This window comes from Bacteroides timonensis (assembly GCF_000513195.1).
In the GTDB taxonomy this organism is placed as follows: domain Bacteria; phylum Bacteroidota; class Bacteroidia; order Bacteroidales; family Bacteroidaceae; genus Bacteroides; species Bacteroides timonensis.
Genome location: NZ_CBVI010000141.1, coordinates 1 through 57671, shown reverse-complemented (window position 1 = coordinate 57671; position 57671 = coordinate 1). Strand labels below are relative to the sequence as shown.

At 43.1% G+C, this 57671-nt stretch carries 38 protein-coding genes and 2 pseudogenes (1 of these 40 running past the window's edge); 24 read left to right on the top strand and 16 right to left on the bottom strand.

Going from position 1 to position 57671, the window contains the following annotated elements; translation table 11 throughout:
* On the top strand, positions 1 to 2290 hold the 3' portion of the coding sequence (locus tag BN161_RS24620; protein WP_044271303.1) for a sensor histidine kinase. The gene continues 131 nt to the left of window position 1, outside the view; the window shows 2290 of its 2421 coding nt (coding positions 132-2421); its start codon lies off the left edge, out of view; its stop codon occupies positions 2288 to 2290.
* A 51-nt stretch (positions 2291 to 2341) separates the two neighbouring features.
* On the top strand, positions 2342 to 3544 hold the full coding sequence (locus BN161_RS24615; RefSeq protein WP_044271302.1) for an MFS transporter: 1203 nt from the start codon (positions 2342 to 2344) through the stop codon (positions 3542 to 3544).
* Here the strand turns inward: BN161_RS24615 and BN161_RS24610 are convergent, their stop codons facing one another.
* Complete coding sequence (locus BN161_RS24610) at positions 3545 to 3883, bottom strand: type II toxin-antitoxin system RelE/ParE family toxin (RefSeq protein ID WP_244436618.1); 339 nt, start codon at positions 3881 to 3883, stop codon at positions 3545 to 3547.
* A 5-nt stretch (positions 3884 to 3888) separates the two neighbouring features.
* Positions 3889 to 4134 carry a hypothetical protein gene (locus BN161_RS24605; RefSeq protein ID WP_022210577.1) on the bottom strand — a complete coding sequence of 82 codons (246 nt, stop codon included), beginning with the start codon at positions 4132 to 4134 and terminating at the stop codon, positions 3889 to 3891.
* A gap of 190 nt (positions 4135 to 4324) precedes the next feature.
* On the opposite strand from BN161_RS24605, the gene fldA reads away from it, so the two are divergent.
* Together fldA and BN161_RS29600 are read left to right on the top strand one after the other, a co-directional pair.
* Positions 4325 to 4831 carry a flavodoxin FldA gene (gene fldA, locus BN161_RS24600; protein WP_044271300.1) on the top strand — a complete coding sequence of 169 codons (507 nt, stop codon included), beginning with the start codon at positions 4325 to 4327 and terminating at the stop codon, positions 4829 to 4831.
* Between the two features lie 57 nt (positions 4832 to 4888).
* Positions 4889 to 4978, top strand: a pseudogene (locus BN161_RS29600) (DUF2023 family protein); the annotation flags it as partial.
* Positions 4979 to 5073: 95 nt separating this feature from the next.
* Here the strand turns inward: BN161_RS29600 and ccsA (BN161_RS24595) are convergent.
* The 8 genes from ccsA (BN161_RS24595) to BN161_RS24560 all read right to left on the bottom strand — a co-directional run bounded on the left by ccsA (BN161_RS24595) (position 5074) and on the right by BN161_RS24560 (position 14873).
* Positions 5074 to 7134: a cytochrome c biogenesis protein CcsA gene (gene ccsA, locus BN161_RS24595; RefSeq protein WP_044271298.1), complete on the bottom strand. Its 2061-nt coding sequence runs from the start codon at positions 7132 to 7134 to the stop codon at positions 5074 to 5076.
* Positions 7121 to 8275, bottom strand: coding sequence for a Rid family hydrolase (locus tag BN161_RS24590; protein WP_044271297.1), 1155 nt, complete (start codon positions 8273 to 8275; stop codon positions 7121 to 7123). Before BN161_RS24590 ends, ccsA (BN161_RS24595) begins: the two co-directional genes overlap by 14 nt.
* Positions 8276 to 8287: 12 nt before the next feature.
* Complete coding sequence (locus BN161_RS24585) at positions 8288 to 9022, bottom strand: hypothetical protein (RefSeq protein WP_044271296.1); 735 nt, start codon at positions 9020 to 9022, stop codon at positions 8288 to 8290.
* Positions 9023 to 9038: 16 nt separating this feature from the next.
* Positions 9039 to 10250 (bottom strand): porin, encoded by a 1212-nt coding sequence (locus BN161_RS24580; RefSeq protein ID WP_044271294.1) that lies wholly within the window; start codon positions 10248 to 10250, stop codon positions 9039 to 9041.
* 45 nt (positions 10251 to 10295) lie between these two features.
* Complete coding sequence (locus BN161_RS24575; RefSeq protein ID WP_044271291.1) at positions 10296 to 11729, bottom strand: di-heme oxidoredictase family protein; 1434 nt, start codon at positions 11727 to 11729, stop codon at positions 10296 to 10298.
* A gap of 128 nt (positions 11730 to 11857) precedes the next feature.
* Complete coding sequence (locus tag BN161_RS24570) at positions 11858 to 12976, bottom strand: imelysin family protein (RefSeq protein ID WP_044271289.1); 1119 nt, start codon at positions 12974 to 12976, stop codon at positions 11858 to 11860.
* Positions 12977 to 13016: 40 nt separating this feature from the next.
* Positions 13017 to 14387 carry a hypothetical protein gene (locus tag BN161_RS24565; protein WP_044271287.1) on the bottom strand — a complete coding sequence of 457 codons (1371 nt, stop codon included), beginning with the start codon at positions 14385 to 14387 and terminating at the stop codon, positions 13017 to 13019.
* Between the two features lie 114 nt (positions 14388 to 14501).
* Positions 14502 to 14873 (bottom strand): hypothetical protein, encoded by a 372-nt coding sequence (locus tag BN161_RS24560; RefSeq protein WP_394332315.1) that lies wholly within the window; start codon positions 14871 to 14873, stop codon positions 14502 to 14504.
* A 99-nt stretch (positions 14874 to 14972) separates the two neighbouring features.
* On the opposite strand from BN161_RS24560, the gene BN161_RS24555 reads away from it, so the two are divergent.
* The 3 genes from BN161_RS24555 to BN161_RS24545 all read left to right on the top strand — a co-directional run bounded on the left by BN161_RS24555 (position 14973) and on the right by BN161_RS24545 (position 19405).
* Positions 14973 to 15584 (top strand): TetR/AcrR family transcriptional regulator, encoded by a 612-nt coding sequence (locus BN161_RS24555; protein WP_044155328.1) that lies wholly within the window; start codon positions 14973 to 14975, stop codon positions 15582 to 15584.
* Positions 15585 to 15857: 273 nt separating this feature from the next.
* Positions 15858 to 17678 (top strand): ABC transporter ATP-binding protein, encoded by a 1821-nt coding sequence (locus BN161_RS24550; protein WP_044271285.1) that lies wholly within the window; start codon positions 15858 to 15860, stop codon positions 17676 to 17678.
* Positions 17675 to 19405: an ABC transporter ATP-binding protein gene (locus BN161_RS24545; protein WP_044271283.1), complete on the top strand. Its 1731-nt coding sequence runs from the start codon at positions 17675 to 17677 to the stop codon at positions 19403 to 19405. Before BN161_RS24550 ends, BN161_RS24545 begins: the two co-directional genes overlap by 4 nt.
* Positions 19406 to 19531: 126 nt before the next feature.
* Here the strand turns inward: BN161_RS24545 and hcp are convergent, their stop codons facing one another.
* Positions 19532 to 21184 (bottom strand): hydroxylamine reductase, encoded by a 1653-nt coding sequence (gene hcp / locus BN161_RS24540; RefSeq protein ID WP_209441928.1) that lies wholly within the window; start codon positions 21182 to 21184, stop codon positions 19532 to 19534.
* Between the two features lie 273 nt (positions 21185 to 21457).
* Here hcp and BN161_RS24535 point away from each other — a divergent pair, with 273 nt between their 5' ends.
* Together BN161_RS24535 and BN161_RS24530 are read left to right on the top strand one after the other, a co-directional pair.
* Positions 21458 to 22096 carry a Crp/Fnr family transcriptional regulator gene (locus BN161_RS24535; RefSeq protein WP_044271277.1) on the top strand — a complete coding sequence of 213 codons (639 nt, stop codon included), beginning with the start codon at positions 21458 to 21460 and terminating at the stop codon, positions 22094 to 22096.
* A gap of 45 nt (positions 22097 to 22141) precedes the next feature.
* On the top strand, positions 22142 to 22831 hold the full coding sequence (locus tag BN161_RS24530) for a Crp/Fnr family transcriptional regulator (RefSeq protein ID WP_044271327.1): 690 nt from the start codon (positions 22142 to 22144) through the stop codon (positions 22829 to 22831).
* Between the two features lie 50 nt (positions 22832 to 22881).
* Here BN161_RS24530 and BN161_RS24525 read toward each other — a convergent pair whose 3' ends face one another.
* The 5 genes and pseudogenes from BN161_RS24525 to nrfH all read right to left on the bottom strand — a co-directional run bounded on the left by BN161_RS24525 (position 22882) and on the right by nrfH (position 28302).
* A complete protein-coding gene (locus BN161_RS24525; RefSeq protein ID WP_044271274.1) occupies positions 22882 to 24171 on the bottom strand; it encodes an alginate export family protein in 1290 nt (429 codons plus the stop codon).
* 8 nt (positions 24172 to 24179) lie between these two features.
* Positions 24180 to 24971 carry a cytochrome c biogenesis protein CcsA gene (ccsA, locus tag BN161_RS24520; protein ID WP_044271272.1) on the bottom strand — a complete coding sequence of 264 codons (792 nt, stop codon included), beginning with the start codon at positions 24969 to 24971 and terminating at the stop codon, positions 24180 to 24182.
* A gap of 13 nt (positions 24972 to 24984) precedes the next feature.
* Positions 24985 to 26199: pseudogene (locus BN161_RS24515) on the bottom strand (cytochrome c biogenesis protein ResB); the annotation flags it as partial.
* Positions 26200 to 26208: 9 nt separating this feature from the next.
* The gene (nrfA, locus tag BN161_RS24510; RefSeq protein ID WP_007216191.1) at positions 26209 to 27690 is read right to left on the bottom strand and encodes an ammonia-forming cytochrome c nitrite reductase; all 1482 of its coding nucleotides are present in this window, start codon (positions 27688 to 27690) and stop codon (positions 26209 to 26211) included.
* A gap of 21 nt (positions 27691 to 27711) precedes the next feature.
* Positions 27712 to 28302 (bottom strand): cytochrome c nitrite reductase small subunit, encoded by a 591-nt coding sequence (gene nrfH / locus BN161_RS24505; protein WP_044271271.1) that lies wholly within the window; start codon positions 28300 to 28302, stop codon positions 27712 to 27714.
* 162 nt (positions 28303 to 28464) lie between these two features.
* Between nrfH and BN161_RS24500 the strand changes: the two genes are divergently transcribed.
* The 15 genes from BN161_RS24500 to BN161_RS24430 all read left to right on the top strand — a co-directional run bounded on the left by BN161_RS24500 (position 28465) and on the right by BN161_RS24430 (position 57574).
* A complete protein-coding gene (locus BN161_RS24500) occupies positions 28465 to 31215 on the top strand; it encodes a heparinase II/III domain-containing protein (protein WP_044271270.1) in 2751 nt (916 codons plus the stop codon).
* A 264-nt stretch (positions 31216 to 31479) separates the two neighbouring features.
* Complete coding sequence (locus BN161_RS24495) at positions 31480 to 34296, top strand: ligand-binding sensor domain-containing protein (protein ID WP_044271268.1); 2817 nt, start codon at positions 31480 to 31482, stop codon at positions 34294 to 34296.
* 295 nt (positions 34297 to 34591) lie between these two features.
* The gene (locus BN161_RS24490) at positions 34592 to 35107 is read left to right on the top strand and encodes a sigma-70 family RNA polymerase sigma factor (RefSeq protein ID WP_044271265.1); all 516 of its coding nucleotides are present in this window, start codon (positions 34592 to 34594) and stop codon (positions 35105 to 35107) included.
* A 46-nt stretch (positions 35108 to 35153) separates the two neighbouring features.
* On the top strand, positions 35154 to 38357 hold the full coding sequence (locus tag BN161_RS24485) for a SusC/RagA family TonB-linked outer membrane protein (protein WP_044271263.1): 3204 nt from the start codon (positions 35154 to 35156) through the stop codon (positions 38355 to 38357).
* Between the two features lie 12 nt (positions 38358 to 38369).
* The gene (locus BN161_RS24480) at positions 38370 to 40085 is read left to right on the top strand and encodes a RagB/SusD family nutrient uptake outer membrane protein (protein ID WP_044271262.1); all 1716 of its coding nucleotides are present in this window, start codon (positions 38370 to 38372) and stop codon (positions 40083 to 40085) included.
* 36 nt (positions 40086 to 40121) lie between these two features.
* On the top strand, positions 40122 to 41549 hold the full coding sequence (locus BN161_RS24475; protein WP_044271258.1) for an Ig-like domain-containing protein: 1428 nt from the start codon (positions 40122 to 40124) through the stop codon (positions 41547 to 41549).
* Positions 41550 to 41574: 25 nt separating this feature from the next.
* Entirely contained in the window at positions 41575 to 42960 is a 1386-nt protein-coding gene (locus BN161_RS24470; protein ID WP_044271255.1) for an alginate lyase family protein, read from the top strand.
* 161 nt (positions 42961 to 43121) lie between these two features.
* Positions 43122 to 45884, top strand: a complete 2763-nt coding sequence (locus tag BN161_RS24465) for a two-component regulator propeller domain-containing protein (protein ID WP_244436617.1) — start codon at positions 43122 to 43124, stop codon at positions 45882 to 45884.
* A 219-nt stretch (positions 45885 to 46103) separates the two neighbouring features.
* Positions 46104 to 46619 (top strand): sigma-70 family RNA polymerase sigma factor, encoded by a 516-nt coding sequence (locus BN161_RS24460; RefSeq protein WP_044271250.1) that lies wholly within the window; start codon positions 46104 to 46106, stop codon positions 46617 to 46619.
* Positions 46620 to 46660: 41 nt separating this feature from the next.
* Positions 46661 to 47905, top strand: a complete 1245-nt coding sequence (locus BN161_RS24455; protein WP_044271249.1) for a DUF4959 domain-containing protein — start codon at positions 46661 to 46663, stop codon at positions 47903 to 47905.
* Between the two features lie 31 nt (positions 47906 to 47936).
* The gene (locus tag BN161_RS24450; protein WP_044271247.1) at positions 47937 to 51260 is read left to right on the top strand and encodes a SusC/RagA family TonB-linked outer membrane protein; all 3324 of its coding nucleotides are present in this window, start codon (positions 47937 to 47939) and stop codon (positions 51258 to 51260) included.
* Between the two features lie 25 nt (positions 51261 to 51285).
* Positions 51286 to 53313 (top strand): RagB/SusD family nutrient uptake outer membrane protein, encoded by a 2028-nt coding sequence (locus BN161_RS24445; protein ID WP_044271245.1) that lies wholly within the window; start codon positions 51286 to 51288, stop codon positions 53311 to 53313.
* Between the two features lie 30 nt (positions 53314 to 53343).
* Positions 53344 to 53721 (top strand): hypothetical protein, encoded by a 378-nt coding sequence (locus BN161_RS24440; protein ID WP_044271243.1) that lies wholly within the window; start codon positions 53344 to 53346, stop codon positions 53719 to 53721.
* A 257-nt stretch (positions 53722 to 53978) separates the two neighbouring features.
* Positions 53979 to 55901, top strand: coding sequence for an alpha-L-arabinofuranosidase C-terminal domain-containing protein (locus BN161_RS24435; RefSeq protein WP_044271242.1), 1923 nt, complete (start codon positions 53979 to 53981; stop codon positions 55899 to 55901).
* Positions 55902 to 56143: 242 nt separating this feature from the next.
* Positions 56144 to 57574, top strand: coding sequence for a glycosyl hydrolase family 28 protein (locus BN161_RS24430; RefSeq protein WP_044271241.1), 1431 nt, complete (start codon positions 56144 to 56146; stop codon positions 57572 to 57574).
* Positions 57575 to 57671 lie beyond the last annotated feature (97 nt).

Sequence of the window (57671 nt, the reverse complement as noted above, 5' to 3'; positions counted from 1 at the left end):
ACTCGAAAGCGACCGGATCAGTTTCGAAGATTTTCACGAAAGAATACGGGAGGATCATCGGAGGCGACTCAGGAATGAATACTTTTCGCTCACAAACATAGAAACCTATGAGCAGATGTTCCCCATCCGGGCAAAAGATGGGGATATATGGGTATATTCTAAAATCAGCTTCAAACAACCGGATGAAGAGGGTTACAAAAATATGATAGGATATCTGCAATGCATAGACAAGCAGGCCGGAGAAACGAGTGAAAGTGCAGACTCTCTCCAGGTAAACAGCCTGCTTTATCAACAAAACAGCCTTTCTTATTCATTGCTCGCTTTTCTGCAATCGGATGATATTACACAGATCATCAATAAAATATTGGCAGATCTCCTCAAACAAACCAAAGGAGACCGTATCTATATATTCGAAATAGACCGGGAACATGAAGTACAAAGTTGCATTTACGAAGCAACAGCCGAAGGAATATCCCAGGAACTGGATTTCTTACAAAATGTACCTTGGGATGATTCTCTCTGGTGGGATCGCCAAATCTCAGAAAAGAGGTCAATCATTCTGAATACATTGGATGATATGCCTCCCGAAGCAAAAGTTTACCGTGATACTCTGGAGGTGCAAGACATTAAATCGGTAATGGCGGTTCCTCTCCTATCGAAAGATAAGGTATGGGGATATATGGGCATCGATATGGTCAGAACACACCGCAGCTGGAGTAACATCGACCATCAATGGTTTTCTTCTTTAGGAAACATCATCAGCATTTGCCTCCAATTACGTAAAGCGGAACTTCAGGCTAAAGAGGATCGCCGCGCATTGGATCATAGTGAAAAGATTCTTCGCAATATTTATAAAAATCTGCCGGTAGGTATCGAGCTTTACGACAAAGACGGGTATCTGGCAGATATGAATGATAAAGAACTTGAAATATTCGGCTTGGCGGATATGAAGGAAGCATTGGGAGTATCACTGTTTGAAAATCCCAATATCCCCGAAGACGTGAAAGAGAAATTGCGTGCCAGAGAAAATGTGGACTTCTCGATCAATTATGATTTCTCGAAGATCGACCGATATGTTACAAGTCGAAGAAAAGATGTTATCAATCTTCAAACCAAAGTGGCTCTGCTTTACGATTCGCAGAATCAATTCAGCAATTACCTGTTTATCAATATAGATACAACAGAAACCACCAGTGCATACACCAAAATACAAGAGTTTGAGCATCTGTTCCTCTTAATAGGCGACTATGCCAAAGTGGGTTTTGCTCATTTTAATGTAATGACAAGAGACGGGTATGCCCAGGATACATGGTATAGGAATTTAGGTGAAAAGGAAAACACTCCCATGCCTCAGGTTATCGGAGTGTATTCTCATGTTCACCCGGAAGATTGCGCTGTCCTGAAACACTTTGTTGGTCAGGTTAAAGAAGGGAAAGCCACAAGTTTAAGTAAAGAGGTACGCATCGATAGAGGTAACGGAAAATATTCGTGGACCAGTATAAACGTAATGGTTAAGAATTATCGTCCTCAGGACGGAGTTATTGAAATGCTGTGTATCAACTATGATATCACTCCCTTGAAAGAGACAGAACAGAAGCTGATCATTGCCCGTGACAAAGCCGAAGAACTGGACCGCTTGAAATCTGCTTTCCTTGCCAATATGAGCCATGAAATACGTACTCCGCTCAATTCTATCGTTGGTTTTTCCAGTCTGCTGGCAGAAACAGACGACAGGGAAGAACGCCAGGAATATATCAAAATAGTAGAAACAAATAATGAATTGCTTCTGCAACTGGTTTCTGATATTCTCGATCTTTCGAAGATAGAATCCGGAACATTCGACTTCGTACGTTCCGACCTGGATGTAAACGAAAGCTGCATGAAAATCATCAAATCGATGGAGATGAAAGTGCCGGAAACTGTGGATCTGGTCTTCGAGAAGTATATGCCCGATTGTCATATTTATACAGACAAGAACCGATTCATGCAGGTCATAACCAATTTCATAAACAATGCATTGAAGTTTACGAAACAAGGCACTATCGCTTTAGGATATGAACAGACGGCACCCCACGAAATAAAATTCTATGTACGTGATACAGGTGTCGGGATTCCCAAAGAGAAAATTGATAGCATATTCGAACGGTTTGTGAAACTTAATACTTTTGTACAGGGCACCGGTCTCGGACTTTCCATCTGCAAAAGTTTAGTATCTCAGATGGGAGGAAAAATCGGAGTGGAATCAACTGAAGGAGAAGGTTCATGCTTTTGGTTTACTCATCCGTATTAATCATTTTATTTTGTACCTTTGCGCCCTATTTACATTAGAGACGCAACCATCATGCAACAGAATACACAACGCCCGGTAAGCTCGATAGCTTATCCGATATTGATCGCATTAAGTATTTCCCATTGTCTGAACGACTTATTGCAATCCGTCATAACCGCCACATATCCGCTTTTCAAAGAGGACTTGACATTGAGTTTTGCACAAATCGGATTGATTACGCTGGTTTATCAGATGTCCGCATCGGTATTCCAACCCGTATTCGGATTATTTTTTGATAAGCGCCCGTTTGCCTGGACACTACCGATGGGGATGTTGTTCACTATGGCCGGATTGTTGAATCTGGCCTTTTCCACGAATCTTTATTGGGTATTGTTCTCAGTGTTCATCATAGGTATAGGTTCTTCCGTACTTCATCCGGAAGCATCCCGCATCACTTCGCTCGCCTCCGGAGGCAGAAGAGGATTGGCACAATCCCTGTTTCAGGTGGGTGGAAACCTAGGAGGATCATTGGGTCCGTTACTGGTAGCTTTAATTGTAGCACCTTATGGTAGGCACAACATCGCATTATTCGCAATTTTATCAGTGATAGCAATCATGGTAATGATACCTGTCGGCAAATGGTACAAAGGATACATTACCCGGATGAAACGTGATCATATTGCCCTGCAACCTCATATGCAGATGCCTTTGCCTATGGGGAAAACGGTTCTTTCCATTTCTATCCTGCTGATACTTATCTTCTCCAAATATATTTATATGGCAAGCTTAAGCAGCTATTATACTTTCTATCTGATTGATAAATTCGGAGTAAGTGTGCAGGACTCCCAGCTTTACCTCTTTGTGTTTCTTGTGGCTACAGCCATCGGTACACTGATGGGTGGTCCTATCGGAGATCGTATCGGAAGAAAGTATGTCATCTGGGGTTCCATCCTCGGTGCTGCACCTTTCAGTATGCTGATGCCTCATGTTGGCTTGCTTGCCACAATTATTATGAGTTTCTGTGTCGGCCTGGTTCTTTCATCTGCTTTCCCCGCCATCCTGTTATATGCGCAGGAGTTATTACCCAGTAAACTGGGACTGATCTCCGGACTATTCTTCGGATTTGCTTTCGGAGTGGCAGGTATTGCCTCGGCTGTATTGGGAAATATGGCAGATAAGTTCGGCATCGAAGCTGTTTATAATGTCTGCGCTTATATGCCGTTACTCGGATTGGTTACCTGGTTTTTGCCTGATCTGAAGAAAAACCGTAAATAATTATATATTTCCATAAGGAGGTGCTTCTTCACAGACTCCTATCGGATAATCTTTTAAAATATCAGGATTACGGTGAATATGCCAGAAAAGATGAATTCTTATAATATCTCCCTTTACGGAGTATATTATCTTGTAAGGTTTCACTAAAAGAAATCTGTATTCATGCTCTTCATCAGTCAGCATCCACTCAATATTGCCGATTAAGGGATTCTGTTTTAAAATATTTATTTTTTCTCTAAGTTTCTCTTTATATTTCAAAGCAGTCTGAGTACCAAATTTCACTTTTCCATATTTGAAAATCTCACCGATTTGGTGTCGTGCTTCAATGTCGTATTGCATTTTCATTATTGCAGTGCATTATAAAACTCTTCCATTTCCTCTTCACTCACGTATTCCCCTTCATCAAAGCGCTTTTCGGAGTCCTGCAACTGTTTTCGGGCCTCTTTGACACCTATCTGATAAGGAGCATTGGTTAGATTTCCACTTCTCTGTATAATATCTTTTATAGTATCGAGCACCTCTTGGTTATTGATGTTCAACACTTCTCTGGCTAATGCCGCTTTATAAGCTTCCAATTCTAAAGTGTTCATAATCGATTTATTTTTAGTATCCATCAGCAAAGATAGATAAAACTTCTATATTTCTTAATGGATTATCATTTGTTTTCAGTCATACCTATAAGTGGTTAGGTACAAAGAAACATTTCATTATTTGTGGGTATTTCATAACCCCCTCTGATGCCGTTACTTTGCAACCGTACAAATTAAACCATTTTATAGTATGAAGAAAATAGGAATATTTTATGGTTCCTCAACCGGAACAACACAAGGCGTTGCCGAAACAATCGCTTCTAAACTTGGTGTCCCCGCATCCGATGTAATCGATGTCAGCAAAATGAACGCCGACATGGTAAAGGAATATGAAGCTCTTCTTTTAGGAACTTCCACCTGGGGTGACGGTGAATTGCAGGATGACTGGTATGATGGCGTTAAAGTGTTGAAAGAATCAGACCTGAAAGAAAAAACAATTGCCCTGTTCGGTTGTGGTGATGCTGAGTCTTATTGTGATACATTCTGCGATGGTATGGGTATCATATACGAAGATATCAAGGATTCCGGTTGCACCATCGTTGGTAAGGTGTCTGCAAAAGATTATTCTTTCTCCTCCTCTATTGCCGCCATCGACGGTATGTTTGTCGGACTCGCTCTTGATGACATCAACGAAAGTGATAAGACGGAAGAACGTATCGACGCTTGGGTGAACGACATAAAAAATCACTTGGCATAATTTTCTCTTATTCCATAGCCTTATGATAATATCTGACATTAACCCGGTAGAATTGAAAAAGAAGATTTCATACTCGGGGCAATGTTAGGTTATGATATATGTGCGCAATGCGAACGGTACTGTGAAAGAAAAGTCCGGTGCGCTTGATTAACTTTGCATGTGTTTAGTTAGTTGTTTTTGTAGAAAATGCCTGCGGAATCCGCAGGCATTTTTATTATATTATCCGGAAATAGAAAGACACATCAGGCATAGCTATGCATACCGCCCAGTAGATAATTTACTCCGAAATAAGTCATCAGTACCGTAAGGAAAGCCAACACCATATAAACATGGAAAAACCGGGGTTGCCGGAATACGGCAAGCGATTGTCCGTGGAATGCCGCACCATAGATTAAAAAGGTAATTAAAGCCCAGACTTCTTTCGGATCCCAGGCCCAATAACGCCCCCATGAAACATTCGCCCACACGGCACCAATAAAAATCCCCGCCCCCAGACAAAATACTGCCGGATAAAGCATCAACCGACTGAAAAGCATCAATTGCTCCACACGAACCTTACGCTGTTCCTGAATCTCCGAATCGATTGCCTTTCTTCGCCAGCCTCCTATGCAGAATGCCAGTAATCCATTTAGCATCATAAAGGCAAACAATGCATAAGATACCATAATCAGAGAAACATGGATACTTAACCAAGGAGATAGCAACACAGGCATCAGAGGAGTGATCTGAGGATTGTTCTGCCCAAGATAAGCTACCAACAAGGCAAAACCCGAAATGAGCAATCCAAAAGGCAACGTAAAAGAGAAGCGACGCCGGAATATGCATGCAAGCAGAAGTGTACACAGTGCCATAAACTGCATGGTTTCATATCCATTACTCAACGGAATACGTCCGCCAATATACCACCGCAAACAGTAGCCAAAGAGTTGAAAAAGAAATGCCGCATAAAGTGCAACTGTAAAAACGCTCCATGCCTTACCTGCCGAACGATGCATGCTGCAATAAAGTAAATAGAAAAATGCCAGCATCCCTACAGTCAGATTGAACATGAACAACAGTTTGCTGAATGGAATGCGATTGTACAATATTTCAGCCTGCACCTTTACGTCAGACAGTGGTTTTATACTCCCATCTTCCGGTAAAGGACGGATAAGTGTTCCACTCCGTAGCATCAGTATCAATCCTACCTTTTCGTCTGTTTCCATGATAGCCTTTTCCAACGAAGTCATTTTCAGGTGTGGCTTTTGTCCTCCTTTCCAAAATTTCTGCAAGCGATAGTTTTGCCCATCAAACAAATCAGTAAGACGAACATAGGAAGAAGGTAATCGGAGTAAATGACGAAGTTCCGCACTCTTTATATAAATCATCGGTTCATTCTGCCAAACCTCCGGACGGAGTAACCAACCTCCGACAACCTGTTCGGGTGTCATGCCACCATAAGAAGATTTCCCAGTCAGTTTCAATACAAAGTCTCGTGCAAGGGTATTAAAAGGTACTACGCGATCATGATAAATCACTTGTTTGGATGCCAGACTATCCGCCTGTCTGAGTGCAAGTGCCGGAAGGCTTCTGTTTTCTGCTTGCACCACCGTTCCCGTAGCCATGAGCAACCACACAAACATTCCCCCTTTTCGAAAGAACGGATGCCTGAGTAATCTACGGAATTCCCCACTATGACTGGCAAGCATCCACAACATGGAAATAACCAGCAAAATATATCCTACATACGTAATCCCTATTCCCCACGGATCATAATTCACCGACAACCAGCTCCCCTCCTTATCGTCATCAAAAGAAGACTGGTAAAAGCGATACCCCTGACGAGAGAGGATACGATTCATGGAAACAGGTTCCGCACCACGGATATAGCTGACATAATCTGCCGGAGCTTCCGTCCCCGGATAATATTCCACCCGGAAACTGTCCAGACACAATGTGAATGGTAATTCGATTACCCGCTTACTGTCTTGGTCTATGAAAGTTCCCACCTCAGTGCCTACAGTGAGATGCATATATCCTTTTTTGCTGCATGAAAATGTAATCATGGCTCCCACCAAGATAACGAGGAAGGAGCCATGCAACAACAATGTCGGGAGATGCCGCCACAACTGCCGCTTAACCAACACGGCAACTGCCAATGCGGCAAGTACTCCCCACAAACAACAAAACCAAACTGTATGATAAACATACTTTTCTACAAACTCTGTTCCGTGTACATGCTCCACAAAGGTCACCACAGCGAGCAAAGCCACCAGACAGATATATAAAAAGACGAGACTTTTCTTCAAATTAAAAAGGTGCATATTCCTTATTCTTCAAAGCCTTAACTCCCATACATTCCATTTCGATCAACCATCCGGGACGACATACAGGCGCATGTACAAATACTTTAGGAGTATCCGGGAAACGCTTGTCATACATATTCTTCACAACTGCATAGTCTGCAATGTCACGCAGGTAAACAATCATATGTCCCAAATCATCAAATGTGCACTCCGCCTCTTTCAGCAAGGCTTCTACATTTTCCCACATCCGTTCCGTCTGCCTGCGGATGTCACCGGGGTATACCACTTCCCCTTTATTGTTGATACTTGCCGTACCTGAAATAAACACTTGACGCCGGTCACCGTAATCGACATACGTTCCGCGTTCAAAACTGACACCATACTCATAAGTAGGATTCAGATGCGTAGGGGCATAAAGGAAGTGTATCTGTTCCGGCTTTAAGCCTGCCACAGCATAGGTATCCATTTGCACCAATACTTTAGGATCAGCATGACGTCCGCCGATACCTGTACTGGCAATATAGTGTGTCTTTTCAGTCAGATTCTGAGTAACAAACACCTCATTACGTGCCTTTACCACACCGGCATAATTCACATCCACATTCTGTACGAAGAACCAGGTACGGATACAGTTATCCGCCAATTTACATCCTTGTTCCATAAGCTGCATCACGTAGTCATTCAGCAACAAACGGGTCTGGTATTCAGAATTTGCAGCACGATTGAAAACACTGCCTCCCCACAGGTGGCGGTACGCATTGTGCTTTACTTCAAACAGTCCGTTGTGCAACACTTGTGTCTGCACATTGGTCTGTAAATAAGCCCACAAAGCTATTTTCGTCCCATCCAAAGGGGGTTGCTCTACCACGGAAAGAGCACAGTCGGAACTTTCGGTAGTGATAGCCAGCAGGAGGTCAGCCTGATTGGCGGTATCACTCAGGAAATAACGTTTAAACACAGCCATGGCACCTTTCAATTCACCTGCAAGCAAATCGTTGTAAGCATTGGCTACTGCATTTAATTGTTCTTCATAAGTGTCTTCCGGCCGGGTAGAGTGAATCATTACATGAAACTCTGAAACGCCTTCTTTTACTTCATATTTAAAAATCTCGGTTAATGTATTCTCTGATTGGTTGGTTTGTTGTTTTTTGTTGTTCATTTCCAATATCGTTTACTCGTTATTCAAAAAAATACCTTCGTTTATCCAATTATCTATTAGTTCCAATAAGGGTTGCTCATCTTCTGACAGCATATCGGTATGGTTCATACTCGTATCACCAGCCCTGTTCAAGACCAGATGTAGAAAACTCTCTTCTGCACTGCCGGGTTTCACCAATAGTATATCACTATTCTTATGCGCCGGCTGGTTGACCAACGCATTATAGCTCTTACCCTCCGTCAGAAATAAATTACCCGATGCAGAACCAGTCTGCCCATGGCACGCTACACATCTTTTATTGAAAACCTGTGACTGGATAGAACTGAACATACCCACGTCCAGTGTTCCCACATCCATTAATATGGTATCTGTGATAGCTGTGAGTTCTTCATCTTCCATCGTCTTAAATTCAACAATGCATTCGCGCAAACGACTGATAACACACAATTTGAGTGATTTCACATCATCACTGATACCTCCCAGTGTCATAACGATATCTGTTCCGTCGGCTACATTGACTGGCAGTGATTTCGTTATAACAGCGTATTCACTTTTATCATTGAAGCCTGCCACAACGACACTATAATCATCCGTCCAATTGCTGATACCACTGAAACGACCTGTCAACTTTAGGACGCGGCCGCCACGCTGCACCTCTATCTCCTTCTCATAGATTCTTCCATCATCACATGAACAGAAGCAGACTGTCATCCAGATAGCAGCAAAGAATAATATACATTTCTTCATAACTACTCTCTTTTTTTTAGAAAGTATATTGCAGCATTACTGTTGCAGAATGAGTGGCCAGACCTAAATTATCATTATCGCGGTCGAGCTGTGTATCGTGACCCGTACGGGCAATATACTGGTACATAGCCTGGAGTTTCAGGTTACAACCCTTAAAGAAATAATTCATACCCACAGCCGGCATATTCAAAAATCCGTCATCGCCGGTACCGTTACGGTTAAAGAAGTCATAACGCAAGGCAGCCTGCAAACGGGGAGCAACAAAGTAACCGCCCTGTACATAACCACCCAAGTAATTGTAGCTTTCATTAATTTTCTGGCGTTTCGTGAAGCCCACATTCATATAATATGCTTCGGCACCCAAATACAGTTTGTTTTTTAACATGGCAAATTCCACTCCCACACGGGTATCATTGGTACTTTCATTCTCACTTTCCACATTGATTGAAGCCGATACACCGAACATAATCTTATCTTCATTCAAACGGTTGGGATTACCTTGAGTGGACGGCATCACACCTTTAGGCATATAAGTAAAGCGTCCCGCATACAGTAAAGAAGGGATATGCCAATCATCACTCAGAGTTTTTGTAGCTGTATTTACAGAAGAACCGGTGCCATTAAATAAACCTACTTCATAGCCAAATTTATCAGCTACCAATCCGTGAATTTCAACACCGAGGTCAAAACCGGTACCGATGTTAGGCGTTACCGCATTCAAGGAATAAGGCAGAATGACAGCAGAAGTCAATGATACTGGCAACTGCGGCAACAATGTTTCACCCAACGTCGTCAGATAAGCATGCGAGAAAGGTGTTTTGAATTTACCGACACGCACGGCAAACTGTTTTTTAAGTTGTACATCGAACCATGCTTGTTGAAGCAATGCTCCCCCACTGGCAGCCGCATTGATAGAAAGATTAAAGGCTACTTTACCAAAAGCTTTACCGGTGAAGCCCAATACAGCATAGGGAATTGAAAAACCGGAATTAGCTACATTATCCTGATTGTATGCCTTATCCAGACCTTCATCATCATACCAATTGAAATTTGCACAAGTCTGTACCAACAGATAGGGCTTGAATACAAAGTCTCCCTTCTTGGTTTCTATCGTAAATCCCTCTCTTCCGGCAAGTGACACTACACCATTTTCTGTATCTTCTTCATGCTGTGCCATAACAGCCAACGAAAGGGCAGCCATTACAACCATTAAAATTAATTTCTTCATAATTGCTTGTATAATACTTATTGGTTTTATTGTTCGTTATTTGTTTTATAATGATTTCAGGAATGTGATCAAAGCATCACGATCTTCTTTACTCATCTTTTTGAAGAGATTCTTCGATGCTTCACCTTCACCACCGTGCCACATGATAGCCTCAACATAGTTGCGGGCGCGTCCATCGTGCAGGAAGTAAGTATGACCATTCACAGTTTCCTGCAATCCGATACCCCAAAGCGGAGTCGTACGCCATTCGTTACCACGGGCCAAACCGCTTACATAGTTATCATTCAGTCCTACGCCCATAATTTCAGAGCCCATGTCATGAAGCAGGAAGTCCGAATATGGATGAATTGTCTGACTACCCAGCCAAGGAAGACGAGTTCCGTTCAACAGGACAGACCCACGTGGTTTTGTGTGCAAGGTGGTTACATGGCAGAGATGGCACTTAGCCTTATAAAAATTCTGCTCACCCTTGATCACTTGTTCATTATTCACATTGCGGCGTGCCGGAACACTGAGGCTCTGCATATAGAGGTCTACATTCTCCATTTCTTCCGTAGATACATCCAATTGAGCATAAGAAAGTCCCATCATACTGCCTTGATTTACTTGTGCCTGTCCTTCACAGATTTCTTCGGGATAGCGGCTGTTCGTAACTCCCATATCGCTGGAGAAACCAAGTTCCACTGTCAGGTCGGCATGCTGTGCTTTATTACCGGACAAGCCTAAACTTCTCACTCCTCTCTCGGAGATATAGTTGCAACGACCACTGATACCATATTCCGGATAATTGCTTTTAGCAGCCAAAGCTTCAATTTCAGTGGGATCGAGCGCCATCATTTGTCCCATACCTACGTGGCGCAAAGGAATACGCACCGTACAGAACAGGTCTTCGGGTTTGATGCTGTCTGCATACCATTCATAAATAGAATAATTGGGTTTACAGAGTTCATACGTCTCACCATCAGGGAATTGGAAAGTCTCATAGGTATATTCCACTTTCAGTTTTCCCTCGGGCTTCACACCATAAATAGCCTGATCATGAAGCACACGTCCATAATCCTGAAAGAAAGCTCCATTCTTACGACTAATATAAACCAACATAGACGAAAAGCCGGAGCTACCGGAACCACCTTCGCTCCACAAAGTAGGTTGCGTACGTCCGGCATTTCGGTGACAGCTACCACAAGAATAACCGGCATAAACCGGTCCCAGTCCTCCACCTATTCCATTACTACTGGTGCGGATATCATCATACAATTTGTCACCACGGGTGAAACGTTTATCGTATGCTCCTGTTATCCAGTCAGCAGACCTGTCATAAGCATAAGAGGAAGTCAGGAAGTTGGTAGCGGTACCGGCAGAGAGGGCAAAGCCGGCAGGTACTTCTATATCATCCACATCAATTCCATCATTTTCGCAAGCAAACAATGCCAGAAGCGAAAAACAGATTGGAAATGAGTATTTTAATAAGCCATTCATTCGTTATTAAATTATTATTACAAAACACGTAACTAACATTTATCTTTTTAACGCAGATGTTGCGGAAACAACAGAATATTCATTATCCCGCTGTTTCCGCAAAATCTTATTTCTAACAAGTAAAAATCTTACTGAATGGTACGAGCTTCACCATCTTTGAAGATCAAATATTCCAAAGTGTGGTAACCACGCAAAGCTTGTGCACCGGCAATTTTATCATCTTCTTCATCATAGTCACCATCCCAGTTTAAGTCTGAATAGTTACCGGACGTCAGGATCTGTACGATACCATCCTGGTCAAGCGGCCAGCTATCCATATTGGGGTCAAGACCTTTGTCGGCAACCGGACCGAAAAGGAATGCCTCACTGGTTTCCCACGGTGTACGAGCAGCAAGCCATGCTGTGGCACAAGCCTTGAAGTTAACATTGCTGGGAGAAGTACGGAATGTCTCAACAGCATCGAAAAGAGCCTGATTTCCCGTCTTCAAATCAGAATATGTAGGTAATACAACTTTATCCACATAATTTTTTACGACTTCAGCTAACACTGTTTTATCAATACTTTCGATACAATTCTTCAAACTTCCCTTGAGTACTCCCTCCAAAGTGGCACAAGCTTCCATAGCATTTACTGCTTCCGGGCTATTGATATTGTTGCGGAAAGGACTCGGGATAGCCCAAATTGCTGCTGCTGCATCATCAATCGCTTTTTTCACTTCAGTATCAAGATTAGCATTTACTGCAGCTACTGCTTTTGAGAGAGATGACTCGCTAATAGATCCTGTACGTGTTCCGTAATAAGCATTACGAATAGAATAGATATTGTTACGATAGTCTTCACGAGAATGCCAGCTATACCATGACTCTACAGCATACAAAGCCTTTTCTTCATTATTATGTATGAAAAGATCGTAAGGGTCACCAATTTTGGCAGTACCTACTTCATTGGCAATGTCTACACAGCCATCAATCAACTGCTCAATACTCGTCAAAGCATCTTGATTCTTAAAGAAATCTGCATAGCTTCCACCTTCATTGTATTTAACTGCCCAGTCATCATAAAGAGCAGTAGCATCATTCACCAACAATTGTGCAACTACTCGCATGTAATTTCCCCAACTACTTGCATTCTCTGCCGTATAGTCAAGATTTTTAGCGTCTATAGTCGTAGTGTCATCATCACTACAAGCCGTAATGGAACACATCATGCCCAATGAAAGAGCAGACAAATAAAAAAACTTTTTCATATTACTTAAACATTAAATTAATTATAAATACCTATTTGAACTATCTCTTGGTAAACCAACCGACATAAGCTATGCCGATAGCAAATTCATTTTCATTGTTATATTTAGTCGATCCAAATACTTTGTTCGTACCAATATGACGGGTAGTATAATCGGCCTTCACAACCAGATTCGGCAATGCAAGCCAGTTAACTCCTGCCGTCCATTTGCTTACCTGACAACGTTTCTCCATTGTAGCAGAACCTTCTGCCTCTTCCTGCGGGTTGTAGTATTCATAACGGGCATAAGGATAAATAACCGGACATTTCTTCTGCGAGAAGAAAGCACTCAAGTTGAGACCAGCCTCCAAGCCATAGCACAGGGCATTCTTAGCTACATTACGCATAGCACCATGATAATAATTGGAGTTATTGGAAAGAGTAACCTTGCTGATCTTGGAAGAATTCTCTAAATCACCATAAATGATATTACCACGAGCGGTAACATATTTATTTTTATACTGTGCATCGGCAGAGTAGATTTTCACTGATGAGCGACCTACGCTGCTATACTTATAATTCTTATCAGCATTGGCTGTCACGTCATTACAATAGTAAAAAGCAGCACCTACACGCAGTCCCGGTACCCCTTTATAGTCCAGACGTGCTACATAAGCAGGCGAAGTAAAGTTGTCTTGTTCAAAGAGTCCCTGTTTACCACCGGCAACCCAATTATCGCGACCAAATCCATCAGCATTCAAGCCGGCCACAATCATAGCCTGATAATCAAAGCGCGTATATCCTTTACCAAAAGAACCGAAGAATTCCAATCCTGTCTCATGCCAGGTAGAAGGAATAATCGTTGTTTCACCCTCAGGACGGGATGTTCCGAAGAAGTTGATAGGTTCATGGTGAGCATTGGTCAATCCCATAGGTACAATCAAATGACCGGCACGAACATTGAAAGCCGAATGTATCAGACGGGTTATGTGAAACTGCTCAAGAGCAACTTCTCCCCCTTTTTCCATTTCTGTTTCATACTCACCGTTTTCTGAATTCTCAAGTTCGGTTTCGATACCTACGCCTCCTGCTTCAAACTCTATTTCAGCACCCAGTATCCACTTGGAATTAAACTTGTAGTCAAAAGCCAACACAAAACGAGGAATAGCAATGGTATTACGGTGATCACTGTTATCGACCCCGCCATAGAAACGATTCGTTCCGTAGTTCATAAACTTTGCTACCATTTCTCCGTATCCACCGAAACGGAACTTTTCGTAGTCGTCATCTTTTGTTACCTGTTTTATTCTCTCTTTCTTTGCCGTAGTTTCAGATACTTCTTCTGTAGAGTTTACTTTTTCAGGTTCATTAGCCCGTAAATCATTGTTAAAAAGCAAGAAACCTAAGGCGAATAAGCAAGTTAATTTTCTCATCTTTTATCTTAAATTTTGTTGGCGCAAAGGTAGAGGGAGTAAAAAAAGCGGGCAATACCCAAATATGAGTATTGTGTTATTAAAAATAATAACAAGTAGGTACTTAAATGAACACTATTCCTTTTTGTTCTTTTTTACAAAGCAGTAATTCACTAAAAAGACAGCCGCAAAGATCACAGCAATCCAGATAAAGCTAATAAATATCAAATAGCGGTTATAAATGTACTCTCCCTCTTCAGGAACATGATTAAGCATACATAGCAAACAGTTACACTGAGGATTATCAGCATCATGCGAAAAGTAAGAGTACAGTAAAAAAGATAAGCTTCCTGCAAAAAGAATAATAATAGCTATTATTCCCCATCTCTTACAACTTAAAGGTCTGTCAATTGCCTTTTTATGATTGGTTAGTTTCACCATATAGTAGTTTATAGTTAGATTATACGCGCAAAGTTGCATGCTTTCAGTGACCTTGGCAATACCCAATAATTGTGATTTTTATAAAAATCTAACAAAAAACCATCATTAATGGGTATTTCAGAAAACGCGGATTCTCCCCTACTTTGCAGTCGAGAAATAAAACTTATGCAATACCCTAAAGATGACATACAAAAAGAAATTTTGAAAGCTGCCGAAAAGGTATTCCTCGAAAACGGCTTTCCAAAGGCTTCCATGCGTGAAATTGCGCAAGAAGCACAGGTAGGGTTGAGCAATATCTATAACTATTTCAAAAGTAAGGATGATATTTTCTGTACGGTGGTACGGCCTGTAATCAGTGCATTCGAAAGAATGCTGCACGAACATCACGGTCGTTATGGAGCAGATATCATGGAGATGTATTCCACAGAATACCTACGATATGTGATAGAAGAGTACATGACATTGATACAAAAGCATCGCAAATTGTTGGTATTGCTATTTTTCCATGCACAGGGTTCTTCACTGGAAAACTTTAAGGAGAACTTCACCGAACGCTCCACATCACTCGTGAAAGAGTACTTCAGAGATATGAAAGAGAAACATCCTCAAATGAATATCAACGTAACCGACTTTTCCATCCACTTGCACACGGCATGGATGTTCACCATGTTTGAGGAATTAATCATGCACCGGGTCGGGATAGAAGATTTGGAACAGATAGTCACAGAATACATCACATTCGAAGTAACCGGTTGGAGAGAGCTTATGAAAATATAAGCTCTCTCTTTTTTTGAATGAATCTGAATATTGTTCGTTATTGAGCGTTGAGGTGAAGAAGGCTATTAGGTAAGGTTAACTAGGATGAGTATATGACTGAGTATATCATCATCCGTATTGATGGTAGGCATCATCCGTATTGATGATATACTCAGTATAGGAGTCATCACAGATTAACAGTAGGCACAGGCTATTACTCTTTATCCCTTAGCCCTGCAAAGAGTGAATGCCTGCCCCAAAAGAGAAAACTCACACTAAACAAAATTATAAATTATGAAAGAGAAACAGAAAAAGAAAAAAGGAATCGCCCGCCTGTTTGAGATTGCAGGCGAGCGGAAAGGCTTGCTGATCCTGGCCGGAGTTCTTTCGGCAGGCAGCGCTACGTGCATGCTGGTTCCCTACTGGTCGGTATACCGCGTATTGCAGGAATTGCTGCATCACGCCAGTGATTTAGGGAAAGTGGACAGCGGAGTACTGGTATATTGGGGGTGGTTCGCCTTCTTCGGACTGATTGGAGGACTATTGCTACTTTATGCGGCACTGATGGCCTCGCATGTAGCTGCTTTCCGTATCCTGTACGGATTGCGTATCAAGCTATCGGAACACATCGGACGCCTGTCGTTGGGATACCTGAACGGTACGTCTACCGGAAGTATCAAGAAGATTATGGAACAGAATGTAGAGAAGATAGAGAACTTCATTGCCCATACCATCCCCGACCTGGTGAATGTATTGGCTACGGTGACACTGATGTTCGTCATCTTCTTCTCCCTGAACGGCTGGATGGCTGCGGTCTGCCTATTCTGTATCGCATTGAGTATAGGATTACAGTTTGCCAACTTCTTCGGGAAAAAGGCACAGGAGTTTACTAAAATCTACTTTGATACACAGGAACGAATGAGCGCCTCAGCCGTACAATATGTACGCGGCATGCCGGTCGTGAAAATCTTCGGGCAGAGCGTCCGGTCGTTCCGCCGCTTCAATAGTGAGATTGAGGCGTATAAGGAATATGCACTGAAAGTATGCGATACATACGAACCCGGTATGGTGGTCTTCACCATATTGCTGAACTCGCTCATTACATTTATCCTGCCGATAGGCCTGCTATTACTGAGTCATGAGCCACAAAACCTGGCATTAGCCGCTGTCTATCTATTCTTCATTATCATGGGCCCCGGAGTAGCCTCGCCTATTTATAAGCTGATGTTCCTCGGGGCGGGCACACGGGAAATAGACGAGGGCGTGGAACGTATTGACCGCATCTTCTCCGAGCCGCCCGTACCGGAAGCGCAAACGCCGCAAGTACCCGTCGGGTATGATATCGAATTCCGCAAGGTTAGTTTCGCTTATGAGAATAAAGCGGAGACCACCCGTACCGAAGCCCTGCGCGACATCACCTTCACAGCACGCCAAGGTGAAATTACGGCACTCGTAGGCCCCTCGGGTTCGGGGAAGTCTACGGTTGCCAATCTGATTCCCCGTTTCTGGGATGTAACGGAAGGTGAAATACGGATCGGAGGAGTCGACATCAAAGATATTCCCACTGAAAAGTTGATGGACATTGTTTCCTTTGTTTTCCAGGATAGCTTTCTTTTCTTTGATACCCTCTATGAGAATATCCGGGTAGGAAACTCCAGTGCGGGACGCGAGGAAGTGATAGCTGCCGCAAAAGCCGCACAGTGCCATGAGTTTATAGAAAGCCTTCCGCAAGGTTACGAAACCCGCATCGGAGATGAGGGCGTCTACCTTTCCGGTGGCGAGTCGCAACGTGTCTGTGTGGCAAGGGCCATCCTGAAGAACGCCCCTATCCTGGTGCTGGACGAGGCCACCGCCTTTGCCGACCCTGAAAATGAATATAAGATGCAGCAGGCTTTGCAACATCTGATCCAGAATAAGACGGTTATCATCATTGCACACCGTCTCTCGTCCATCATTTCGGCACAGCAAATCATCGTACTGAACGAAGGAAAGCTCGCGCAGCATGGGCGGCACGAGGTATTGAGTAAAACGGAAGGATTATATAAGAATATGTGGGACGCTTATACGGACGCGTTCCACTGGGAACTAAACAGTAAGAAGGAGGTAAAAGAATGAATGCAATAGAAAATATTACGATAGGGCACACCGAACGCCTTCGCAAACCTGTGGGCTACACGATGCTTGCCAACCTGGTAAATATTGTCCCGTTCTGCCTGTCCATCGAAGCGATCAACGTGATATTCCGTGCTTTCGATGGCAGTGGGATGCCACTGGACACTCAACGGCTCTGGACTATTTTTATCCTGCTTGTAGTGTATGTACTCGTCATGGCGTTGGCCGAAAGGGCTTCCTACCGCGCCAATTTCCGGGGTGCCTATGAAATGAGTGCCGCGGGACGTGTCAGCCTGGCAGAGCATTTGCGGAAACTCTCATTGGGGTTCCTGTCACGCCGCGATCCGGGTGATCTTTCGTCCATGCTGATAACGGACTTCACGATGGCGGAAACCGGTATTTCGCACCATCTGCCCCAATTGATGGGTGCGCTGGTGATGCCTGTACTCGCTTTCGCGGGATTGCTATGGATAGACTGGCGAATGGCCGTTGCCATGTTTATAGCCCTTCCGCTTGCTGTGGGAATATTGCTGGGCAGTACTTACCTGCAATACAAACTGAGCGGCAAACAGATTGCCGCCAAAATCAATGCAGGCAATCGCCTGGAAGAGTACTTGCAGGGAATACGGGTAATGAAAGCATATAATCTGCTGGGCGACAAGTTTGTCCGTCTGAAGAATGCCTTTGCCGAACTGCGTCGTGCCTGTATCCGCCAGGAAGCATTGCTCGGTCCGTTCATACTGCTTTCCGTAACGCTGATACGGGCAGGTCTGACGTTGATGATACTTTGCGGTACGTACTTATTGATAGGAGGAGATTTATCCTTGCTCACGTTCGTTATGTTCCTCGTTGTCGGTTCCCGCGTCTTCGATCCGCTGACTTCGGCACTGACCAACTTTGCAGAATTCCGATATTTCTCCATTGCCGGAGGGCGCATCCAGACGCTGATGAACGAACCGAAAATGCAAGGAAGTAAAGAAGCCCCGGAAAGCGGTGATATCACTTTCTATCACGTATCATTCGGCTATCAGAAAAAACAGGTACTGCATGATGTATCGGTAACACTGCGTAAGAATACACTCACCGCTCTGGTAGGTCCTTCGGGCAGTGGGAAAAGCACCATGCTGAAATTATGCGCACGTTTTTACGATCCGCAACAGGGGCAGGTTTTATTTAATGGAGTAGATATGAAAACCCTGGAACCGGAATCATTGATGAGTCATATCTCAATGGTATTCCAGGATGTGTATCTGTTTCAAGATACCATTCGCAACAATATCCGTTTCGGCAAAACCGACGCCGCGGACGAAGAAATAGAAGCGGCGGCCCGCAAAGCATGTTGCCACGATTTCATCATGCGATTGCCCAAAGGATATGATACGCAGGTCGGTGAAGGCGGTTGTACCTTGTCCGGTGGAGAGAAGCAGCGCATTTCCATCGCACGGGCTATATTGAAAGAAGCTCCCGTAGTGCTTCTGGATGAAGCAACGGCTTCACTCGATCCGGAAAATGAGGTGGAAGTGCAGCGTGCCATCAATACACTGATTGCAGGACGTACGGTGATCGTGATTGCCCATCGCCTGAAGACGATCAAGAATGCAGATAACATCATAGTATTGGAGGAAGGGCGCATTGCCGAACAAGGTAAGCATCAGGAACTGCTCGATAATAAGGGGCTATACGCCAAGCTATGGAATATACAGGAAAAGACATTGGGGTGGAAATTGTAAATCTCAAAAACCACTCAAGAGAATCCTTCTAAAATAATAATTCGTCCCTACAAATTAATCACGATATGATTAACTTGTAGGGGCGGAAATTATTTACCCGAATATACTTCAGAATTTATTAATCATTTATGATAATTGGAACATCTTCAAGTCATCTTCCACATCACTGATGGTACCTATCTGGAAAGTATCTACCAAGACTTTTGCTACATTGGGCGACAGGAAGGCAGGCAACGTAGGCCCTAAATGGATTTTTTTCACACCCAGACTCAACAAGGCCAGCAGTACGATAACGGCTTTCTGCTCGTACCAGGCAATGTTATACACAATCGGGAGTTCGTTGATATCATTCAACTCGAACACTTCTTTCAGTTTCATTGCAATGACTGCCAGTGAATAGCTGTCGTTGCACTGTCCTGCATCCAGTACACGTGGAATGCCGTTGATATCTCCCAGAGGCAACTTATTGTAACGATACTTGGCACAACCTGCTGTCAGGATGACTGTATCTTTAGGCAATGCCTTGGCAAATTCGGTATAATAATCACGGCCCTTCATACGTCCGTCGCAACCTGCCATAACTACAAAGCGACGAATAGCACCGCTCTTCACGGCATCCACCACTTTATCTGCCAGTTGCAACACCTGATTATGGGCAAAACCACCGATGATTTCTCCATGTTCTATTTCCGTAGGCGGCTGGCATTGCTTGGCTATCTCGATAATTTCGGAGAAGTCTTTTCTGCCTTCGGCATCTGCCTGAATGTACTTGCAGCCGGGATATCCGGTGGAATTTGTTGTAAACATACGTTCTTTATATTCAGCATTTGCCAACGGGGGGACGATACAGTTTGTTGTAAACAGGATAGGCCCATTGAAGGTGGTGAACTCTTCACGCTGCTTCCACCAGGCATTTCCATAGTTGCCTACGAAGTGGGAATACTTCTTGAAAGCAGGATAATAGTGAGCAGGAAGCATTTCGCTATGTGTGTACACGTCGACTCCCGTACCTTCGGTTTGCTTCAATAGTTCTTCCATATCTTTCAGGTCGTGGCCGCTTATCAGGATACCCGGACGCTTCCCTACTCCGATATTTACTTTTGTCATTTCCGGATTTCCATAGCGTTCGGTATTCGCTTTATCCAGTAAAGCCATAGTCTTCACACCGTATTCTCCGGTCTGGAGCACCATCTTCACCCACTCGCCTGCCGGAAGTGATTTTGTGGCAGTGGCAGCCAAAGCATGTTGCATAAAAGTATGGATAGAAGCATCGTCATATCCCAAACGCATGGCATGTTCCAGATATGCCGCCATACCTTTCAGACCATAGGTCATCAATTCTTTCAGGGAACGCAGGTCTATGTCGGACTCACGCAGCACACCTACGCTTTCCGCCTTGGAAGCATACTCATCACGTCCGCCCTGCCATTGCAATTCATCGATTTCGGGCAAAGAAATACCTCTTTCTTTGGCTTCTTCTATTAAACGGTTACGCAATGCCATACCTTTATCCACCCTGTTCAGAATGCTTTCATCATCGAAGTTGGCATTTGTAATGGTACAGAATAAGGCATCCACAACAAAACGGTCCACTTCGGCAGCTACGGGATGTCCGGCGTTACGGAACTCATCAGTAACGACTGATATTCCACGTACCACGAACATCAGCAAATCCATTGCCTTTGCTGTATGACTTTCTTTTCCACACACACCTTTCAAGATACAACCGGTGCCTTTCATTGTTTCCTGGCATTGATAACAAAACATTTTAGCTTCCATCATCTTATTCTTTTTATTTAGTTATAAAATATATATTCCTTCTCTTTAAAGAAGATAAGCTGCATCTCAGCATAACTTTTTCATGCAAGCATGAAAGTTCTGCATCCGATTTGCATTATCTTTGGATAAGATAAGCCGCATCTCAGCATAACTTTTTCATGCAAGCATGAAAGTTCTGCATTCGATTTGCATTATCTTTGTGCAAAGATGGAGAGTTTATGGCAGGTAAATTGTCACGTATGTTACACCCAATCACAAAAAGCTTAAAAAAGAATGGAACCACATATATTATTACAGATGCCATTATTTCGAGGCATAACAGAAGAAACGCTGTTAAAGTTCGTTCTGTTGCACCAACATACCCTTAAATCTTATAAACCAGGAGAGTTTATCGCCATGCAGGGAGATATTTACCGTTCTCTCTATATTCTGTGCAATGGAACAGTGCGTACGCAAATGGTCAGTGCAGAAGGAAAACAACTCACCATAGAGACCATCCGTGCTCCGAAACTCCTTGCACCGGCTTTCATCTTCGCTTCCGAAAACCGTTTCCCGGTGAATATCGAAACCCTGGAAACCTCGGAAGTATTGATTCTGAATAAGGATGCTTTTCTGGAGTTCATGCACCAGTACCCGGTCATCATGCAGAATTTCCTGAAACTGATTTCCGACAGGAGCTTGTTTCTATCCAAAAAACTGAATGAGTTTGCTTTACAAAGCCTGAAATCCAGATTGCTCAATTATGTAAAGATGCATGGAGGCATAGGATCCCAACAGGAAGTAGCACATATACTTGGGGTAGCCCGTCCGTCATTGGCACGTGCCATATCTGAATTGAGCAATGAGGGTTGTATACAAATAGAAGGAAAAGAAATGTTTATTGACGAAGAGAAATCGAAGAAATACTTTTAATTCTACTTTTTCATCGTATCTTTGTACAACCAACTACCTAATATAATGAGGAAAATAACATTAACCGACAAACATCAGGAATTACTTTTCCAGATTCCGCTGTTTCGTGACCTTCCCCTTAACATCAAGCATTCGTTGCTCGACAGGTTGGATATCTCCCTGTACTCGGTCGACAAAAAAGATATCATTGCCACCCAGGGAACACTCTGCAAGAAGTTATATGTATTGTTGGAAGGAAAACTACGGGTAGATATTATTGACGGATTGGGAAATGAAGTCATGATAGAATATATCGTTGCAGCACGTGCATTCGCCACTCCTCATTTATTCAGTTCGGACGGAGTGCTGCCGGCAACCTTTACCGCCATGGAAGACAGCACCCTGCTCACCGCCAGCAAAGAGTCCATGTTTAAGCTTATCAGCGAGGAACCTAAAATATTACACAACTTTCTTTGCATCACTGGCAATTGTAATGTCTGCACAGTATCCCGCCTGAAAACCCTATCACGGAAAACAGTGCGCGAACGTTTTGTTGTCTACTTGCTGGAACACAAGAAAAAGAATTCTTCAACGGTCAACATCATCCACAATCAGGCAACCCTTGCCGAATATCTGAATGTAACCCGCCCTGCACTATCGAAAGAGATTAATAAGATGATAAAGGAAGGTATTATCGATATGGATGGAAAGACAGTGCAGATACTCAATGAAGCTATATTAGAAAGGTACGTATAAGAGCTTCCTCCTGATACGTACCTTCATTTATTCTCTCTCTTACTACTGTTTTACCACTTCACAAACAGCACTCTGGGATTGATGTTGACAGACACCCATCCCCAGTCTTGCCAGCTTTTATGATTGCCGCCTTTCACGATGTCCATCGTCTTCGTTCCGCGCATAATAGAATATCCGGCGGAGAGTTTCACATCCTTCATCACCGACCAGTTAATCTGATAATCGACTTCCGAACCTAATGCTTTCTTCAGATTCGGCAACTTCACCGCAGTTGAGAAATGATGGTAGTTCAAGTCCATATCCACCTTATCGGAAGCACGGAAACGTAAACCCAGACGTTTGTCAAATAAGCCGGGAGCATATCCGGGTTTAAAGTCGGACGCGTAGAAATAATCCATAGCTCCATAAAATTTATGATGTGTGCCATACAGAACATTGAATGCCTTATACTTGTCACTGTCACTGCTGTTTCCACTTAGATAATCGGCGCTTGCCACTATCGTCCAAGTAGGTTTAAGGTTGTATGGGAAAGCATAAGCCACTTGCAGGCTGGCCATGAAAGCAGATACCTTCTGCACATTTTGGTTCTTGCCCGTCTGATAATAGAAGGAGCCGTCTACATTCCACCCATTTTCCCTGTAGGTGATATAAGTTCCCATTGTTTGCAGATAGCGGGTATGGGATTCTTTAGTTGCCGCATCTCCGGTTTCCAATCCCAGATTCATGAACAGTAAGGATGCATCAAAGGGAGTATAATCGGATTTATAGTGATACCAGAGAGTCTGCATATTCTTGTAAGGCTGTGCTCCGGCCTGCACGTAATAGGTACCGCCTATTTTAGTCTCGTCATTCTGGTTGAAAGCAAGAATCAGATGCAGTTGGTTGTTGGGGTCGGCATAACCCAGTTTCAATGCATCATGGTAGCGTCCGGCTACATTCCAATCCAGTCCGCCCAGAATGCGTTCGTCATCATACGAAAGGGTCTGACGGCCTAATTGTGCAAAGAAGTTTTTACCGAAATTCAGTTTAGCCCATGCCTCGTTCATGATGAAACGACCGTTCTTGTCAATTTGCGGGTCCTGTCCCCATACACCAACGTGCTGTGCAGAAATCTTCATTTGCAAATCAGAACGTTTGTACTCCATAGAAAGGCGTGCACGGTTATTGATGAATCCCGCAGGTTCCTCTCCTTCATTACGGGGCATCAGAGCACCGTTACGATATTCCGCACGAGGTCTGATCTGGATGGACATTGTAAATTCATTCTCTTTTTCTGTAGTTTGCGTATACGCCATGCTTGGCAAAAGCATGAGAAGCATTGCCCAATAAGTAGTTTTCATAATGATTATCAGTTTAAATTATACGTATGAATGCTGACTCCCTGTGCAGAGGGCAGATAGTTGATGCCATACCAGCACATTTGCAGCAAAACAAATGATATCAGAAGTAAAATTAAGGCCTTACGGTGTAACAAAGGTTTTCCAAGACGGAAATGTATATAAATCAGATAGGAGAACCACGTAGCGGCCGCCCATGTCTCTTTCGGATCCCACGACCAGTAATGTCCCCACGCCTCTTTTGCCCATATAGCCCCCGACAGCATGCCTAATGTCATGAATGCCAATCCTACATAAGTCAGATTATCGCATAGGTCCATCTCCCGGCTGTCAATCGGCTTCTTCTTGAACCAAAGCAGATAAATAGCCATCACGGTGGCCGCACCCAGCATAGCATAGGCAAACATATATACGATGACATGCGGCGTAAACCACGGACTTTGCAAAGCCGGCATCAAAGTTTTGTTATGTATTTCCGGTTTGAAGATATTGATACAGATAAATACCAGTGATAGGATAAAACTGAAACTGAGTATCCACTTATACCTCCAACGGCTGTATGTGATGAGTCCTGCCAGTGGAAGAAAGAAAGAGTACCACAGGCGCGTTTCTCCCATGGTCCGCATAGGCGGGCGTTCCAGGGAAATCCACATTCCCACAATAAAACAGAAGAAGAGAGCAAGCCCTATCAAGGTAAGCCCGCCAACAATATACGGTTTTCTCCCGCGCCAGGCGGCAAAGGCACCGAATCCCCAGAAGTGCAGGGCGGCAATTGAAAACGGTACAAAATAATCCCACGTCATTCAGCGTCCTCCTCTTTCTTTTTTGTGCATTAACAAACAGACAGATAGCTCCCAACACCATCATGATAATACCTGCATAAACAGCAGGCAACCACGGATCACGTACCAGTTCGAACACACTGATATCGCTCCAACGCCCTTTCGTATCATCATAACTCAATTGATAAATATTCCATCCCGCCACATTCAGGGGATGGTTCACTGCAATCGTATCTTCCACCTGTTTGCCGTCTTCCGTGTAAACTTTCACTGTAGATGCAAAACGCTGCGGTTCGCGTTCCGGCATGATAAGGCTTGTCAACGAATCCAGACGCAATGCTTTATATGGAAAAATAAAACTACCGCAACTTACCCACCCTTCCTTTGCCGCTTTCGTCTTCTGATTGATAGCCTGCAAATAAACGGCATACGTGGCTCCCATCGAATGGAATTCGGTAAACTTCACCGTATCTTCCGTAGCCACAGAAGCCGCCCAGGGAATCGTTTGCCGGACAGTCACCAGCCAATCAGCCAGTTGCCCATCCGTTACACCTTCTTCCAGCAACAAATGTTCCGGTGCTTTTTCAGGCAATGTACGGCCCGTTTCATTATCAATCAACATCAGTTTCGGAGGATACTCGTCAATCGTGAAGTCTTTCAGTTCAATAGCCAACGGAAGTTCTATCAATTTACCGTGCTCATCCATTGCACGCCATTCGGCATTATCTATCCGGGTAGTCATGCGTACCCGCTGCATATCGGCATTTCCCAAGGTTGCCGTAATCAGGGCAATAAACAGCCCGGCATGGTTCAAAAGGAAGGCAACTTTCTTCCATCTGAATGGAAATCCGGCACGAAGCGTAGTCAGCCCCAATACAGTGGCCATCCAGATATAAAGCAATACAAAAGGCCATGCCGAAAGCATTCGTGAGAAACCGAGCACATCCGCCGGATGACCGGAAGGGACCTGACGGATAAGTCCCATCACCACCGTAATGCCCGCCACCCATAAAAGAGAAGAGACAGCCGATGTATAATGGCTCATCCAACCGAAGAAATAAACACGCTTGCGCAAGTAATGCATGGCAACTATTCCGGCTATATATAAAACCAGAACAATGATGTTCACCGGATAGGCAAACAGACTCCAATCTATTTCACCGATTGTAATCTGCAGCAGCCATCCTGTCACCAACAGTCCTGCGCCTATCAGGCATCCTTCTTTAAATCCCCACGGTCTGATCCACATATCTCTGTTTTATTTCTGGGCCAGGCGACCGTTAGCTTTCGCTTTTTCCAGCCACGCAGGTACAGTTGTTTTCAAGAATTTCTCTTTAGCAGCTCTTTCCGCATCCATGTCGAGACCAATGTATTGTTGTGCTTTCTCTTTGGTTGAAATGTCCGGCATCGGCACATCATCCGTAAAGCCATGCTTAGCCAATACTCTTGATACAGCCAGACGAGCCTGCATAGCCTTGTCCAAACCATGTGAAAGGATACGTTGGATTTCCTGCGGAGCATGGAAAGAACCACCATGAGAAGCCACACCGAAATCCCAACGCCACTGCGCCTGACGGATAAGGGCAAGTACATCTTTCATCTGATCTTCCGTAGCACCCTTGTCCCATGCAAACTTAGCCTCGATATGAGCCTTGGCAAGTTCCTGTTCCAAACGGTTACGTATTTCGTTAGCCTTGCGTTGACGTTCGTATACATTGTTACGCAGTGTTTCTTCACTTTCGCGATGGCAAGTCTGACAAGTGCGGTCTATCATCGCCAGCGGGCTTTGAATATGGTGATCGCTGAATTTCACACCACCTTCGCTCTTATAAGGCATGTGACAATCTGCACATGACACACCTCTCTGACCGTGAATACCCATCTGACAGATTTCATAATCAGGATGCTGCGCTTTCAATATCGGAGCACGGCTCAGTTTATGAATATAGTCATAGAAACCTTCATTATCATAATAAGCCTCCATATCTTCCACAGTAAAGCCTTTATCCCAGGGGAAAGTCAGGTACTTGCCATCACCCTTGAAGTAATATTCCACGTGGCACTGCGCACAAACCAGTGAGCGCATTTCCTGCGGAGTAGCTTTCGTAATATCTCTGCCTTGACGTGCAAAAGCTTCGATCAAAGCCGGACGGCTGATGTGCAGGTTCATATTTTCCGGTTCGTGGCAATCGGCACATCCGATAGGATTTACAATCTCATCACCCATTGCTCCCCACTTATTATTATAGAATGCATCCACACCGATAGCCTCCATCATACGGGGAACATCCGGGCTCTTACAAGTCCAGCAGGTAGACGGTTGCGGACCATCTTCGGGAGTAGCAGGCGCACCCGTACGAAGACTTGCCGTGATATCCTCTATCGCATGCATGTGGCCACGCGGAGTCGAATAGTCCTTTGAGAAAGCATATCCTGCCCACAGAACCACCATTTCGGGACGTTGCTCCAATACATCAACCGCAATGTTTCCGTTGAACTCACTCTGGAAATCCGTCTTCGCTGTTTCCGTCCAGGTCTGATATTCACGGGGAAAATCACTTTTGAACACTTCATTACGGGCTTCAATGCCTGTAATAACAGTCCTGCGGTTATTGAACACGCTTTCTAATTCCGCCCGCCTCTCCATCAGTGCGGAAACACATAATCCTAATACAAACACGACTACCATCGAACCACCGAACAGCAGCCAGCCTTGCCATGATTTCAATTTCTTTTCCATAAGTATATTGATTTTATTTCATTATTTCTTAAGCATCTTTTGCAGCCAGTCCGGAACAGGCGATTCGGGATAAGGTACCAGTGCATTGGGAGTAGATGACAACGAATTGCTTCCGCCATGCGGCACATCCCGGTGACAATCCCAGCATGCCTTACCCTCGCCTACCTGAGACATCATATAACCTATTTTCCCGGTTTTCACAAATTCCGTATTCAACTGCGTATGGCAACGAATACAGTTGTTCATAATCACCTCTGAACTGGCTTCATGCGCCCTGATAACCTGCGGCTCGCTCTTTGTCAAAAAAGCAGCTACATGCTTCATACCGTCCATCCCTTTGAATGTCCATTTCTTAACGGCATTTTCATGAGGAACATGACAATCATTACAAGTGGCATCCCGACTGTGTGAACTGTGGAACCATGTAGCATAGTAAGGTGCCATAATATGACAGTTCACGCATGCCGACGGCTCATCCCCCAAGTAGGTATGCGCCCGCAGCAAGTACATGAACAAGCCTCCCCCGCCCACAACGATACCGCAGATAACTATCGCAGCCACTCTCCATTTGTACGAAGGTAAAAACCTGTTTATAAATGACAATTTCTTCATAGAAAGTAGTATTTTTCACAAAAGTAGGGGCTTTATTTTTTAAAAAGTGTAATAATGATTACATGTTTTGCATAGTTTTGCGCTATCTTTACATAGTTCCGTTGAGTAATTATCCACCCTCATCCGTATATTCTTTAAACACCTAATGTTATTGTATAGAATATGAAAGCACTTAGTTTATTGATATGCCTTCTCTTTTCAGGGATATTACAAGCTCAGGAGGCAAAAATCGCCTTCCGGCAGCAGTTGCCGGACAGCCATCCACGTTATCTGACAGACAGTAACGGTAAGAGTGAAACCCTGAATCTGATAGAAAAAGAAAATTGGGCAAAAGACGTATTTGAGAAACTGAAAAGGCGAACCGATCTTTATGCCAACCTGACAGACGCCCAGCCGGACTGGCTACTCTCGCGCCTTGCCATGTACTGGAAGTCTCATGCTACGGATGTATATATAAAAAGTGAAACCTTCGACCATGCCGGAGGCGAAAAAGCACCGGCACCCACCGTTCGCTACACCGGTACGCGCGGCACATTTGCTACCCACGGACGCCCCCGTCTGGAAGACGTAGTGCCATACGATGACGATGTGGAAGGAAATGTGACATTCTGTAACAATGCCCTGCCAGGCCGCCCTATGGAGAGTGTACATCCTTCTAAAACCGGTCGCAACATCGAGAGCCTGAACCGTGAAATCATGGGTATCGCCCGTGATGCCGCCTTCCTTTACTGGCTTACCGGAGAAGAAAGATATGCAAAACTTGCCGCCGGAGTATTCGATACCTATATGACCGGTATCTATTACCGGAATGTTCCCATCGACCTCAACCACGGCCATCAGCAAACTCTGGTAGGCATGAGCTCTTTCGAGGTTATCCACGAAGATATTCTTTATGATATCGTTCCCCTTTACGATTTCCTGTATGACTACCTGAATGTCCGGCATACCGACAAGATGGATATATACGCAGGAGCTTTCAAGAAATGGGCGAACAATATCATTGCAAACGGCGTTCCTCACAACAACTGGAACCTGATGCAGGCTCGCTATGTCATGAATATCGGTATGATACTGGAAAACAATAAGCAATATGCCGATAGTAAAGGACGCGAATATTACATTGATTATGTACTCAATCGTTCCAGTATCCGCCAATGGAGTCTGACTAAATTAGCTGATTATGGCTTCGATCCGAAGACAGGTATCTGGGCCGAATGTCCCGGATACAGCAACGTAGTACTGAATGACTACACCAGTTTTGCTACTCTCTTCGACCGGAATCTGAGTTATGACCTGGTGAAAGCAATGCCGGTTCTTTCTAAAGCAGTAGCCGCTACTCCGCAATATTTGTTCCCCAACCGGATGATTTGTGGTTTTGGCGATACCCACCCGGGATATCTGAACACCAATCCTATATCCCGCATGATACGAAATGCACAGCACAACGGCAAGAAAGAGCAAGAAGAATATTTCACTGCCATGCTGAAATGCTTCCATCCTGATGCGGGAAAAACCAAAGACAATAAAAAAAATGTCCCCGTTTCTATCAGTTCTTTCTTTGATGAAAAGCCATTGGAACTGAATCCCAATATCGAAGCCGGAGAAATAGAACAATATGTCTCTCCCCTCTTCTATGCACCGAACGTTTCCTGGCTGGTACAACGAAACGGAATGAATCCCCGTCACAGCCTCATGATATCCCTGAATGCCAGTGAAGGAAACCACATGCATGCCAATGGCATATCCATGGAACTTTACGGTAAGGGATATGTTCTGGCTCCTGATGCCGGAATTGGCCTCTATTCATACAGTGGACTGGATTATCTGGAATATTACTCTCAATTTCCCAGTCATAACACGGTTTGCGTAGATGGTATTTCCAGTTATCCGGTTATGAAAAGTAATCACTCCTTCGATCTTAAATCCAGTTTCCCTGTTTCTTCCGAACCGGGAAAAGCTTTCACTGCTGTAACCTATAGCGATGTTTCTTTCCGTGAACCGGAAAGCCGTGCCGACCAGACCCGTATGATGAGTATCGTCACTACCGGTCCGGAAACCGGTTACTATGTAGATATCTTCCGCAGCCGGAAAGAACGCGGCGGTGATAAAATGCATGATTATTTCTACCATAATCTGGGGCAAACCCTAACACTGACAGACACAGACGGTGCAGATCTGAATCTGCAACCCACCGAAGAACTGGCCTTTGCCGGTGCTCATCTTTATGCTTATTCTTATATCTATGATAAAAAGTCAGCTACTACCGACAAAGACGTAAAAGCTACATTTACCATTGCCATGCCCGACAAGGACGATATTTCAATGAACTTGTGGATGAAAGGAGAAACGGATCGGGAAGTTTTCACCGCCCTGTCTCCCATGACGGAAGGACTGAGACGTACTCCGGGAATGCCTTATAACATAGAGAAGCAGCCGACGCTGACTTTTGTAGCCCGCCAGAAAGGAGAAGCTTGGAATCGACCGTTCGTCGCTATCTATGAACCCTCATCCGTAAAAGAACCCGGCTGTATTACCGAAGTAAGCTTCCCCGAAGTAAAAAGCAAAACGGAAAACAGTGCCACCAGCATATGCGTCGTGCAGAAAGATGGACGTACAGATTATATTCTGTCATCAGATGATCCCACGGATATCTGCATCAGCGGAAAAATGAGTGCACAAGCCACCTATGCTTTATGGGGAAATAAAAAGGGCAATGATTGCACCTTCTTTTTAGGACATGGCACTTTGCTAAGTACCCCGAATGTAGTTATCAAGGCGGAAACTCCCGCAGAGGTATTACTGGAATTCAAGAAAGGGGCATGGTACTACACTGCATCCGCCGATTGCACCGTCAGCATCAAAAAGAAGACGTACCAGCTAAAAGCCAATACGGAGGAAACGGAATTGAAGTGAAAACAATAGCCTCAAGTCCATATCATCTCCATACATGGTCCGTAGCATCTCCGTACGTCCTCCGTATCTGATCCGTAGCTACTCCGTACCAGCTCCATAGGTGCTCCATAGCTATAGACACGGAGCAGGTACGGACTTGGTACGAATCAGATACGCCCCTGTCCGCAAGCCAATAAGTCAGCAAAGACTCCCCGACTGCCGAATAATCATCCTAAACCCGAATATTTTCGTTCTTTTTCCTTATATTTGCTGTACAGAAACATAATGTATAGAAACGAAAGATACCATATCGTGAAAAACATATCGAAATATATCATCCTGCTATTCCTGCTGTTTGGCTTCCTTCCGGGCTATTCGCTTCCCTCTGTCTTCCGGGGACTGTCCGTCACCGAAGGACTTTCCGACTTAGTAGTAAATGCACTTTATAAAGACTCCATTGGCTATGTTTGGATAGGTACCGGTAATTCTTTGGAACGTTTTGACGGCACACGTCTGAAACATTTCCTGATTTCCGGAGCGAATGAAAAAATCAAGCGAGTCAATGCTATCGCCGAAATGGAAGGCAACCAGATATGGATGGGAAACGGCATGGGACTTTGGCGAGTGAATACCGAAAAAGATATTCTCGAACCGATTGCTGCTGAAACTTTACACTATGGTGTCCGGACGCTCCTACCTGATGGGAAAGGTACTTTATATATAGGAAGTGAGGCCGGTCTGTTTATCTATAAAAACGGGAACCTGGAACAAAAGCTCATAGATCCCAATGTCCTTTCAGCCTCTAATATCATCACCGGACTAAGTCTTAGTGAGGATGGCATTCTCTGGATAGCCACCAACGACGGCCTTTATTCCCTGACACTTGCCGACAAGAAAATCGTCCCTTATCATAATATAATAGAAGACAAACATTTTTGCTCTTACAACAATATTACCCGCATCGGCAACGTACTTTATCTGGGTACGATGGGCCAAGGTATTATCAGCTTCGATACACAAACACATAAGTTCACGCCCTTCATCGATGTAGGATGCAATGTGATATCTTCGCTGTCCGGTGATGGTAAAGATATGTTGTATGTGGGTACGGATGGAAATGGAGTACTTTTCATTTCTACCAAACAAATGAAGGTTCTACGCTCTTTGCGCCACGAACCGGGAAAAGACGAAAGTATCCGTTCCAACTCCGTGTACTCCCTTTTAGTTGATCGTGACGGGCTTATCTGGATAGGTTTCTATCAACTTGGATTGGATTACAGTCTGTACCAGAGCGGACTTTTCTCTACTTACAGTTATCTCCCGTATTTTGACTCCAAAGATATGCCTGTACGCAGTATTGCAATTACCGAGCATGAGAAATTAGTCGGCTCCCGCGACGGCCTATTCTATATAAACGAAGAGCAACGACGCTTCAAAAACTTTAAATCTCCCGAATTGCGTTCCAGTATGATCTTCTGTATCTACAAATTTCAGGATAAATATTATATCGGAACCTATGGCGGGGGTATGTACATATTCAATCCTGTTGATCTTACTATTCACGACTTCGAACCTAATGAACCGCAACCTTTCATGCGGGGACAGATTTTCAGTATAAAAGCGGATAACAAAGACCAATTGTGGATAGGTACCTCAATGGGCCTCTATTGCTATAAGGATGGGAAAAGAATCAAGCAATATACCAGTGCCAACTCCAAATTACCCGAAGGGAATGTTTACGAAATCTATTTCGACTCCACACATAAAGGATGGATTTGTACGGAGAATGGCATGTGCATCTGGGACCCCTCTTCTGAAAGTCTGAAAACCGACATCTTCCCGGAAAACTTTATTCATAAAGAAAAGATCAGAGTTGTATATGAAGACTCCGACCATAATCTTTATTTCCTGCCGGACAAAGGAAGTATGTGTATATCCGATCTTTCCATGAGCCGTTTCAGAAGGTTACAACCTGATACACAACTGGAAGGAAAAGATGGTATGTTTATTCTGGAAGATGACGAAAAATGGCTCTGGATAGGAACCAATAACGGACTCTACCGCTACGACAAGAAAGAAACTTTTATTCCTTATAATTTCATAGACGGTATTCCCAGTTCTATTTTCACATTATGCCCTCCCGTACAGGATCAACAGGGAAATATATGGATGGGAAATTCCAAAGGGCTGATTTATATGAACTTCAAGCAAAATAATCAGATGAAAAGATACACTTATCCGCTGACTATTACAGATATTTACGTCAATGGAAAGAAATCGCTTCATCCTATTATTGAAAGTGGAAAAGTTCCTGAAATACAACTTGAATCCTCGCAAAACAACCTGACATTTCACTTCTCCGGTTTTACCTATACCGAACCGGCTTATATGACTTATGAATACAAATTGGAAGGTGAAGATGAAGACTGGCAGATACTGACCGGAAAGTCGGAAATTACTTATTATGACTTATCATCCGGAAACTATCTTTTCAAGTTACGCTATATCGGGAACCCTGATTCTGAAATACACACCGCTGTCCACATTGCCTATCCTGTAGAAACATGGAGCATCATTGCCGTTTCCATTGCTTTAGTTTTTATCGGCTACATTTACTATCAGCGTAAGAGAAAAGCGAAGCAAACGAAAAATATTCAAATCCAGCTTCCGGAAGATGTGCAAGAGCCTGAAAAGCAAGAAAAGACAGTAGAATCAAAATATAAAACCAATAAGATAAGCACGGAAGAATGTCAGCGCCTGACAGAAAAGCTGGAGGCTCTGATGCTTCGTGATAAGCCATATACAAACCCGGATTTGAAAATAGCCGATCTGGCAACCATGCTCGGCAGGTCAGCACATACTTTATCTTATCTCTTCAATCAACATCTGAACCGTAATTATTACGATTACATCAATGATTACCGTATTGAGGAGTTCAAGCGTCTTATCAACGAAGACGAATATTCCAAATATACACTGGGAGCACTTGCCGAACTCTGCGGTTTTAGCTCACGCGCCTCCTTCTTCCGCTATTTCAAGAAGGCTACCGGCATCACTCCCAATGAATATATCCGAAGCATCGGAAAGAATAACGACGAATAATCTATAATACTAAGATATACTCCATTATTTTTCGCACTTATCTTTCAGCATATTGAAAGATAAGTGCGTTTTTGTTGCATCAGATTTTCCGTCCAACTCACCCCGGAGTCTCAAATTATTAGTTGATACTACGAGTCTCAAATTCTTAAACAGCTATATTACAGCAAATTAATTAGTTTTTAGTCTAAGTTAATGAGATGAGATTTGTTAAGCACTATAAAAAATTGTTTTCCGTTTTTTACCTTTTATATTTGCAATCGTAAAGCTAACGTAAAACGTAACCAAAGTCTGAAGCATGGAAAACAAAAAGATGACATCCGTTCAATTGATAGCTGACTCTTATACGAGTTACCACCGCTCCGTCTATCTCTATATATATTATAGAATAAACAGTAAAGAAGAAGCTGAAGACATAGCCCAAGATGTATTTCTGCGTTTAATGGACTATAAGCAAATGCTCCGTCCGGATACCGTAAAGTTTTTCATTTACACCATATCCCGTAATCTGGTGAACGATTACCTACGCCGTCACTATAAGAAGCAAGAAATAACATCTTATATATATGATCATGCAACGACCTGTACCAATGAAACGGAAAACCAGATTATTGCCAATGATTTACTGGCTTGTGAAAAGCGCAAACTGCGCACTCTTCCGGAACAACGCAGAAAGATTTATATCATGAGTCGTTTTGAAGATAAATCCTCATCGGAAATTTCCGCCAAATTGAACCTTTCACGCCGTACGGTCGAAAACCATTTGTTTATCAGCCGGAAGGAAATACGTGAATATATGAAACAATGTATCTAATTAGATTACAATCGAAATAATAGTGTTAATTTTAAATTTATAAATTATGAGGAATGAATTTCTGAAATTCTCATCGAAAAGAATTTTATTCTCAGCAGCAATGGCATCTGCACTCTGTGTAGGTAGCCCGCAGCAGGCTTTTGCCAATGTAAATGAGGTACAAGCCATTATGCAGACCGGTACAGTAAAAGGTACCGTAGTGGATGCCACCGGTGAACCCATCATTGGTGCCAACATTATGGTGAAAGGCACCACGAACGGTTGCATTACCGACATTGACGGTAATTTCAGTCTGAGTAATGCAAAAGGGACTTTAGTGGTTTCATTTATAGGCTATAAGTCACAGGAGATTGTGGTAAAAGGAAATGAAACCAATCTGAAAGTGATTCTGGCAGAAGATTCGGAAATGCTGGACGAAGTGGTGGTTGTGGGCTACGGTACACAAAAGAAAGCTACAATGACCGGTTCGGTAACAGTGGTGAATCAGAAGATGTTAGAGAATAAAGGAACAATGTCCAGTCCTGTACAGGCATTGCAAGGCCAGGTTCCCGGAGTCATTATCACGCGTAACTCTACAGCCCCGGGCGATGAAAGCTGGAACATGAGTCTGCGCGGCGCAGTTTCAAAAAACACGACCAGTCCGTTAGTCATTATCGACGGCGTGGAATATGAAAGCGTAAACGAGTTGCGTCTGTTGAATCCTTCCGATATTGAGTCTATCAACTTCTTGAAAGATGCTTCGGCTTCCATCTACGGTAGCAAAGCTGCCGGTGGTGTATTGGTAACTACCAAGAAAGCCCAGGCAAGCAAGGTGCAGGTAGACTATAGCGGTTCGGTAACAAGTAAGTTTATCGGTCTGTCTCCTCATCTGATGAGCCTGGAGCAATGGGCTTCCTCCGTGATAGATGCACGTACCAATGACGGTTACGGTGACGATGATACCTGGATGCGTTATGCAAAACTAGCATTGGCGTATAAAAATCAGTATATCAATCTTGACCATACTACGAATCCCTTTGGAAATGCCTTCACGGACGTAGCGGACTTTGTATTTTTCGATACCAACTGGCAGGATATCATGTGGGGAACAGCCGCTTCCACGCAACACGAACTTGCCATAGCAGGTGGCTCGGATGCCTCAAAGTACCGTCTGTCTTTAGGCTATATGTATGATGACAGTAACTTGAAATGGGGTAACAACAATAACAACCGTTACAACCTGCGCTTGACAAATACCTTTAAACTGTCTGACCGCGCTTCTATTGAGTCGGTAATTGCTTACAACCGCCAGGATCAAGTGGCACCTACACAGATTGGTTCGGCGCTGACCACCAACTCACAGCAACCGGGTTTCCCATCTGCTACAGCTAATGGCAAACCTTATGCATGGGGAACATGGGGTGCACCCAACTGGTATTGTGAATTGGGCGGTGACAACAAACTGAAAGTATCTGCTATCAATATCAGCGAGACATTCAGATATTCCATCCTGAAAAACCTGACAGCTTCTGTAACGGCCGGTTATAATACATCAACAGCCATCCGTGATAAACAAAGTAAAGCGATTGATTGGTATAACTATGCAGGTGACCGCGTGGTTCGCAGCAATCCGACAGAGGACAAGAGTTCATATTCCAAATCCAATTCACGTACTGACTTTTACTCATTGTCCGGACACATCGACTGGTCGCATATCTTTGCCGATGTTCATGATGTAAAAGTGATGGTGGGTTCGCAATATAACCTGAAAGAGTATGAAGGCACTTTCCTCTATACAGAAGGTATACTGCCCTCACTGGAAATTCCCAATAGCACAAAAGATGTTGTCTACCTGAAGAACGGTGACGACAAATCAACCAAATGGCAAGAGGCAGTAATGTCTTACTTCGGTCGTATCAACTACAATTATCGTTCTAAATACATGTTGGAAGCACAGGGACGTTATGACGGTTCTTCCAAATTCCAGCCCGAAAACCGTTGGGTATTCTACTGGGGTACTTCTGCCGGATGGAGAATTTCGGAAGAAGCATTCATGAAGAATCTGACATTTGTAGACGAACTGAAGCTGAGAGCTTCTTACGGTAGCGTAGGTAATCAGAGTGGCGTTGACCGCTATGACGGGGCACAGTTATACAACTTCACCCCCAGTGGCGGTGCATTGATAGGCAATGGAAAAATCTCTTATGTAGACACTAACGGTAAGTTGCCGAGTACTGACCGTACATGGGAACGCATCCATAATTATAATCTTGGTCTTGATTTCGGGTTCTTGCGTAACCGCCTGACGGGTACGGCAGAAATCTTCTGGAAGAAGAGTGACAATATGTTGATCGACGTAATCTATCCGGGTATTCTGGGTGACAAGGCTCCCACGGCAAATTACGGTGCATTCAAGGCACACGGTTGGGAAGGTATGATCAACTGGTCGGATAAGATTGGAAAAGTAAACTATCATATCGGCGGTACTTTTACCTACACTACCAACGAATTAGTGGATAACGGTGGTAGTGGAGCCATCAAAGCAGGTGTACGCTCCGACCGTGAAGGATATCCTCTGAACTCTGTATTCGGTCTCCGTTACTGCGGTAAGATACAGACAGAAGAGCAACTGAAAAAGTATGTGGATAAGTATAAAAATACCAGTACCATCGGTACACTCAACAACCTGCGCCTTGGCGATAACATGTTCGAAGATGTAAATAAGGATGGCAAGCTGACAGAAGAAGATTTTGTTTACCTGGGTACAGATGATCCTAAAGTACAATTCTCTATCAATGCAGGTCTGGAGTGGAATGGTTTTGACCTTGCCATCGTTTTCCAGGGCGCGGGCAAACGCACCATCTGGCGTGAGGAGAGTACATGGAGAATTCCGATGCGTGCCGTTTATCTGAACACGAGCGACCAGCATATAGGCAACACATGGTCTCCGGATAATCCGGGTGCATTCTTCCCTGCACTGACTAACCAGTCCGAACTTAACAACTACAACTACCAATGTTCTTCATGGTCGGTAGAAGACGGAGCATATTTGCGCTTGAAAAATGTAACTCTGGGTTATTCACTTCCGGCTTCCCTGCTTGCCAAAACAAAAATATTAAGTAAGGCGCGCGTATATGTGACAGGTAGCGATTTGTGGGAACACAGCAAAATTAATGATGGATGGGATCCGGAAGCAAATCGTAAAGTGGACAACTCCAAGCGACATCCTTTCCTGCGCACTGTAACTTTTGGATTGAATTTAACCTTTTAATTGAAGACAAAAATGAAAAAATATACAATTAAATCTATCTTGATACTGGCAATAGGATGTATGTTACATTCCTGTCTCGACCTGGATCCGAAAGACCAGATTGCCGATGGCAACTATTGGCAGACTGCTACAGACTTCAAGTTATTCTCCAATCAGTTCTATGGCTGGACACGCGATTTCAAAAACAGCGTCTACGATGCCCCCCACTCCGATAAGCGTTCCGACCTTATTATGGATAAAGGCAGCAAGAATGTATTTGCTAACGGAACCAACAGCATACCGGCTTCCGACGGCAACTACACCGATGCTTACAATCGCATCCGTCGTACAAATATCCTCTTACAGAAAGCAGAGAGTTTTGCAAACCAGAGTGACATCGCACAATATATCGGTAAAGCCAAGTTTTTCCGCGCTTACTGCTACTTTGACCTGTTGCAGCTTTTTGGAAATGTCATAGTAGTCACTACACCGATTGATGTTACTGCTCCCGAAATGCAAGCAGCACGCAACGACCGCAGCGAAGTAGCCGACCTCATCATTCAGGATTTGAAAGATGCCGCCGAATTACTTCCCGTCACTTCCACAGTGGAAAAAGGACGTGTAGGTCGCGAAGGCGCCTGGGCAATGCTTTCCCGTGTAGCACTCTACGAAGGTACATGGCAAAAGTTCCGTGGTAACACAGCTCGTGGTAAAGACTTGTTGGACATTGCGGCAAATGCAGCAAAAGAAGTGATCAACACTAAAAACTTCTCACTGTTTGCACCTGCTATCCTAGGCGACAGTGCACAGAAGTATATGTTTATCCTGGAAGATACGAAATGTAACCCTGCCGGATTACAGAAAAGCGCCAATACGGAGTATATTTTCTCCCGCCGTCATGACGAAGCGTTGGCTCCTATCGGTTCAAATATCACGAAAGAGTGTTTGGCAAATGCCCAAATGATTTCTCACAAATTTGCTGCAATGTATCTCTGCCAGGATGGACTCCCCATTGAAAAATCGGAAGTATATAAAGGAGACCTGAAGATTTTGGACGAATACCTGAACAGAGATAACCGTATGGTTTATACCCTCTGCAAACCTTATGAATATTTCTGGAGTAACCTGAACTCACGTGTCAACTGGACAGGTGATGCCGTTGACCGCGCTTCAGCTTCCATCAAAGGATTGGTACCTACCAGCGGAAGTGGTTATAACAATCAGAAGTGGGCTTGCGAACGCTATGTGAACGATACCTATGAAAGCTACGACTACCCCATCATCCGCTATGCAGAAGTTCTGCTGAACTATGCCGAAGCAGTATTTGAACGGGATGAAAAGATTTCTGACGAAGACCTGAACCTCTCTCTCAACTTGGTTCGTTGCCGCATCAACACCAAAATGCCCAAGCTGACCAATGCATTTGCTACAACTCACGATCTGGATATGAGAACTGAAATTCGCCGTGAACGTACCATTGAATTGTTCAACGAAGGTTTCCGTATAGACGACCTGAAGCGTTGGAAGACAGCTGAAACGGAAATGCCGCAGGACTTCCTGGGTATCAGATGGACAGGTACAGAGTTCCAGAACAAATGGCCGGGCGTTACCAATGAAAGAAACAGCGACGGTTTCATCATCCTGGAGTCAGGACGTAAATGGGAAGATAAGCACTATCTTTACCCATTACCTACCGACCAGTTGCAGTTGAACCCGAACCTGAAACAGAACCCGGGTTGGGGAGAATAAATCAATGTTTTTCATTCATAAAAAGAAGATAACAACATGAAGAATAGAAATTCTATATATCAAGGCTTGAGCCGGGCATCCATCGGGATGCTGACGGCCTGCATGGCTCTGACTGCATGTGATAAGGATCAAGAATTTACTCCTGCCATGCCCGAAGCCAAACTGATCAACGGCATCACATTCAAGGTAAGTGAGAACCTGCCGCTTGCCATTGGCATGGACTCTACTATTGTTTTTGCGATTGATGCTCCCGAAGAACTGGAAGATCGTTCCATTATCTGGAAGTCAACCGACGAAACAGTTGCCAAAGTTTCACAGCAAGGTACTATTACCGGTGTAGCCGAAGGTACGGCCATCATTAGTGTGACTCCCGCCATAGGTTTTGGTCCATCAGCTTCAGTTACGGTCAATGTAATACCCGAAATCATAAAGGCTACCGATATGATGTTGACCAATCCGAAAGAGGGAGAAGATATCTATGAGACAGACCGAATTCAATTGGAGGCATCCATCCTTCCGGCCAATCATACCTATTCTTATCTGACATGGGCAAGCAGTAACCCAAGCATCGCTACAGTATCAGAAAATGGTTTAGTAAACTGCCTGATACCGGGTAAGGCCATCATTACAGCCTACACACACGACCGTAGTGGCGTATCCGCCTCTTATGAGCTGAATATCAAAGAGTACATTCCGGTAGAAAGCGTCTCTATCTCTGCTTTGACAGAACCGCTTTGTATCTCTCGCGGCCCGGTTCAGCTGGATGTTACTTACACACCCGCCAACGCTACCACAGGTTCAGTAGACTGGACTTCCAGCGACGAAAACATTGCTACGGTAGATTTGGGTATTGTAACACCGAAGGGCTTCGGAACTGCTACTATTACAGCAACTTGTAAGGCAACTGGCCAGACGGCTTCCGTATCTGTAACCGTAGAAAGCGGTTGGGTGATTTGGGATGGCCAGAATAATTTCGATGGCTGGAAAATTGGACAGAATTACTCAAGCTATGTGATAGAAAATGGTAAAATGGTGGTTACAGCCGGTGCTCAGAACGCTACTATGAGACGTGCGGACTTGAGTTTCAAAAATGTCCCCATAAACCTTGATTTCTCCAACTATCCGATACTTGCCATGCGCTCCACATTGCCAGTTGGCGGAAAAGGAATCGGACAAGGTGGTGCATATACACTGGACATGGTAACTAAGTCCGGAAATGCCGGTAGAGCCCATGTCGGAGAACTTCTGAGTGATGGTACGAATCTGATATATTATGATGTACCGTCTATCAATGCAGCATTAGGCAATGGTGTGGTAGAAGCCAATACCTTCCAAATCAAGGTTGCGGACATTTATAATGAGAACCTGCCTACCGGCCAATATACGGTTTACTGGATTCGCACATTCAAGAGCATAGCCGAAGCAAAAGCATTTGCTGAAGCTGAAATATCAGCCGGAAACTAAAACATAACTCTAAAGAATATTCACAATGAAAAAGAATTTAATATTCGCATTAGGTCTCTCACTGATAACAGGCTTCACAGCCTGTTCCAGTGAAATCGAAGACGGAACGACAGATATAGACAGTTGGGAGATGCCTTATGAAGAAGTGGTCGCCAAATACACCTATACTCACCCTTGCGCCATGTTCAACGAGGCCGACTTTACACGTGTGAAGACAATGCTCGATAACGGAAGTGCACCACAGGCAGTAAAGGATGAATTTAATTTGCTGAAGAGTAGTCAATTTACAAATGTTACCTATACTCCTACACCTACCGAAAAGATTGTACGTGGCGATGCTACAGGAACAGGAACGAATGAGAACTACAGCAATGCAATGCGCGATGCCGCTGCTGCCTATCAGTTGTCATTGTTATGGAAGCTGACAGGCGACACACAATATGCCGATGCTTCCATCAAAATTATGAATGCTTGGGTAAAGGTGTGTAAGGAGGTAACTTCAAACGACTCCAACCATATGCTTGCCGCAGGTGCACAAAGTTACACTTTTGCCAATGCAGGTGAAATAATGTCAACCTATAGCGGTTGGGCAGCCAACGATTTGACCGCCTTTAAGAAATGGATGAAAGATGTATTCGCTCCTAAAAACCTGGACTTCATGAAACGTCATCAAGGTACTTGCAGCGATCACTACTGGTCTAATTGGGATTTGGTAAATATGTGTTCATACCTTGCTATCGGTATCCTGAATGAAGACGACGAAATGGTGAACTTTGTGGTGAACTACTTCTACAATGGGGCAGGTAATGGATATATCGGTAAACTCATTCAAGGCACCTTCCCCGATCCTCTGGGTAGTGGCGAAGAGATAGCCCAGAATCAGGAGAGTGGTCGTGACCAGGGACACGCCATGATGTCGATAGCTGTAACAGCTAATCTTTGTCAAATGGCCTACACCCTCTTCCAATGTAATCCAACGGTTACTCAACTCGACTTCTTTGCCGCAAAGAACAATGCAATAATGAAAATGGGTGAATATACAGCTCTCTTTAATTTGCGTAATGGCTCCGACCAGCTAAATGCCGCCGGCTCCTGGTTGGCAACCAAAGAACAGATGCCGTTCAACCGCTATGAATATTGCATTGATTGTAGTTGCGCCGATAAGAATCACGGCACCATACATACAGCCGTAGCTGATGATAACGGTCGTGGCAACCTCCGTCCGGGATGGGAAATTCTCTACAATCACTACACCAAAGTGAAAAAGTTGGGCAGTGGCTACAAGTACGCTAAGATGGCTGCCGACAAGATGCGCCCCGAAGGTGGCGTGGACGGTGGAAGCCGTTACGGCACAAACAGTGGTGCGTTCGACCAATTGGGTTGGGGAACGCTGATGCTGTATCGCGAATAAAAGAAAAGATTGACAGTTAAACAATACCAATGAGATTCTATAAGAAGAGAAGCTATACTTTATTCTCTCACCTTATAGAATCTCGTTTTATATTTTCATTCGAGTAATACTAAAAGACGACATTTTTTCCTAAATTTGCATAGTATAAAGAAAAAATGCTTATGTCCTTAGGAAAACACATATTAATTCTCGTAATGCTTTTTATCGGGGCATTTAATATTTTTGCTTCCGACAATGACTATATTATCTATTCAATAGGAAACGAAGAAGCGAATTGCAAATTCGAGGACAATCGTGTCAATTGCATTTATAAAGATTCCGACGGTTTTATCTGGATAGGTACGGGTACTACAGTTGAACGTATAAACGGCAAATATACTTCACTCTACACCTTCGCTGAAAAACAAGTAGGAATAACTCCTTCTCCTTTTCTAGTCAACGCATTGATAGAAAATCACAAACATGATTTTTGGGTAGGTACTATCCAAGGGCTTTTTCGCATGAACCATGAAAAGCGTATATTAGAACGAGTATTTACTGAGGAAATAAACTTTCCTGTCCAAGCATTAGAAAAAGATGAGGAAAACAGACTCTATATAGGGACAGTAAATGGACTCTACATCTATGATGGGAAAAAACTCCGACACATTATTATCAACGAAAAAAACATTCTTTCTGATAATAATCGTATCTTGGATATTGCAATATACAATCATAATTCTGTTTGGTTGTTAACTCCAAATGGAGTTGTTATTTGCGATGCCAAATCCGGTTCACTCAAACAATATAGATGTACTCTATCTTCATGCGGACAATTAAAATGTCTTGTGAAAGTAGATGATACTTTATATATAGGCACAGAAAAGGGAAACATTATAACTTTCAATTTACTTCACCTGAACTTTGCTCCTTACTGGAATGAAATCAAAGTACCCATTTCAAACCTTGCCTATGAAAAAGATGTTTTGGGAGTTGCTACCAGCGGACAGGGAATTTTTCTACTATCCTTAACTGAAAGAAAAATCATTTATTCTGCTACCTATGGTAGAGAAGCAGAACAAGATCTCTTATCCAACAACATTTCTTCCATCTTGCTGTCTCAAGGTGATATATGGTGTGGAACAGGATACTATCTGGGTATGAATATATTGAGGAAGAAAAATGAGTTTTTCCAGCGCTATGACAAAGGAATCTTCAAAACCAAGGACATTGCAGTACGTAGTTTTCTTCCTACTCGAGAGTATAGCTTCATCGGTACGCGGGAAGGGTTCTATTACGTACACGAAGCAACCGGAAAAATACAATACATAAATGTCCGGGGTGATAAAACCGGAAATTTACGCTCCAATCTGATATTTTCCTTTCATGAATACGAAGGAGATATATTAGTTGGAACCTGTGGAGGTGGTTTGTCCGCCTTCACTCCCCAACCCGCTACTTTCAAAGAAACGCCCCTGACTCGTGCATGCGTATCGAATGATATTTTCATGTTTTTAGAAGATGAAAACGGGAAATTATGGTTAGCAACTTCTGACGGTCTTTATTCATATGACAAACAAACTCAAACAGTCCGGGAGTACAATGCATCAAACAGTGGTATGCCAGGCAATATCGTATATGGCATCTACTTAGATTCAGCCAAGCGCTTTTGGGTAGGCACGGATAAAGGGCTGGCAGTATTTGATAGCCAGACAGGAAAATGTAGCCAGGATATGTTGCCGGAGGTATATTGTAAAGAAGCTATCCGGTACATTTATGAAGGGAGAGACGGCACACTCTTTTTCTGCCAGTTAAACAACCGCCTGTTAGTAGCTGATAAATCATTGAATCATTTTCATCACCTCTCCCCTCTTTGCCCCAATTTTATACAAGACGATCAGGGATTTTATTGGTTAGGGCAATGGGATGGACTATTACGGGTTGATGAGAGCCTGAATCGCTACACATTTTTTCCTTCTATAAATGATTTGAACACCAATGCCGGACCACCAATCTTAAAAGATAAAAATGGCATGTTATGGATATGTGGCGTGAAAGGGTTGTTCATGGTAAATCCCCGGGCAGACTTTATCCCCTCACCCGTACAAATCACAGAAATGCAGATCAATGGTAACTTCTATGCTGACGATTATAAATTAAAGCCGGATTCTACTTTGTATTTAAAATCAAATGAAAATACTATCACTTTCCGATTCGCCTCTTTAGGATATGAAAAACCGGAACTGATTAAGTATGAGTACATGCTTCAAGGCAAAGATTCTACGTGGACAGTGTTGACTAACGGAGATAAAGTTTCTTATTTTGACCTGCCAGCCGGAGAATATGTCTTCCAGATCCGTAAGTTTCTGGACTCAGATTCAATAGATCAGGTTGCATTTAAAATAAAAGCTAACCGTTCCTGGATGACTTATGCCAGTATTATAATAATAGCAATAATAGTTTCTTTATTAATTTTCAAGAGAAAGAAAACAGTATCAGTAAACGCAACCATCCCAGATAAATTACCGGAAGATTCCCAGCCGGAGAAAAAAGTTACTGTCCAGCCTACGGAAAGCTATGTGAAATTGAGTGAAGAAGAAGCCGGCGAAGTGATTGATGCATTAAAGAAGTATATGCAGGAGAAACAAGCCTACCTTAATGTAGACCTGAAACAATCAGAAGTGGCGGTTGCCATCGGTTACCCCACCTATCTCCTTTCCGCTATATTCACCCATTATCTCAAAATGGGATATTACGATTTTGTCAACAGCTACCGTGTTGAGCAGTTCAAGCAGTCGGTCAGCGAAGGCAAACATAAAAAATATACTTTGGTCACATTGGCCGAAAAGTGTGGTTTTAAATCAAAAGCATCGTTTTTCCGAGCTTTCAAGAAGTTTACAGGTACTACCCCCAACGAATATATCCAGCAATTCGACAAAGAATAACCCATTCTCCATATTACCGGCGGTATCACTCATTTGTGATACCGTTTTATTTCATTGATAATCAAAGCAATTAAAGATAAATAGTATCTTTCATAAGTTTGATACACCTTCCATCCTTTTTTCGTTTTCTGTCTGTTTCTTACTACTTATTTTTGCATTGAACTTCTTGACAAAGAAAGGTTCTATAAACAGCAAATTGTAAAACCAAAAATCGAAAGCATGGAAGACTTAAAAGCAACAACACCCTGCCTCATTACCAATTCTTATAAAGAATACTACCCATCAGTATGTTCTTATATTTATTATAGAATTAATAATTGGGAAACAGCAAGGGATTTATCCCAAGATGTATTTCTGCGTCTTATGGACTATAAACAAATGCTTCGCCCCGATACCGTGAAATATTTCATTTTCACCATTGCCCGTAATTTGCTGAACGATTATCTGCGCCGTTATTATAAGAAGCAGGAAATCACCTCATATATATATGATCATGCTATAACCTATACAAACGAGACGGAAAGTCTCATTATAGCAAAAGAACTTTCTCTCTTAGAGAAACACAAATTAGAGATGCTCTCCGACCAACGCAGAAAGGTTTATACCATGAATCGCTTCGAAGAAAAGTCCATCTCCGAAATTTCCACCGAACTCAGTATTTCTTCTCGTACGGTCGAAAACCATCTGTTTGTCAGCCGTAAGGTAGTACGTGATTTCATCAGACAATGTATCTAATTAGATTTATAACAATAGTGTTAATTTTAAATTTACAATTTATGAAGAAAGATTTTCTAAAGTACCCGTTAAAGAGAATGCTTTTCTCTACGGTGATTTTGTTTTCTTTATCTGCCATATTCAGCTCTTGCGGAGATGAAGAAGAAGGTAGAATTTCCATTAATGATGCGGCACCTGAAAAGGTCACAAATGTGAAAACAGAAGCAGGTCCGGGCGAAGTTTATATAACATGGACTACTCCTGCTGATGAAACCTTCATGTATACTAAAATAGAATACATAACATCAAAAGGAGAACAAAAATATCTACTATTTTCCAAGGAAAAGGCAGATAAAAATGGTATTAATAAAGCCACTGTCAGCGGATTTGCAAATACCGATCCGGTGACATTTTCCTTATTCTCTTGTTCAGTCAAAGGCAATAACAAAGGAGCAGTAGAAATTACAGTTTCTCCCGATACGCCTGCTTTTGCTGTAGTTGCCGAAACTGTGGAAATTGAATCACAACCAGGAGGTGTAAACGTAAGCTGGCATAATGAATCAGTAGCTCCAGTATATGTAGTATTAGATTATTATGCAAAAAAACAGCCTTCAAAAGTTGGAAGTGTCAAGGTGTTAGCAGCTGCAGGAAGTAAAGAAAAACGTTTTGTACCTCTCACATACGAAACAGTGAACTACTTCTCAGCGGAGGAATGTATCATTAATGTCACTACACAAGACGAGGAAGCAAACGCTTCTGAAATATTTCCTTTTGAAGTAATGGTAAAAACTATGGAAAAGATTTCTAAAACCAATTGGGCATTCCCCGACTATAATGGCTCATCCAATGATGGGACTATTGGTTATAGCTCTCAAGAAACTATAGGTGAAGGTACAGTTAACGGTCGTGTAATAACTATGATTGACGATGATCCGGACACGTTCTGGCATACAGCATGGAAAACTTCATCAGCCTATCCACACTTTTTTATTATTGATATGGGAAAAGATTATCCGATCAGCCATATTGATATCCGGAGGCGCCTTGGTAACAATGGTACACACAAAGGACAAACCTTCTACACTTGCTCTGATGCAGCCGCAACAGACAAGAGTAAACCAGATAATTGGGGTTGGGAAGAACAAGGACATTTTTCTTTTGATTCCAATTCAGACCTTCCCCAACTATTCCACTTTCCGTCAACTGTCACCGCCCGCTACATCAAAGTTTCTTTTGCTGAAAGCGATAAAGGTTCAAGTAACTTCGTGATGATCTCCGAGGTAAATGTATTCAGCCCGGAAAAGTAAATCTAATACTGAAATCACTAAAATCTTTAATATGAGAAAGAAATTTATATTCGCAGCAGCCCTATGTTTAACAGCATTATCTCCCGCATATAATGCCAATGCAGCCGTACAGGCTACGCAAGAAGTACAACAAAACGGGCTAACCATACGCGGTAAAGTCATTGATAATACCGGGGAACCTGTTATTGGCGCAAACGTCAAAGTGAAAGATACAACCAACGGAACCATTACTGACATCAACGGTTATTTCACACTAAATAATGCCAAAGGTACATTAGTCATTTCATTTATCGGCTACAAGACACAAGAAATTCCTATTAACAACAAAACTGTAATCAATGTCAGGCTGGCAGAAGATTCCGAAATGCTGGCTGAAGTAGTAGTAGTTGGTTACGGTACGCAAAAGAAAGCATCTCTAACCAGCGCCATCACTCAAATAAAGGGTGAAGAGGCTTTTTCCAATAAGGGTATAAGTAATACCACGGTCGCTTTGCAAGGTGAAGTGCCAGGACTGGTTATCACCCGTACCTCCAGCCGCCCGGGTAGCGAAGAAGCTAAAATGAAGATACGCGGTGACATCTCCATTAATGGTGATTCCAGTCCGTTGATTATCATTGATGGCATGTCCGGTTCATTGGATGAGTTGAATGCCATGAATCCAAATGACATTGAAAACATTTCAGTATTAAAAGATGCCTCAGCAGCTATTTATGGTGCCCGTTCTGCAGCAGGCGTTGTTATGGTAACAACTAAACGTGGAAAGAAAGGAAAAGCACAAATTTCATATAGCGGCTCTCTCAGTCGTACTATCGATGGTATTCAGCCACCTCTTACGACCAACAGACAATGGCTTGACATGTTTTTCGAAGCCCAATATTTGGATGCCCAGTACAGTACGCCATCATTGACTGACCCTCGCCAAATATATCAGTCTGTAAACTATTGGATTTTTGGTGGCGGAAAAGCTACCGCCTGGAATCCTGAAAAGGGAAAATGGGAAGATGATCCCACCATCATCGACCCTAATACAGGCAGCATTATGTCATACGGTGGCTCAAACCTGTTCGATGCTCTTAGAGCAGGAAAAGTAGTCACGATTGCAGATGGGGACAAAATTAAACGTTGGGATCCAAATGTGTATATGGAAGACTATTTATACGGCCAGGCAACTTCACATAAGCACACAGTTACAATTTCCGGTGCTGATGATAAGTTTAATTATTATGCATCTTTAGGATACTCAGATAGCCAATCTCAACTAAAAGTGGCCGATGATGGTGAAAAGAAATACAGTGCACGTTTGAATGCCGACTATCAAGCCAATGAACTTCTGAAGTTCTCCACCAGTATGTCTTATGAAAAACGTGATATTTCTACTCCTTCTACCGATGTAGGTGCCGGTTGGATGGATCCCTGGTTCTGGCCAATGCTTAATATGAATGGTGATCCATATGATACATTCAGTAATAACCGTAACCCGATAGGAGGACTTACTAATGGTGGTCGGATCGACAACTCTTTGACTACATTCCGCGGAGACATAAGAGCTACACTTGATTTAAACAAGTGGGTAGAAGGCCTGTCTCTAAGTGCTTCCGGTAACTATAAACTGGCACAGAGAAACAAGACAGAACAATGGGATGAGGTGACCTACTATGATTGGGCAGGCACTGTAACCGGAAAAAAGCAAGGTCCGGGTTCTTTAAAGGAATCAATTGAAAAATGGGAAAATGTCACTCTCGGCGCTTTCGCCAATTATGAACGTACATTTGCCAATGTACACAGTTTATCAGCCATGATTGGTATGACAGCCGAGCAGGAAACCAGCAAGAAAATTTTAGCCGGTCGTTACATGGGCCCCATGTATCCTGGCTCTGGTCTCAGCGATTTAAATGTATGGATTGATGGTACCAACAAAGAAGCTTCTGGAGGACAAAGCTCCTGGGGATTCGTATCTTACATGGGACGTTTAAACTATATTTATAGTGACAAATATTCTATTGAAATATTAGGGAGACGGGATGGTTCCTCTAAATTGGACAAATCACAGCGTTGGCAAAACTTCTATTCTGTATCTGGATTCTGGAGAATATCACGAGAAAATTTCATGAAAAACATTTCATGGCTGAGCGACTTAAAGGTTCGCTATAATTATGGAAAAACCGGTAGCGTAGATGGAATCAACAACTATGAACGATTCTCGGAAATCAAAACAGGAACATCTATTTTTGGAGTAACCCCCACGCAACATAGTTCGCTTTGGGTTGATGGAATGCGTTCGGCCGACCGTACTTGGGAAACGTTGAACAGTCATAATGTCGGTATGGACATCGCTGTACTCGATAATCGATTGAGAGGAGCATTCGACTATTTCATAAAAACGAATAACGGTATGTTCATCGGTACATCCTATCCTGCAGTTCTTGGTGCAGGAGCTCCTAAATTAAACAATGGAAAGTTACGTGCGAAAGGTTGGGAACTTGCTTTGAATTGGAACGATCAGATTGGAGAAGTAAGATACAACATCGGTGGTTCTCTCTCCGACGCATGGACTAAAATTTTGACTTTACCTAATAATGAAGAAGTCCCCAATGCCGGATATAATTCCAAACGACTGATAGGAAAGCCATTAAACGCCGTTTATGTTTACCAGACCGATGGCCTTTTCCAAACTCAGGAAGAAGTGGACGCCTTTTATGAAATGTACTATTGGAATGCAGACCATACCGGACCCAAACCCAATAACATTCTTCCGGCTCCATCGGAAACTGATTTGGCACGTCTCCGTCCAGGTGCTCGCAGATTTGTCGACGTAGATGGTGACGGTGCTATTACTGCCCGGGATATCTATTATGCAGGTGACACAGCTCCCCGTCTGACATTTGGCTTTAAAGCCGGTTTAGAATGGAAAGGAGTCGATTTCTCCGCTTTCTTCCAAGGAGTTGCCAAACAGATTATTCTAAGAGGCGGTAGTTTGTATGCGCCATTTGTCACAAACTATGTAAGACAGAATAACACCTTTATGGGAGATACCTGGGCACCCAATCACACCAACGCTGAATATCCTATTTTATCGCGTAATGCAGGATTCAACAGATTTAATTATGCCAATGTGGATGCCAGCTTACAGAAAAACAGATATATACGTCTGAAATCACTGGTTATAGGTTATTCACTTCCCAAACAATGGATTGCTAAAGCCGGTCTCAGCAAGTTAAGGGTTTACTTCTCCGGTGATGACTTGTGGGAGTGGACAAAAATCAAAGACGGTTATGATCCGGAAAATGGAGAAGGCGGTAACACGACATTCCCATTCAGCCGTTTGTTAACCTTCGGCGTAGATATTACATTCTAATAAAAACCAAATGTAATCATAGAATATGAAAGCAATAATAAATAAAATATTTTTAGTGTCGACAATGACACTGCTATTAGCTTCATGTAGCGATTTTCTTGATAAAGAACCTTTATCAACAGGAACGGAAGCAATCTTCTTCAAAACACCCGAACAGTTTGAACAAGCAGCCAACGCTCTCTACAATGTGGAAGCCTGGAAAAACTATGATGGTAAAGCCAACTATGACAGTATGGATAGAAACCTTGACATTTCGGGGTTAGGATCCAATGGCGGAGGCTCTGCACCTGAAGGTAACTATCAATGGGACAAACCTTATGGCCACATTCGTACTTGCAACATCTTATTGCAAAAGGCTGCAGAATACTCAGGCAATCCCAGTGGCATTGCCCAGTCTGTAGGCACTGCCTATTTTTTCCGGGCATGGCAGCATTTCTATTTATTAAAAACATTCGGTGGCGTGCCTATTGTAGACCGTGTATTAGATGTGACAGATGGGGATGTACTGTTCGGCCCACGCAAAAGCCGCTATGAGGTTGCTAATTTTATCATTTCCGACTTAGAGAAAGCTATCCCTATGTTACCCAAAGAAAGTGCTATTTCTGAAAGTTCAAAAGGTAAAGTTAGTCAGGAAGCAGCAAAATCATTTCTGGCAAGAGTATTACTTTATGAGGCAACCTGGGAGAAGTATGTACCGAATATAGAGTATGATTTAGATGGTGATGGCGTGAATACAGGTGCCGGAACTGCTAAACCGGAAGGCTATATGTCCATTGAAGCTATGCTGAAGCGAGCACAAAAATTAGCAGATGAGGTGATTATAGAAGCGGAAAGCGGAACCTTCCAGCTATGGAATGAATGCGATTCTTTAAGCTACTTCTATTTGTTCAACATAGACGATGGCGCCGGCAATATTCCTAACTTCAAAAATAAAGGGAAGAGCACAAATAAAGAGTTTATCTTCTATAAAAAATATGACTATAACCTGGAACAAGGCAAAATTAATCTATCACATACGGTTGCAACCTGGCAAGGTTCAAATATCAGTACCTCATTCGGAGAGTCTTTCTTATGCCGTAACGGATTACCGATTCGCATCAGCTATACGGGCAGTATATCCGATGCACAAAACAATCCAGAATTCGCAGGGTATGAATCATTCTATGGTGAATTCCGCAACCGAGATTATCGCTTTATCGGTTGTGCATATTTGCCCGACCGTGCTATCTGGAGCAGCCGTCCGGAAGACGGACGCCAATTGACACAAGCCGGAAATCCATATCCCGAAGCTCTATATCCGAAAAACAATGAAGTATACGATGGTTCAGACCCAGCCTACAGCAGTCCCTGCGGAGTATTTAAACCTACTCTTCGTAACAACGCTACAGCCGGTTCTTATGGTAGCCGCAAATTCCTAATTGAAGGGGCCAACAGACCACAGAATACAGAATCGGCAGACTATCCGCTTATTCGTCTGGCTGAAGTCTATCTGATTTATGCAGAAGCCACCTGCGAATTGAATGATGGAACCATTTCCGATGAGGACTTGAACAAGTCAATCAATAAGAATCGCGCCCGTGCCCGTGTAGCTCCATTGACCAATGCGCTGATTGCTAATGTTTGGGATGCCGGTTACTTTGACCATGCAACCGGAAAGACCATCTGTAAGAAAATGAATATGTTGGATGAAATTCGTCGCGAACGTGCTTGTGAACTTTTTGGCGAAGGTTTCCGTCTGGACGATCTGAAACGTTGGGGAATCGCACATATCAACCTTAGGGGCCAAAAGTTCGGACATCGCATCCTTGGCACAGCTTATGAAACAGAAAAAGCAAATGACGCCACTTATTTCGGTGAGCCATGCTATTATCCCGAAAAATATCCATTGCTTTATGGTATCTATAAAGGAACCGGACCTAATGATCCCGATTATGGACGTTCAATTGCTACGCTGGCAGGTAACCTGCTCTTCAGCCAACGCGACTACCTGTCGCCACTGCCGTTGGTACAAATTCGCCTGAATCCACAATTAAAACAAAATCCAGGCTGGTAGAATGAAGTAATAACTAATAAAAAATAAACGATGAAAAATATAAGATATATTCTTGGAGTATTACTACTGCCTTTTTTATTCATAGCATGTAGTGATGACGAAATAGGAGTTCCCAATATAACGGCTGACGAATTCGTACAGGTTGCAAATCGTACAGCTAAAGTCACTCACGACGGCACTTACTACATACTAACGGAATACGTAGAAGGAGCAGCTACTGAATGGGGTATCACTCCATGTGTTTTTATTGTTGACCGTGAAGAAGATGCTGCAAAAGTCAAGGCTTTGGGAGACGTAACTGATGTTATATTTGCCGGTACAGGGCAAAAAACCAAATACCAACCGACAGGGACGGATAACAACAAAACTCATTATATGATTTTGCTGACAAGTATAAAGAAAAAGTAAAATAGTTCATACAATAAAAGTTCGTAACTTTCATTTAAATAGTTTGTTACGAACTTTTATTATATAATCCTCTTATAAAAACATCCTGCATCAGACTATCAAGATCCAATTAATAAAATGAACTATAATGCAGATGGATTGAAAACAGATAATCAAGGTACACTCAGAAAAGCTTTTGCCGGATAATGAATAGAAAAGAAGATTATCATCTTTTATTTATATTAATCTTAATATCAATAATAAAAAAGTTTATAACAATGAAAAAAGTGACATTATTGTACATATTACTCTTTGCTATAAGTACAGCATTCGCACAACCCCAAAAGAAATCTATCAGCCGTGATCTCTTCGGGATTTTCATAGAAGATCTTAATTATACAGCAGATGGAGGACTTTATGCCGAAATGGTACAGAACCGTTCATTCGAATATTCACCCAGTGACATCGACTTACGTGTATACTATAAGAAAGGTCAATGGCATCCATTCACAGCCTGGGAATTTTTAAAAACAGGAAATGCTATTGCCAAGATATCACTTGAAACAGAACATCCACTGAATTCCAACAATCGCCACTATGCTTCAATTGAAATTTTCACCGTGGGTAGCAAGGGAGCAGGTTTACGCAATGTAGGGTATCACGGTATGGTAATCAAAGCCGGTGAACAATACGACTTTTCTGTTTTCCTACGTACATATCAAAAAGGCGAAGCCAAAATTAAATTAACCGAAGGAGATTCCATATTGGCAGAAACAACAATAAACATTGACAGTGCAAAATGGAAGAAATATGAAGCAACACTCACATCAAAAAAGAATAGTGAAAACGCTTCTATTGAGATTTTATTCCAGCAGAAAGGACGAGTGGACATGGATATGATTTCACTCTTTCCACAAAAAACATATAAGAATCGCAAAAACGGGTTACGCGCAGATTTGGCTCAGACTCTTGAAAACCTGCAGCCAGCCTTTATACGCTTTCCCGGAGGTTGCCTTACTCATGGCGATGGAATCAACAACATCTACCGTTGGAAACACACCATAGGTCCAGTAGAACAACGCATTGAAGACTACAACATTTGGGACTATCACCAAACAATGGGACTTGGATTCTTCGAATATTTCCAATTGTGTGAGGACATAGGAGCAAAACCGCTTCCTGTATTAGCAGCTGGTGTCAGTTGCCAAAATTCTGCACGTCGCCGAGGTGACGGACAACAGGCTATTCCGATGGAAGAAATGGATGAATATGTCCAGGATATGCTTGACCTCATTGAATGGGCTAACGGTGACATCAGAACAACGTGGGGAAGAAAACGAGCTGAAGCTGGTCATCCTGAACCTTTTGGATTAGAATACATTGGAATTGGCAATGAAGACCATATTACTCCCGCCTTCAAGGAACGCTTCTCTATGATTCAGAGAGCCATTAAAGAAAAGTATCCGGAAATAAAAGTTGTGGGCACCGTAGGACCAAATCCTGACGATAAAGACTGGCGCGAAGGTTGGGCATTCGCACGTGAAACCAAACCCGAATTAGTGGACGAACATTATTACCGTCCACCACAATGGTTTCTCGATAACCTACATCGCTATGACAATTACGACCGTTCGGAAGCAAAGGTGTATGTGGGAGAATATGCCAGCCGCGGCAACACTCTGTTCAATGCAATTGCCGAGGCAGCTTATCTCACTTCGCTGGAACGTAACGGAGATGTAGTGTCTCTTACCTCATACGCGCCATTGTTTGCACGGATTGGTGACACTCAATGGAATCCAGATCTCATCTATTTTGATAAGCTCCATGTATATCCGACAATCAACTATTATGTGCAGAAACTCTTCAGTAACAACAGTGGTGACCTCTATTGGAGCAATATCATCGTGGGTGCCGAAACAGTTTCATGCGTACAAGACAGTAAAACCGGTGACGTGATCTTAAAGTTTGTCAATGCCAACGACGAACGTGTTAAAGTCACAGCCGACCTCTCCAGCTTCCGACAGATGCAGAAGTCTGCCTCCCAAATTGTCCTCACCGGTAACAAAAATGTGGAGAACGGCAAAGGAGAGTTCAAGGATACCGACATCCAACCTGTCACTTCCATCATCAAGGTAGGAAAGATATTGACTTATGAGATGCCAGGTAACAGTCTGACGGTAATCCGCATCAATAAAAAATAAAAGTGAATTTGACGGCAGAACTTCTGATATGTGGAATGCTAAGTTGGCATTCCACATATTTGTACATATTCGAAATTTCACCTTACATATGCCTTTTTAGCATAATATCTCTGCCATAAAATGCCTACTTATTCATTTACGGTGATAAGAATTTCCAAAAGTAGTAAATAATAATAATTAGATTAAGTAAGTTTCTCCAATTATTCGTATTCTTTTAAAACAAAATAATGAAATACCATAAAATGAAACTAAAAGAAAATATACTAATCATAGGTATCTTGTTAGGCATAATCCCAAATACAAGTTCACAGAATCAGTTAGTTACCTACCCTGCCCCGCCAGGGGCAGAACTAATGAACGACTTTACCGTCAAAGTACGTGAAGCGGGAAAAGACTGGAAACCCGTTGACACTTACCTTGTCAAAGTAGATGAGGTACGAGAAGCAGAGCATCAGGTAGAAAAAGCCTCCATGAGCTATTTCGACTTCTCCGGTGAAGTGGAAGTATCTGTCACCTTCAACCATGGCACTATTCAGACAGGGCGTGTTCGTCCACTCTCTTATGAAATCACTCCTTCCATATCCGGCAGTACCATGACCTTCAAACTGGACCGTCCGCATAACTTGTCAGTAGAAGTGAATGGAGATATTTTCCATAATCTCCACCTGTTTGCCAATCCAATAGATGAGAATAAACCTAAGAAAATAAAAGATAAGAATCTGATTTATTTCGGTCCGGGTATACATACTTTCCCGGGTGACACACTAAACGTACCATCCGGAAAGACTGTCTATGTAGCAGGAGGAGCAGTAGTGAAAGGTCTTATCCAGGTAGTCAACGCACAGGATGTGAAAATATTGGGAAGAGGAATCGTGATTCCCGACCGCTGGGCCGGACTCCGCATTGTCAATTCCAAGAATGTAACGATAGAAGGCGTAATCAGTACCCAGTGTCCCACCGGAGGCTCAGACGGCGTGACGATACGGAATGTAAAAGTCATCAGTTCCTACGGTTGGGGCGATGGACTGAATGTCTTCGCCAGCAACAATGTACTGTACGATGGTGTATTCTGCCGTAATTCCGACGATTGCACCACAGTTTACGGCACACGTATGGGTTTCACCGGTGGCTGCAAGAATATCACTATGCAGAACTCTACCCTTTGGGCGGACGTGGCACATCCCATATTCATCGGTATCCATGGAAACACAAAGAATCCTGAAGTTCTGGAAAACCTGAATTATATCAATATAGATATTCTGGATCACAAAGAGAAACAACTGGATTACCAGGGCTGCCTCGCCATCAATGCCGGAGACAACAATCTGATTCGTAACGTGCGTTTTGAGAATATCCGGATTGAGGATTTCAGACAAGGGCAACTGATTAATCTACGCATCTTCTTTAACGAAAAGTACTGTACAGCCCCCGGTAGAGGTATTGAAGACATTTTGTTTAAGGACATCTCCTACACGGGAGAGAATGCGGAAGTTTCCATGATTATCGGCTATGACAAAGAACGGAAAGTGAAAAACATTCGTTTTGAGAACTTGCAAATAAACGGTGAAGTGATTTATGACGACATGCCTAATAAGCCTAAATGGTACAAGACCGGCGATATGGCACGTATCTTTGTGGGTGAGCATACGGAAGGGGTGACATTCAGTAAATAACCGCTTGAGAGATATGCAATAAAGATTATATACTTATATTTTTCATCCGCAGATGACGCAGATAACACGGATTTTAATTAAAAAACAGATCCGTGAA

What these genes read in the sequence shown, in the direction of transcription:
- BN161_RS24615 (WP_044271302.1), top strand. Translation starts at nt 2,342, where the DNA reads ATGCAACAGAATACACAACGCCCGGTAAGCTCGATAGCTTATCCGATA.
- BN161_RS24610 (WP_244436618.1), bottom strand. Translation starts at nt 3,883, where the DNA reads ATGCAATACGACATTGAAGCACGACACCAAATCGGTGAGATTTTCAAA.
- BN161_RS24605 (WP_022210577.1), bottom strand. Translation starts at nt 4,134, where the DNA reads ATGAACACTTTAGAATTGGAAGCTTATAAAGCGGCATTAGCCAGAGAA.
- fldA (WP_044271300.1), top strand. Translation starts at nt 4,325, where the DNA reads ATGAAGAAAATAGGAATATTTTATGGTTCCTCAACCGGAACAACACAA.
- ccsA (WP_044271298.1), bottom strand. Translation starts at nt 7,134, where the DNA reads ATGCACCTTTTTAATTTGAAGAAAAGTCTCGTCTTTTTATATATCTGT.
- BN161_RS24590 (WP_044271297.1), bottom strand. Translation starts at nt 8,275, where the DNA reads ATGAACAACAAAAAACAACAAACCAACCAATCAGAGAATACATTAACC.
- BN161_RS24585 (WP_044271296.1), bottom strand. Translation starts at nt 9,022, where the DNA reads ATGAAGAAATGTATATTATTCTTTGCTGCTATCTGGATGACAGTCTGC.
- BN161_RS24580 (WP_044271294.1), bottom strand. Translation starts at nt 10,250, where the DNA reads ATGAAGAAATTAATTTTAATGGTTGTAATGGCTGCCCTTTCGTTGGCT.
- BN161_RS24575 (WP_044271291.1), bottom strand. Translation starts at nt 11,729, where the DNA reads ATGAATGGCTTATTAAAATACTCATTTCCAATCTGTTTTTCGCTTCTG.
- BN161_RS24570 (WP_044271289.1), bottom strand. Translation starts at nt 12,976, where the DNA reads ATGAAAAAGTTTTTTTATTTGTCTGCTCTTTCATTGGGCATGATGTGT.
- BN161_RS24565 (WP_044271287.1), bottom strand. Translation starts at nt 14,387, where the DNA reads ATGAGAAAATTAACTTGCTTATTCGCCTTAGGTTTCTTGCTTTTTAAC.
- BN161_RS24555 (WP_044155328.1), top strand. Translation starts at nt 14,973, where the DNA reads ATGCAATACCCTAAAGATGACATACAAAAAGAAATTTTGAAAGCTGCC.
- BN161_RS24550 (WP_044271285.1), top strand. Translation starts at nt 15,858, where the DNA reads ATGAAAGAGAAACAGAAAAAGAAAAAAGGAATCGCCCGCCTGTTTGAG.
- BN161_RS24545 (WP_044271283.1), top strand. Translation starts at nt 17,675, where the DNA reads ATGAATGCAATAGAAAATATTACGATAGGGCACACCGAACGCCTTCGC.
- hcp (WP_209441928.1), bottom strand. Translation starts at nt 21,184, where the DNA reads ATGGAAGCTAAAATGTTTTGTTATCAATGCCAGGAAACAATGAAAGGC.
- BN161_RS24535 (WP_044271277.1), top strand. Translation starts at nt 21,458, where the DNA reads ATGGAACCACATATATTATTACAGATGCCATTATTTCGAGGCATAACA.
- BN161_RS24530 (WP_044271327.1), top strand. Translation starts at nt 22,142, where the DNA reads ATGAGGAAAATAACATTAACCGACAAACATCAGGAATTACTTTTCCAG.
- BN161_RS24525 (WP_044271274.1), bottom strand. Translation starts at nt 24,171, where the DNA reads ATGAAAACTACTTATTGGGCAATGCTTCTCATGCTTTTGCCAAGCATG.
- ccsA (WP_044271272.1), bottom strand. Translation starts at nt 24,971, where the DNA reads ATGACGTGGGATTATTTTGTACCGTTTTCAATTGCCGCCCTGCACTTC.
- nrfA (WP_007216191.1), bottom strand. Translation starts at nt 27,690, where the DNA reads ATGGAAAAGAAATTGAAATCATGGCAAGGCTGGCTGCTGTTCGGTGGT.
- nrfH (WP_044271271.1), bottom strand. Translation starts at nt 28,302, where the DNA reads ATGAAGAAATTGTCATTTATAAACAGGTTTTTACCTTCGTACAAATGG.
- BN161_RS24500 (WP_044271270.1), top strand. Translation starts at nt 28,465, where the DNA reads ATGAAAGCACTTAGTTTATTGATATGCCTTCTCTTTTCAGGGATATTA.
- BN161_RS24495 (WP_044271268.1), top strand. Translation starts at nt 31,480, where the DNA reads ATGTATAGAAACGAAAGATACCATATCGTGAAAAACATATCGAAATAT.
- BN161_RS24490 (WP_044271265.1), top strand. Translation starts at nt 34,592, where the DNA reads ATGGAAAACAAAAAGATGACATCCGTTCAATTGATAGCTGACTCTTAT.
- BN161_RS24485 (WP_044271263.1), top strand. Translation starts at nt 35,154, where the DNA reads ATGAGGAATGAATTTCTGAAATTCTCATCGAAAAGAATTTTATTCTCA.
- BN161_RS24480 (WP_044271262.1), top strand. Translation starts at nt 38,370, where the DNA reads ATGAAAAAATATACAATTAAATCTATCTTGATACTGGCAATAGGATGT.
- BN161_RS24475 (WP_044271258.1), top strand. Translation starts at nt 40,122, where the DNA reads ATGAAGAATAGAAATTCTATATATCAAGGCTTGAGCCGGGCATCCATC.
- BN161_RS24470 (WP_044271255.1), top strand. Translation starts at nt 41,575, where the DNA reads ATGAAAAAGAATTTAATATTCGCATTAGGTCTCTCACTGATAACAGGC.
- BN161_RS24465 (WP_244436617.1), top strand. Translation starts at nt 43,122, where the DNA reads ATGTCCTTAGGAAAACACATATTAATTCTCGTAATGCTTTTTATCGGG.
- BN161_RS24460 (WP_044271250.1), top strand. Translation starts at nt 46,104, where the DNA reads ATGGAAGACTTAAAAGCAACAACACCCTGCCTCATTACCAATTCTTAT.
- BN161_RS24455 (WP_044271249.1), top strand. Translation starts at nt 46,661, where the DNA reads ATGAAGAAAGATTTTCTAAAGTACCCGTTAAAGAGAATGCTTTTCTCT.
- BN161_RS24450 (WP_044271247.1), top strand. Translation starts at nt 47,937, where the DNA reads ATGAGAAAGAAATTTATATTCGCAGCAGCCCTATGTTTAACAGCATTA.
- BN161_RS24445 (WP_044271245.1), top strand. Translation starts at nt 51,286, where the DNA reads ATGAAAGCAATAATAAATAAAATATTTTTAGTGTCGACAATGACACTG.
- BN161_RS24440 (WP_044271243.1), top strand. Translation starts at nt 53,344, where the DNA reads ATGAAAAATATAAGATATATTCTTGGAGTATTACTACTGCCTTTTTTA.
- BN161_RS24435 (WP_044271242.1), top strand. Translation starts at nt 53,979, where the DNA reads ATGAAAAAAGTGACATTATTGTACATATTACTCTTTGCTATAAGTACA.
- BN161_RS24430 (WP_044271241.1), top strand. Translation starts at nt 56,144, where the DNA reads ATGAAACTAAAAGAAAATATACTAATCATAGGTATCTTGTTAGGCATA.